At 42.5% G+C, this 57671-nt stretch carries 58 protein-coding genes, 1 riboswitch and 1 other annotated feature (2 of these 60 cut by a window edge); of the genes, 20 read left to right on the top strand and 38 right to left on the bottom strand.

From position 1 onward, the window contains the following. A protein-coding gene (locus tag MKY99_RS12515) for a stalk domain-containing protein (protein ID WP_339270793.1) crosses the window boundary here: on the bottom strand, positions 1–204 show its 5' end (the start). Its footprint begins 984 nt before the window's first position; 204 of the gene's 1188 nt are visible here — the first part of the coding sequence; its start codon is at positions 202–204; its stop codon lies off the left edge, out of view. A gap of 240 nt (positions 205–444) precedes the next feature. On the opposite strand from MKY99_RS12515, the gene MKY99_RS12510 reads away from it, so the two are divergent. Next, positions 445–981, top strand: a complete 537-nt coding sequence (locus MKY99_RS12510; protein WP_339270791.1) for a GNAT family protein — start codon at positions 445–447, stop codon at positions 979–981. 307 nt (positions 982–1288) lie between these two features. Here the strand turns inward: MKY99_RS12510 and MKY99_RS12505 are convergent, their stop codons facing one another. The 7 genes from MKY99_RS12505 to MKY99_RS12475 form a co-directional block, all read right to left on the bottom strand. After that, positions 1289–2695, bottom strand: a complete 1407-nt coding sequence (locus MKY99_RS12505) for a GNAT family N-acetyltransferase (RefSeq protein WP_339270789.1) — start codon at positions 2693–2695, stop codon at positions 1289–1291. A 197-nt stretch (positions 2696–2892) separates the two neighbouring features. Continuing rightward, positions 2893–3888: an ROK family protein gene (locus MKY99_RS12500; protein ID WP_339270787.1), complete on the bottom strand. Its 996-nt coding sequence runs from the start codon at positions 3886–3888 to the stop codon at positions 2893–2895. 19 nt (positions 3889–3907) lie between these two features. After that, a complete protein-coding gene (locus MKY99_RS12495; protein ID WP_339270785.1) occupies positions 3908–4579 on the bottom strand; it encodes an N-acetylmannosamine-6-phosphate 2-epimerase in 672 nt (223 codons plus the stop codon). Between the two features lie 17 nt (positions 4580–4596). Further along, positions 4597–5514: a dihydrodipicolinate synthase family protein gene (locus MKY99_RS12490; RefSeq protein ID WP_339270783.1), complete on the bottom strand. Its 918-nt coding sequence runs from the start codon at positions 5512–5514 to the stop codon at positions 4597–4599. A gap of 58 nt (positions 5515–5572) precedes the next feature. Continuing rightward, positions 5573–6460, bottom strand: a complete 888-nt coding sequence (locus MKY99_RS12485; protein WP_081382857.1) for a carbohydrate ABC transporter permease — start codon at positions 6458–6460, stop codon at positions 5573–5575. Between the two features lie 12 nt (positions 6461–6472). Then, positions 6473–7321, bottom strand: coding sequence for a sugar ABC transporter permease (locus MKY99_RS12480; RefSeq protein WP_076283360.1), 849 nt, complete (start codon positions 7319–7321; stop codon positions 6473–6475). Between the two features lie 173 nt (positions 7322–7494). Then, positions 7495–8883, bottom strand: a complete 1389-nt coding sequence (locus MKY99_RS12475; protein WP_339270781.1) for an extracellular solute-binding protein — start codon at positions 8881–8883, stop codon at positions 7495–7497. Positions 8884–9176: 293 nt separating this feature from the next. On the opposite strand from MKY99_RS12475, the gene MKY99_RS12470 reads away from it, so the two are divergent. After that, on the top strand, positions 9177–10805 hold the full coding sequence (locus tag MKY99_RS12470) for a response regulator (RefSeq protein ID WP_339270779.1): 1629 nt from the start codon (positions 9177–9179) through the stop codon (positions 10803–10805). 6 nt (positions 10806–10811) lie between these two features. After that, positions 10812–12617 (top strand): sensor histidine kinase, encoded by a 1806-nt coding sequence (locus MKY99_RS12465; protein WP_339270777.1) that lies wholly within the window; start codon positions 10812–10814, stop codon positions 12615–12617. Positions 12618–12619: 2 nt separating this feature from the next. Here the strand turns inward: MKY99_RS12465 and MKY99_RS12460 are convergent, their stop codons facing one another. The 3 genes from MKY99_RS12460 to MKY99_RS12450 all read right to left on the bottom strand — a co-directional run bounded on the left by MKY99_RS12460 (position 12620) and on the right by MKY99_RS12450 (position 16028). Then, on the bottom strand, positions 12620–14191 hold the full coding sequence (locus MKY99_RS12460) for an ABC-F family ATP-binding cassette domain-containing protein (RefSeq protein ID WP_339270775.1): 1572 nt from the start codon (positions 14189–14191) through the stop codon (positions 12620–12622). 186 nt (positions 14192–14377) lie between these two features. After that, on the bottom strand, positions 14378–15499 hold the full coding sequence (locus MKY99_RS12455) for a DUF4179 domain-containing protein (protein ID WP_339270773.1): 1122 nt from the start codon (positions 15497–15499) through the stop codon (positions 14378–14380). Further along, positions 15492–16028, bottom strand: coding sequence for a sigma-70 family RNA polymerase sigma factor (locus MKY99_RS12450; protein WP_042187570.1), 537 nt, complete (start codon positions 16026–16028; stop codon positions 15492–15494). Before MKY99_RS12450 ends, MKY99_RS12455 begins: the two co-directional genes overlap by 8 nt. A gap of 224 nt (positions 16029–16252) precedes the next feature. On the opposite strand from MKY99_RS12450, the gene MKY99_RS12445 reads away from it, so the two are divergent. Further along, positions 16253–16621 carry a winged helix-turn-helix transcriptional regulator gene (locus tag MKY99_RS12445; protein WP_042187569.1) on the top strand — a complete coding sequence of 123 codons (369 nt, stop codon included), beginning with the start codon at positions 16253–16255 and terminating at the stop codon, positions 16619–16621. Between the two features lie 57 nt (positions 16622–16678). On the opposite strand, the gene MKY99_RS12440 is transcribed toward MKY99_RS12445, so the two are convergent. After that, the gene (locus MKY99_RS12440) at positions 16679–17104 is read right to left on the bottom strand and encodes a hypothetical protein (RefSeq protein ID WP_042127063.1); all 426 of its coding nucleotides are present in this window, start codon (positions 17102–17104) and stop codon (positions 16679–16681) included. A gap of 197 nt (positions 17105–17301) precedes the next feature. Continuing rightward, positions 17302–17590, top strand: a binding site (T-box leader). A gap of 102 nt (positions 17591–17692) precedes the next feature. Between MKY99_RS12440 and trpS the strand changes: the two genes are divergently transcribed. After that, positions 17693–18688: a tryptophan--tRNA ligase gene (trpS, locus tag MKY99_RS12435; protein ID WP_339270769.1), complete on the top strand. Its 996-nt coding sequence runs from the start codon at positions 17693–17695 to the stop codon at positions 18686–18688. Positions 18689–18881: 193 nt separating this feature from the next. Here the strand turns inward: trpS and MKY99_RS12430 are convergent, their stop codons facing one another. Both MKY99_RS12430 and MKY99_RS12425 read right to left on the bottom strand, forming a co-directional pair. Beyond that, the gene (locus MKY99_RS12430; RefSeq protein WP_339270767.1) at positions 18882–20114 is read right to left on the bottom strand and encodes an aminopeptidase; all 1233 of its coding nucleotides are present in this window, start codon (positions 20112–20114) and stop codon (positions 18882–18884) included. A 166-nt stretch (positions 20115–20280) separates the two neighbouring features. Then, positions 20281–20628 carry a hypothetical protein gene (locus tag MKY99_RS12425; protein WP_076282841.1) on the bottom strand — a complete coding sequence of 116 codons (348 nt, stop codon included), beginning with the start codon at positions 20626–20628 and terminating at the stop codon, positions 20281–20283. A 149-nt stretch (positions 20629–20777) separates the two neighbouring features. Between MKY99_RS12425 and MKY99_RS12420 the strand changes: the two genes are divergently transcribed. Both MKY99_RS12420 and MKY99_RS12415 read left to right on the top strand, forming a co-directional pair. Beyond that, positions 20778–21914, top strand: a complete 1137-nt coding sequence (locus tag MKY99_RS12420) for a VanZ family protein (RefSeq protein ID WP_339270765.1) — start codon at positions 20778–20780, stop codon at positions 21912–21914. An 86-nt stretch (positions 21915–22000) separates the two neighbouring features. Further along, complete coding sequence (locus MKY99_RS12415) at positions 22001–23443, top strand: serine hydrolase (RefSeq protein WP_339270763.1); 1443 nt, start codon at positions 22001–22003, stop codon at positions 23441–23443. 66 nt (positions 23444–23509) lie between these two features. Here the strand turns inward: MKY99_RS12415 and MKY99_RS12410 are convergent, their stop codons facing one another. After that, the gene (locus tag MKY99_RS12410; RefSeq protein ID WP_339271611.1) at positions 23510–24274 is read right to left on the bottom strand and encodes an exodeoxyribonuclease III; all 765 of its coding nucleotides are present in this window, start codon (positions 24272–24274) and stop codon (positions 23510–23512) included. A 139-nt stretch (positions 24275–24413) separates the two neighbouring features. On the opposite strand from MKY99_RS12410, the gene MKY99_RS12405 reads away from it, so the two are divergent. Continuing rightward, entirely contained in the window at positions 24414–25583 is a 1170-nt protein-coding gene (locus tag MKY99_RS12405) for an MFS transporter (RefSeq protein WP_076299410.1), read from the top strand. 204 nt (positions 25584–25787) lie between these two features. Further along, on the top strand, positions 25788–26075 hold the full coding sequence (locus tag MKY99_RS12400; RefSeq protein WP_076299411.1) for a hypothetical protein: 288 nt from the start codon (positions 25788–25790) through the stop codon (positions 26073–26075). An 83-nt stretch (positions 26076–26158) separates the two neighbouring features. On the opposite strand, the gene MKY99_RS12395 is transcribed toward MKY99_RS12400, so the two are convergent. After that, a complete protein-coding gene (locus tag MKY99_RS12395; protein ID WP_339270759.1) occupies positions 26159–27007 on the bottom strand; it encodes a helix-turn-helix transcriptional regulator in 849 nt (282 codons plus the stop codon). Positions 27008–27131: 124 nt separating this feature from the next. Here MKY99_RS12395 and fabF point away from each other — a divergent pair, with 124 nt between their 5' ends. Then, positions 27132–28370, top strand: a complete 1239-nt coding sequence (gene fabF, locus MKY99_RS12390; RefSeq protein ID WP_339270757.1) for a beta-ketoacyl-ACP synthase II — start codon at positions 27132–27134, stop codon at positions 28368–28370. A gap of 88 nt (positions 28371–28458) precedes the next feature. On the opposite strand, the gene MKY99_RS12385 is transcribed toward fabF, so the two are convergent. The 3 genes from MKY99_RS12385 to MKY99_RS12375 form a co-directional block, all read right to left on the bottom strand. After that, complete coding sequence (locus MKY99_RS12385) at positions 28459–29925, bottom strand: glycoside hydrolase family 43 protein (protein WP_339270755.1); 1467 nt, start codon at positions 29923–29925, stop codon at positions 28459–28461. 187 nt (positions 29926–30112) lie between these two features. Then, on the bottom strand, positions 30113–31180 hold the full coding sequence (locus tag MKY99_RS12380; protein WP_076282847.1) for an ABC transporter ATP-binding protein: 1068 nt from the start codon (positions 31178–31180) through the stop codon (positions 30113–30115). 507 nt (positions 31181–31687) lie between these two features. Next, the gene (locus MKY99_RS12375) at positions 31688–32650 is read right to left on the bottom strand and encodes an aminoglycoside phosphotransferase family protein (protein WP_339270753.1); all 963 of its coding nucleotides are present in this window, start codon (positions 32648–32650) and stop codon (positions 31688–31690) included. A 129-nt stretch (positions 32651–32779) separates the two neighbouring features. On the opposite strand from MKY99_RS12375, the gene fabV reads away from it, so the two are divergent. After that, complete coding sequence (fabV, locus tag MKY99_RS12370; RefSeq protein WP_339247555.1) at positions 32780–33970, top strand: enoyl-ACP reductase FabV; 1191 nt, start codon at positions 32780–32782, stop codon at positions 33968–33970. Positions 33971–33990: 20 nt separating this feature from the next. Here the strand turns inward: fabV and MKY99_RS12365 are convergent, their stop codons facing one another. The 5 genes from MKY99_RS12365 to MKY99_RS12345 all read right to left on the bottom strand — a co-directional run bounded on the left by MKY99_RS12365 (position 33991) and on the right by MKY99_RS12345 (position 38303). Next, on the bottom strand, positions 33991–34248 hold the full coding sequence (locus MKY99_RS12365; protein ID WP_042187544.1) for a DUF2164 domain-containing protein: 258 nt from the start codon (positions 34246–34248) through the stop codon (positions 33991–33993). 97 nt (positions 34249–34345) lie between these two features. Next, on the bottom strand, positions 34346–35314 hold the full coding sequence (locus MKY99_RS12360; protein ID WP_042187542.1) for a sugar phosphate isomerase/epimerase: 969 nt from the start codon (positions 35312–35314) through the stop codon (positions 34346–34348). 26 nt (positions 35315–35340) lie between these two features. Beyond that, positions 35341–36417, bottom strand: a complete 1077-nt coding sequence (locus tag MKY99_RS12355; protein ID WP_042187540.1) for a Gfo/Idh/MocA family oxidoreductase — start codon at positions 36415–36417, stop codon at positions 35341–35343. A 22-nt stretch (positions 36418–36439) separates the two neighbouring features. Then, a complete protein-coding gene (locus MKY99_RS12350; RefSeq protein ID WP_076282851.1) occupies positions 36440–37537 on the bottom strand; it encodes a Gfo/Idh/MocA family oxidoreductase in 1098 nt (365 codons plus the stop codon). After that, entirely contained in the window at positions 37530–38303 is a 774-nt protein-coding gene (locus tag MKY99_RS12345) for a sugar phosphate isomerase/epimerase (RefSeq protein WP_339270749.1), read from the bottom strand. The genes MKY99_RS12350 and MKY99_RS12345 overlap by 8 nt, the downstream gene beginning before the upstream one ends. A 320-nt stretch (positions 38304–38623) precedes the next feature. Between MKY99_RS12345 and MKY99_RS12340 the strand changes: the two genes are divergently transcribed. After that, positions 38624–39442 (top strand): AraC family transcriptional regulator, encoded by an 819-nt coding sequence (locus MKY99_RS12340; RefSeq protein WP_339270747.1) that lies wholly within the window; start codon positions 38624–38626, stop codon positions 39440–39442. A 110-nt stretch (positions 39443–39552) separates the two neighbouring features. On the opposite strand, the gene MKY99_RS12335 is transcribed toward MKY99_RS12340, so the two are convergent. Together MKY99_RS12335 and MKY99_RS12330 are read right to left on the bottom strand one after the other, a co-directional pair. Then, the gene (locus tag MKY99_RS12335; protein ID WP_339270745.1) at positions 39553–40284 is read right to left on the bottom strand and encodes a class I SAM-dependent methyltransferase; all 732 of its coding nucleotides are present in this window, start codon (positions 40282–40284) and stop codon (positions 39553–39555) included. A 61-nt stretch (positions 40285–40345) separates the two neighbouring features. After that, positions 40346–40552, bottom strand: coding sequence for a hypothetical protein (locus MKY99_RS12330; RefSeq protein ID WP_339270743.1), 207 nt, complete (start codon positions 40550–40552; stop codon positions 40346–40348). A gap of 145 nt (positions 40553–40697) precedes the next feature. Here MKY99_RS12330 and MKY99_RS12325 point away from each other — a divergent pair, with 145 nt between their 5' ends. Beyond that, positions 40698–41378, top strand: a complete 681-nt coding sequence (locus tag MKY99_RS12325; RefSeq protein ID WP_042187527.1) for a TIGR00266 family protein — start codon at positions 40698–40700, stop codon at positions 41376–41378. 367 nt (positions 41379–41745) lie between these two features. Here the strand turns inward: MKY99_RS12325 and MKY99_RS12320 are convergent, their stop codons facing one another. Continuing rightward, positions 41746–42219, bottom strand: a complete 474-nt coding sequence (locus tag MKY99_RS12320) for a transcriptional repressor (protein WP_042187525.1) — start codon at positions 42217–42219, stop codon at positions 41746–41748. A 320-nt stretch (positions 42220–42539) separates the two neighbouring features. Between MKY99_RS12320 and MKY99_RS12315 the strand changes: the two genes are divergently transcribed. Next, on the top strand, positions 42540–43202 hold the full coding sequence (locus tag MKY99_RS12315) for an S-layer homology domain-containing protein (protein ID WP_042187523.1): 663 nt from the start codon (positions 42540–42542) through the stop codon (positions 43200–43202). A 93-nt stretch (positions 43203–43295) separates the two neighbouring features. On the opposite strand, the gene MKY99_RS12310 is transcribed toward MKY99_RS12315, so the two are convergent. The 3 genes from MKY99_RS12310 to MKY99_RS12300 are packed head-to-tail and all read right to left on the bottom strand — an operon-like array spanning position 43296 to position 45618. Then, on the bottom strand, positions 43296–44048 hold the full coding sequence (locus MKY99_RS12310) for an amino acid ABC transporter ATP-binding protein (protein WP_042187521.1): 753 nt from the start codon (positions 44046–44048) through the stop codon (positions 43296–43298). 14 nt (positions 44049–44062) lie between these two features. Next, positions 44063–44731, bottom strand: a complete 669-nt coding sequence (locus tag MKY99_RS12305) for an amino acid ABC transporter permease (protein WP_076299420.1) — start codon at positions 44729–44731, stop codon at positions 44063–44065. A gap of 50 nt (positions 44732–44781) precedes the next feature. After that, positions 44782–45618 (bottom strand): amino acid ABC transporter substrate-binding protein, encoded by an 837-nt coding sequence (locus MKY99_RS12300; protein ID WP_339270739.1) that lies wholly within the window; start codon positions 45616–45618, stop codon positions 44782–44784. A 223-nt stretch (positions 45619–45841) separates the two neighbouring features. Then, positions 45842–45945, top strand: a riboswitch (TPP riboswitch). Positions 45946–46212: 267 nt separating this feature from the next. Between MKY99_RS12300 and MKY99_RS12295 the strand changes: the two genes are divergently transcribed. The 6 genes from MKY99_RS12295 to thiE are packed head-to-tail and all read left to right on the top strand — an operon-like array spanning position 46213 to position 51024. Beyond that, entirely contained in the window at positions 46213–46908 is a 696-nt protein-coding gene (locus MKY99_RS12295; RefSeq protein WP_339270738.1) for an ABC transporter ATP-binding protein, read from the top strand. Continuing rightward, positions 46889–47662, top strand: coding sequence for an ABC transporter permease (locus MKY99_RS12290; RefSeq protein ID WP_339270737.1), 774 nt, complete (start codon positions 46889–46891; stop codon positions 47660–47662). The genes MKY99_RS12295 and MKY99_RS12290 overlap by 20 nt, the downstream gene beginning before the upstream one ends. After that, positions 47659–48693 (top strand): ABC transporter substrate-binding protein, encoded by a 1035-nt coding sequence (locus MKY99_RS12285; protein ID WP_339270735.1) that lies wholly within the window; start codon positions 47659–47661, stop codon positions 48691–48693. Before MKY99_RS12290 ends, MKY99_RS12285 begins: the two co-directional genes overlap by 4 nt. A 40-nt stretch (positions 48694–48733) precedes the next feature. Then, complete coding sequence (gene thiM / locus MKY99_RS12280; protein ID WP_339270733.1) at positions 48734–49528, top strand: hydroxyethylthiazole kinase; 795 nt, start codon at positions 48734–48736, stop codon at positions 49526–49528. A 22-nt stretch (positions 49529–49550) separates the two neighbouring features. Beyond that, entirely contained in the window at positions 49551–50378 is an 828-nt protein-coding gene (gene thiD / locus MKY99_RS12275; protein WP_339271609.1) for a bifunctional hydroxymethylpyrimidine kinase/phosphomethylpyrimidine kinase, read from the top strand. Then, positions 50368–51024, top strand: a complete 657-nt coding sequence (gene thiE, locus MKY99_RS12270) for a thiamine phosphate synthase (protein WP_143764012.1) — start codon at positions 50368–50370, stop codon at positions 51022–51024. Before thiD ends, thiE begins: the two co-directional genes overlap by 11 nt. On the opposite strand, the gene MKY99_RS12265 is transcribed toward thiE, so the two are convergent. The 8 genes from MKY99_RS12265 to MKY99_RS12230 all read right to left on the bottom strand — a co-directional run. Next, on the bottom strand, positions 51005–51697 hold the full coding sequence (locus MKY99_RS12265) for a pseudouridine synthase (protein WP_339270731.1): 693 nt from the start codon (positions 51695–51697) through the stop codon (positions 51005–51007). The two genes, thiE and MKY99_RS12265, sit on opposite strands and share 20 nt — an antisense overlap. A 114-nt stretch (positions 51698–51811) precedes the next feature. Continuing rightward, positions 51812–51994, bottom strand: a complete 183-nt coding sequence (locus MKY99_RS12260; RefSeq protein ID WP_042187505.1) for a DUF3934 family protein — start codon at positions 51992–51994, stop codon at positions 51812–51814. 115 nt (positions 51995–52109) lie between these two features. Beyond that, complete coding sequence (locus MKY99_RS12255; RefSeq protein WP_339270729.1) at positions 52110–52508, bottom strand: hypothetical protein; 399 nt, start codon at positions 52506–52508, stop codon at positions 52110–52112. 116 nt (positions 52509–52624) lie between these two features. After that, positions 52625–53710 carry an aspartate-semialdehyde dehydrogenase gene (asd, locus tag MKY99_RS12250; RefSeq protein WP_076282867.1) on the bottom strand — a complete coding sequence of 362 codons (1086 nt, stop codon included), beginning with the start codon at positions 53708–53710 and terminating at the stop codon, positions 52625–52627. A 125-nt stretch (positions 53711–53835) separates the two neighbouring features. Further along, the gene (locus tag MKY99_RS12245) at positions 53836–54438 is read right to left on the bottom strand and encodes a response regulator transcription factor (RefSeq protein WP_042187498.1); all 603 of its coding nucleotides are present in this window, start codon (positions 54436–54438) and stop codon (positions 53836–53838) included. After that, positions 54438–55574: a sensor histidine kinase gene (locus MKY99_RS12240; protein WP_339271607.1), complete on the bottom strand. Its 1137-nt coding sequence runs from the start codon at positions 55572–55574 to the stop codon at positions 54438–54440. The genes MKY99_RS12245 and MKY99_RS12240 overlap by 1 nt, the downstream gene beginning before the upstream one ends. Before the next feature lie 161 nt (positions 55575–55735). Beyond that, positions 55736–56800, bottom strand: a complete 1065-nt coding sequence (locus tag MKY99_RS12235) for a fatty acid desaturase (RefSeq protein ID WP_042187494.1) — start codon at positions 56798–56800, stop codon at positions 55736–55738. Positions 56801–56969: 169 nt separating this feature from the next. Beyond that, positions 56970–57671, bottom strand: the 3' portion of a protein-coding gene (locus MKY99_RS12230; protein ID WP_339270726.1) for a response regulator. Its footprint extends 897 nt past the window's final position; the window shows 702 of its 1599 coding nt (coding positions 898–1599); the start codon falls outside the window, past its right edge; its stop codon occupies positions 56970–56972.

Raw genomic sequence — 57671 nt, 5'->3', positions numbered from 1 at the left:
GCCATCTGGACCTTTTGCAAAAATCTGCACCGGAACCTTGTCACCAACGGTCATCTCCGTATAGTCCATCTTAAAGATTAGATCATCGTTGTTTTGAGTCGTAGTCTCTGCTTGTACACTTGTATCTGCTGCCTTCGCTGTATGAATTGGACCAAACATAGATACTGCCAGCGCTGCAGTGATGCCCCATTTAATCATTTTCATTTCCAAAATCCCCCTCTAGTAAATAAACCAATATTACTTTATCACAATTCCACTATTTTTGTAGATAAAAATGGAAAGTTGTTAAGCTTATATTTTTATAATGTGTAAATATTATGAAAAATAAAGGAAATTACATGGATCTACAAGAAGTTACAGTGTACGTTTAACAGATTCTTTGTAATCGTATTAGGCGGTAGCAACTGAAGAACAATTAAAACTTAAACTAGGAGTGTTATATTCATGGAAATAGTATCGAACCGATTAATTTTAAGAGATTATACAAGCAGTGATTCTTCTTTTTATGAAGAACTAGAACAAAATCCCCTATCCTACAAATATGAGAACACTGCACCTGATGCAAAACAAATTAAAGATGACTTCCTTTCGATCTTGTCTCAAGCAACAAGTGATCCACGGCAATATTATGATCTTGCAATATGTACAAAGCTGGATATGAAGCCCATCGGTAATGTCAGCATAAAGTTAAACTGGGAAGAAATCAGAGAATGGGAAATCGGTTGGGTCCTACTCCCGGACTATTGGAAAATGGGATATGCAACTGAAGCCGTGAAGTCTCTGATAGGTTATGCCTTTAGCTCTCTTAATGCACATAGGGTTGTTGCTTATGCCAACGCCGAGAATGTGCAATCTGAGAAAGTAATGATTAGAGCAGGAATGTTAAAAGATGGAGTTCTTAGGGAGACTAGATTCTGTAATCAGCAATGGTGCAACGAGATCGTCTATTCCTCTTTAGAGCAGGAGTGGGCTAATATTTGATGGTTTAAAACTGATTAGGGAAAAACTCCCTATAAAAAGTCGATATCCGCTAATAATGAATGAAATTAGGGAATTCCTCCCTATAAATCAGGATAATTCCTTTAATTCTCATCAAATCAGACGAATTTAGGGGAGGTTTTCCCTAATTATAAGTCTGGCAACCAATAATCTCAGAATTAGAGGGAGAAATTCCCTAATTGTTCTATTGAAACTTCACTTGGATCATCATTTGGAAATTCATTTACAGGATAACAAGAAGAGCCGCTCCCGAGTAGTTAAAAACTACTTTTGGAACGGCCTCTTTTCTTTACACTATCAACTCACGTATAACTTCAACCTCATCCCTGCTCACTTCAACGAATCCAAGGGATGTATATAAGTTCGAAGCACGTTCGTTCTCTATTCGATGTCCAATAACGATTTTGTCGCAGTGATGTTTCTCTTTTATAGTTCGAATCAAGGCATCCATTCCGGTTCTACCGAATCCTCTATTCTGATATTTCTGATCAATCATAAAAGCCATAATCCAATAACTTCCGTCCTCAGGATCAACAGCATATACTGAGAATCCTACCAATTCTTCATCTGCGTATAAAGCCAACGGAGTCATTCCGCAATAAGCCGATTCTGCTAACCAATAGACTACCGGTACAGGAAAAACCGTTTTTTGCTCATTGGATACCTCTAATTGCGTACAGGCATACCAGTTATTCTCAGTGATTGTCTTCAGCGCAATATGTGGATGAAAGCCATTCCGAATACGATCACAGATTGCATCTAATTTAGCTTTAAGCTGTAGTGCCCATTCCGGACAAATAGATACGTCCAAATTCTCTAAACTTCGAAGCAACCTAGCGAATCCATATAAGTCAGAGAATCTTTGGAATTCTGGCAATAGCTTGATATATTCATCATCCAGCCGCTTTACAGATCTATATCCACTAATAAAAAGATCGATGTTCTTCTTGCTCTCCTCATCATTCTGCTTGGATAGATCTCTTAACGCTGATGTGATATCCATCGCAAACCAGTGATACATAGAGTCATCAAAGTCGATCGCACTATATTGAGATGTCTCTCTCATATAAAAGATATTGTCTGTCTCAAAATCAAAATGGATCAGCCCCGTATGCCCTACGCCAAAAGAGAGCTCACTTAGCCACGCCTCAATTCGTTCATATTCCTTAAGCGCTTTATGCTCCTCGGGGTGTCTTCTTAATACGGATAAAATAAATTGAAGCGAATCGACCCAGCTTTTACGTGCGGGTGTGCTCGGAGCATAAGTCTCAGATAAATTATGCAATCTCGCGAGCGTTTGACCCCAATGTTGGAACTGCAGCTCCGACATCTCTTCAAGTGGAACGTACTCCCCTTGGGCTTGTTCAAAAACAACCCCGTGATATTTGCTATTTCCAGTTGAAAGGGTCTCAATCCACTTCCCTTGCTTGGATCGTAATGGCGCCACGGTCTCATAGCCCTGTTCCAATAAGTACATCATAAAATCTAGTTCAGCCTGAATATTCTCTGCGCTATTATCCTCTTCGTGAGTAAACCTTAAATAATAGTGCTTACTATTCCATTGAAACGTATAAATAAAATTGCTACTTGCTCTCACAAGCTTCAAAGTTCCAGGCTCATGATTCCAATACTTGATCATCTCTTTGGCAGGTAGATCGTTCTCTGTTCCCCTCACCATGTTCATTAAAGTCATCATTTCCGATAGTGCCTCCCGTAGTCATTGAGAGGTGTTCTTCCCTTACGAATACTGACCTCTCTCGGACTTCATTGTGGTGTTGTTCGTACTCAAACATCATCACTCCTTATAAACGGATTAGGGACCCCAGAAAGATTTGACCTTTCCTCTCATCCCCTTTAACATTATCGGTAAATTATTCTATTTAATCAAGAGATTTAGATAAAGCCTTCATTACTAGATGAAAGGGATGGGACTCCGTACTCCCAGATCTGTAATGCCGCACCAATCATTCCACAGGAATTGCCACGATAGGCTGCTTCAATGCGGACGCCTTCCAGCATCGATGGCATCGTTCTCGTAGCCACTTCTCTTCTTATTCCTTCGAATAATAGCTCACCTGCTTCAGCCACTCCACCACCAATAACAATAACCTTTGGGTTAAAAATATGAATAAACGAAGCGATAGCTGAACCAAGCGCAGCAATTGTTTCTTTCATTACTTCTGTAGCTAGACGGTCTCCTTCCCTCCATCTCTCGATCACTTCTCGTGAGTTTATGTTATCAAGTGGCAGGCTGTGTATAGTTAGTTTTTCCTGCATACGACGAGCTATGCTTGTGCCTGACGCATAGTGCTCTAAGCAGCCTTTCCCACCACAAACGCATGTCGGCCCTTTGAAATCTACAGACATATGCCCTAACTCTCCAGCCCCACCCCAAGAACCATGAACAAGGCGACCTTCTACAATAATTGCTCCGCCTACACCCGTTCCAAGTGCAAGACAGATAAAATCTTCTACACCTATACAAGAACCTAAATATTTCTCTGTTAATGCCAGTACATTCACGTCATTATCTACGATTACTGGAAGCTGGAACTGAGTCTGAAGCAACGCTTTCAAATCTGTCCCAGCATATCCAGGAATAAGCTCAGAGGCTGAGCGAATACTCCCCGCCTTCCAATCGATTTGTCCTGCCGTTCCTACACCAATCCCTTTAAATTGAATGCCTGCATTCATGGCTGTAACTTCTTCTATTAACCTTTGAATAGCCTGAAAAGCTCGGTCCACAGTCTTCGTGAACCCAGCCTTTGTACTCAGACTTACAGTATGTACTACGTCCCCATGTGGTGTAACCAGACCAGCATTAATTTTCGTTCCACCGATATCCACTCCGACAGCATATTCCATTAGAGGATCATATCCTTCTAACACGGACTCGCCTCCTTCAATCTCAGCAATCGCTCACGGCTTTGACATAGCGTGATGTGATTAATTGTGGCCTTGTAATCGCACTTCCTACAACTACATAAGATGCCCCAGCCCTCTTAGCTCTCGCCGCATCTTCTGGTGTCCATATACGCCCTTCTGCAACTACGGGAATCTTCACGAACTCGCATAACTGCTGAAGCAAGACAAGATCTGGTCCTTCTTGTTGTGTGCTGTATGGTGTATAGCCCGAAAGTGTTGTACCAATAAAATCTACACCTAATTCTTCCGCTGCCAGTCCTTCCTCCAAAGTCGATATATCTGCCATTACAAGCACACCCATTTGATGGGCATATGCGATTAAAGGCTTAACCGACGCTAAGCGACCTTCCCGATTCGTAACATCTAATGCAACAATATCCGCTTTAGCGGACACGATTGCTTTCACCTCATCCAGAGTTGGCGTAATAAATATGGCTGATCCGGGAATATCACGTTTAATAAGTCCAATAACCGGTACATTTACTTCTTCTTTAATCGCTAGAATATCTGGAACCCCATTCGTCCGAATTCCAATTGCCCCTGATTGAACCGCCGATCTTGCCATTTTTGCCATTGTATCTCCACCATGAAGCGGCTCATGCTCAAGTGCCTGACATGACACGATCAGACCTTTCATCGGAAAGATATCGCTCATTCGAGTCATCATAAACCCTATCCCTTCGCTTCAAGAATATACTCTAATATTCTATTGTTGAGAGCTTCCACCCGATCCTGATCCGAAGCCTTGATGGGTAGAAGTGGCATTCTCGGTTGGCCCGTTTCAAATCCACGCAAACTCAGAATTGCTTTGCATGCACCATATAATGATGGAAAGGATAATAACTCTACAATGAGATCATTGATAATGAACTGCCATTTCTGCGCCTCAGCCATATCGCCTTGCCCATAACATTGTTCTACTTTTAAAAATAGCTCGGGCATAACCCCGTAGGTTCCACCAATCCCACCATCTGCCCCAATGCTGCGGCCAGCTAAGTACTGCTCATCTGGTCCATTCAATACAAGAAAATCATTTCCACCTGCTGCCTTAAACTGCTGAAGCTCAAATGTACTTTCTGCTGAAATCTTCACGCCAATCACTTTATCCTGCGCGGCCATCTTCACTAACAAGCTTTTAGATAATTGAAAGCCTGTCGTTTGCGGGATGTGGTAGATAATAAATGGAAGTGAAGTACTATCAATGATCGCCTGCCAATGACTCTCTACACTGTCTGGAGACAAACGATAATAGATAGCCGGAACAGCCGATACCGCATGTGCGCCAACTAATTCAGCATGTACTGCTAGCTCAACACTGTCTCTTGTAGATGGAGCACCTACATGAGCAATGATCGTAAGCTCATCTCCTACTTCCGCTATAACTGCTTCGAGCATTTGTTTACGCTCTTCTACAGATTGCAGCATGCCTTCGCCTGAGCTTCCGCCAACATAAAGCCCTTTCACACCTGTAGAAGCATAATGACGAGCTAATTTACGTGCCGCTTCTTTATCTATATTCCCCTCAGCATCATAACTGGAGTACAAAGCGATAATAATGCCTTTAAAAGCTTCAAGATTATAAGATTTCATAGATAATAGCCTCCATCGTTTAATCACAGCTCATTAATTTACGTTGTTATAAGAATATTTAACCCTTAACAGCACCCATCGTAATCCCTTGTGTGAATGCCTTTTGAAACATTAGGAAAATCGCAATCATAGGAATTGAAGCTAACGCAGCTCCTGCCATAAGCAGTCCATAGTTCGTTGTGAATTCGCCTCGAAGTGTCGCAACCCCAAGTGGCAAGGTCATCATCGAAGTAGATCGCGTCATGATTAGCTGGCTGAAATAATCGTTCCATGAAGTAATAAAGGTGAATATAGCCAGTGCACCAACTGCTGGTTTCAATAACGGTAAAATGATCGTTCCGAACAATCGAATTTCCGAGCTGCCGTCAATTTTTGCCGCTTCAATCAACTCTCCCGGAATCGTCTGCGCGAACTGTTTCATCAAAAAGACTCCAAATGGCCAGCCAATCGCCGGTAAAATAAGCCCTTTATACGTATTGACCCAACCAAAGTCTGCTAACATCGTAAACAGCGGAACGAGAATAACTTGCTTAGGCAATGCCATAGCGGCAACAAACATCGTGAAGATAATTCCTCGTCCTGGAAATGATTTCTTTGCGAGAACATATCCGGCACAGGAGGAGACAATACAGATCGCAGCCATTTCTGCAAAAGCAATAATAAAGCTATTAAACATCCAGCGTTCTACTGGATTCTTAAATAATTCTGTCCAGTTCTGTAACGTCGGCTTTAACGGAAACCACTCCGGTGGGATGGTCGTTGCCACAGTTTGAAGTTTAAAGGCCCCCGACACTACCCAGTAAAAGGGAAAGATAAAAAATAATGTAGCCAAAATCAATAGGATTGTAGCGATTATTTTTGGAATCGTTAATTCTTTTTTCCATGCGCTTACTTTCTTAGACTGGATAATAGGTGCTTTCAGTTCTAATGGATTCGTAGAATTCATGATGTCCCCTCCTTAATACTCAACATCGCTGCCAAAGTATTTGAATTGAATGATAGAAATGATCCCAATTACAATTGCGAGTATGACGCCCATTGCAGAGGCATATCCGAAATGACCTAGCATAAAGGCTTGTTCATATACCCCATACATAACAGTTGAAGTGCTATATACAGGTCCACCTGAGGTAAGGAGTTGAATCAGTGCAAAACACTGAAAGGTATTAATCGTGGTAATCACGATAATATATAAGTTCGTTGGCATCAGCATCGGCCATAATATTTTCCGGAAAATTTGCCAAGGGGTTGCTCGATCTATCTCTGCGGCTTCAATATATGAGGTAGGAATGTTACCAATGGAGGCCACATACAAAATGATCGGTTGCCCTACAGAAGTCGTTATTAAGACCACGATAATTGCAAGTAAAGCGGTTCTTGTATCCCCAAGCCATGAAACAGGCTCCATTCCAAATAAACCCGTCAAATAATTCAGAATTCCGTAGTTGGGATGGTAAATCCAGCCCCAAACGACTGTAATACTTACGACCGAAGATACGGCTGGCAAGTAGAACACACCGCGGAAAAACGATCTAGCAAACTCTTTTTTCTTATAAATATTCATGGAGACAAACAGTGAAAAGATAATCACGATCGGTACGGTGATCACTACGAGTAATAAAGTATTTCCCATGGACTTCATGAAATTATCATCTTTAAATAATGAAATATAATTATCGAGACCAATAAAACTAAAATCTCTCAGCGAGTAATCAAAGAAACTAATATAAACCCCTTTTATCATTGGGTAGGCTACAAACAGAAGAAAAAATCCAAACGCTGGTAATAAGAAAAGATAACTCATCATCCAGTCACGTATCACATAACCTTTAATTTTGCGTACCGTTGTCCCCACAACCTTCTCCCCATTTCTCTGATGAAAAGTAATGATATTTATAGGTGCGTAGCTTTAAAATTTTCATTTTTTTTAAAAGAATAGAGTGCTTCCCGCACTCTATTCTTTTTAACACCATTCACTATTTATTTCATAGCAGCTTTTGCTTTAGTAATAGCTTCGTTAGCCTTTGTAGCAAAACTATCCAAAGCTTCCTTGCCGGTTGCGCCTCCAGTTAAAGCACGTTGTAATTCAGGGAACCAGAACGTACGAATATCTGCATATCCATCAGCAATCGTTGGTGCATCTGTCGTAAATTTACGTGCATATTCAGCGTATTTATACTCTGGATCGTCATAAAGACCAGTAATAGAATTACGAACCGAGAGTCCGCCTGTTTGAATCAAGTTTTTCTTACCCCATACAGGATCATTAGCAATAAAATCAATCAGCTTTTTGGAAGCTGCAATCTTAGCTTCATCCCCATTGTTAAATACAGCCATACCGCCCAGATATGGTTCAAGCTTTGGTTCCGAACCATCTAGTGTAGGGAATGGAAGGAGAATATCTTCGAACTGAACCATTTTTTTGGATACGTTCTGTGCTTTTAGTACAGCGGAATAGTTAAGTGTAAAGGCCAATTTCCCTTGCAGGAACAAATCGTTCACGTCAGCAGCCGCAAGTGAAGCTGCACCAGAGACACTGAGTTTATCTTTCGTAGCTTGGACAATCCAATCTAACGCTTTAGCAGCATTATCAGTATTGATAGCGACTGCTGAGTTATCTTCATTTAAGAATCGGGATACACCTAAGTTAGCAAGATAAGCGCGAGTGCCTTGGTCTCCAGCTTGGCTCTTCGCGAAGAATCCTGTAGGAATAACGTCCGGGGCCTTTTCTTTTACAGCTTCCAACGCCTTTTTATATTCTTCAAACGTCCAAGTTCTATCTTCCTTATCCAAAGGTAGTAAATCTAGAGCGCCAATCTTTTCAAAAATAGACTTATTAACAGCCATCATAAATGGTGCTGTATTGATCGGGTACATAAAGATGTTGTCGCCTACACTTGACTGCTTCCAGAAAGCTTCGGAGATATCATTCTTCACTTCATCAGTCACCATGTCGTTAAGCGGAGCAAGCAAATCCTTTTTACCCCAATCGATAATCCGTCCAGGTGCATCATAGATCACATCCGGTGCGGTATTCGAAGCAATTGCGACATTCAGTTTTTCAGGGCCGCCTTCAAAGGTGATCATCTCAAGATTGACTTTAATTTCAGGGTTCTTCTCATTAAAAGCTGCAATGATTTCCTTCTCATATTTGCCAACTTCACCATCTAAAGCTTGAAAGCTCGGAAAATTCCACCATGTAATTTCTACTGGCTTAGCAGCAGCCTCAGTTGCTGCGGGCTCTGTCTTGTCAGCGTTACTTGGTGTAACTGCTGAATTCGCTGTGTTCGTATTTCCACATGCAACTAACTGTGTACCTAAAAGCGCGACACCAACAATACTCATTAGCCCTTTTTTCATTGCTTTCATGTGCTACCCCCAATTATTTTTTGTGGAATAAGTACCGCTCTCATTCCTTGCGCTAATCATAAATCAATTGTAAATCTAGGAGAATCCCACTCCTTTTACTTTTAGGGTTCATTTCTGACATATCCCTTCAATCCATCCCTCTTCAATGTTATAATACATTACATATTCCACCTATTAACAATTGAATTTATATTTTTTCACTTTTTTGCCTTAATGTAACCCTTTTAATCTTACATCTAATGGTATTCTCTTACGAGTGATCCACTATAATTCTAGTCTTCCGGAGGGATTTCATGTACAAACTAATGATTGTAGAGGATGAACCATTAATACGAACGGGCTTAAAACATTACTTTGCTTGGGAGGAGCTCGGGGTTCACAGCATTATTGAAGCAGAAAATGGAAAAGAAGGTATGGCCACCGCATTGCGCGAGAAGCCCGATTTGGTGATCACCGATATCCGGATGCCCGAAATGAATGGTCTTCAAATGATTGAGCAGATTCGCAATCTGCTTCCTGATACATTATTTATCATTTTGACAGGATTCAACGATTTCGAATACGCGCAGAAGGCTATTAAACTAGGGAATGTACATGCTTTTTTGCTCAAACCTTTGGAATACGAGGAAAGCCTCTTAGTGATACAAGAGTGTATGAACAAGCTCCAACTAAAGCGACAGGATAGATTAAAACGTTCTAATCTGGAAGGGGCACAACTTGTAAAGCTGTTGCTAGAGGAAGAACATTCAGTAATAGATGATGCTATTATCCATGAACTATGTAATTTCAACAGTAACTACTATCTTTATCTCCCCTTTGTTTTGACTGGCATTCCTATGAGAGAAACGCGCTCGCAATCCACCCTATGGATGAGAGAATATGCGGAAAAGTTCATTCATTACGCAGTCGATGAGTATCTCCATGCCTCTACACCGCACTCTATTTTTACATATTCATCTAAAACAAAGCTCTATGGTCTTATTGTATTGGGATCTCCGTCTTCTACTGACAACTTCCCTCTTCAAACTCAAGTACAGATACGAATCGATCAATATCTGAAGGCGCTTACGCTAGAACATCATCTAGGCCTCTATTTAGTTATAGGTAAGACGACGGAGAACCCTGCACAAATACATACTTTGCTGCACGATTCCGATCGAATGTTATATCAACGCTTTTACATGAGAGATTGCAGGTTATTCTATGTGCCACAATGGATAGAAAACTCAAATTCTCAGAAACCATCCTTAATTCAACTAGATGAGAACGATAAGAAACGGATGATCTCCTGTATCGAAAGTTCTAACGAAATAGAGACGCTCCAGCTGATGCACCGCCTGGCTCAAGATATTTTGAGTAAAACCGATGTCTCTTCTCCTGATTACTGGCTCGCATTTCTTCAGGAAATCATAAGTGTTATAATCCGCTTCGCCAATAAAAACCACATCCATATCGAAGGTGTGTACAGCGAAAAGCTCCTGAACCTTACCTTTGTGGATGATTTTGATTCGCTTGAGACGCTTTTTGACTGGCTTGGCAGGTGGATGATTCATTTAGGGATTGTTTATACCGAAGGACTGACACACAACCACCAACAGGATGTGATCATATTCGAGCATATTAAATCCTTCATTAAAGAAAATATTGATCAAGAAGTGACTCTGCAGATGGTAGCAGATCGATTCTTCTATAATCCGTCTTATTTAAGTCGCCTGTTCAAACGAAAACTCGATAAGAACTACATGCGATTTGTAACCGAGATTCGGATGGAATATGCGCAGGAATGCTTAAAAAAACCGGAGATTCTAGTGACCGATGTCTGTACGATGTGTGGTTACAAAAGCTATAAGCATTTCGTTAAAACCTTCCGAAGCATCACGAACATGACCCCATCAGACTATAGAAAACAATCAGGCTGGTGACCTAAAATGATGCAGATAGAGCAACCAAAGAGACGCTTCCGGATGCGGCATGTCAATCGTCAGATTTTCGTGCTGATGATTCTGACCATTACCATTCCACTTCTGATCATATCGGCAATCATCTATATTTTTTCAAACCAAGCCGTCAAAAATGAATACCAGAGCAGCTCTAATCTGATTCTTAATAACCTCTCGTTCAACATTGACCAATATCTTCAAAGTATTGATAAAGGTACACTGAACGCACAGGTAGATAGCCAGCTCCAAACCGCACTTGAGCATTGGACGATCCATAAATACGACGTCGGAAATGACCTGAATATTCAGTATGGAAACACGATTGAGCATTTCATCAGCGGGATTGAGATGACGATTAAAAATGTTGATAGTGTGCAGATTTTTTCGGGATCACGTGTGTTCTACTCTGCCAATTTCAATCGTGCGGATTATGATGTGAAGGATTATACCCAGGAGGATTGGTATTTACAGACCCAGCAGAAAAAAGGCGGAGTGATTCTATTTGGCAGCCATGTCCCCTTCTATCGCACCAATTCCAAACAATCCGTCATTTCTATTGCCCGAGTCATTAATAAAAAAGGAAGCAAGCAGCCCATTGGCGTCATGTTAATCGATATCCGATTGGATTCATTACGTGAAATCTTAAAGCTCTCGGAGAATAGCAAACGAAAATTCATTATTTTAGACGATAAGGGCGGTAGTGTTTACAGCTCTGACATCTTGGAGACCTCACCCTTACAACCTATCCCTATAGAACCACAGGCGCTTAATACTTTCATGAACAATGATACGGGGAGCTTTTATGGTACTTTTGACGATAAAGACTCGTACATTAACTTTGTTACGTCTCCCTATTCCAACTGGAAGGTCATACAGTATATAGATGAAAAAGAGATGACTAAGCAAGCCACTTTTCTCGGAAAAATCATTTTAACATTAGCGCTCTTGTCGCTTGTCACTGCGATCTTATTCATGTATATCCTATCGGAGCGTGTCACTAAGCCTATTATTCTTTTAAGCCGAAAGGTTAAGCTGGTGGGGATGGGGAACTTTGATGTGGATTTGTATAGTAATCGTCAAGATGAGTTTGGTGTTCTATACAATGGAATCCGAAAAATGGTGAAAGACCTGCAAAATTATATCGAGCGATCTTCTATGGCCAAAGCACAGCAAAAAGTAGCTCAATACGGCGCCCTTAAAAGCCAAATCAATCCACATTTCCTTGCGAATGTACTTGAATCTATTCAAATGAAAGCCATCATTAATGGGCAAAGAGAGATTGGCGAAATGGTGGGGATTGTAGGTAGATTGTTTCGGATTCATATCCAGACCGGAAAGATAACCGTAACCCTGCGAGAAGAACTTGAACACGTCCGGCTGTATGTAAAAATTCAACAATTACGTTTTGGGGACAAAATTCAATATATTGAACAGCTAGAACCTAATACCGAAATAATTAAAGTCATGCACTTTTCCCTTCAACCCATCGTTGAGAATGCTATCGTCCATGGACTGGAGTGTCGAAGTGAACAGGGTCTCCTTGAAGTCTCCTCGATGATTTCGGGGGATGACATGCTAATTATCGTTAAAGATAACGGAATTGGTATCGATGAAGAGAAACTTAAACAGTTACGTCTTCGTCTCTCTCAACCATCAGACACCCTAGATGAAGATCATATTGGTATAAAAAATGTTCATGATCGTATTCAATTTCATTTTGGTGAACCCTATGGGATCGAAATCACCAGTCAAGTAGGTGAAGGGACGACCGTGATCATCCGACTGCCAGCATAATCCTAAACATTCTGCTCAGTGATTCCTGCTTCAGGATCGAAGGTAAGCATTTTCGTTGCAATTTTATCGATGAAGAAGCGATCATGACTGACGGTAACTACGGCTCCAGGGAAGTGAATGAGTGCTTGCTCCATCACCTGAATACTCGTCAAATCTAAATGATTCGTTGGCTCATCCAAAATAATGACAGCCGCGCCAGAGAGAAGGCATTTCGCTAACGCTACTCTGGCCTGCTGTCCACCTGACAGACTGCCGATCGTTTTGCTCAGATCCATTTCCGAGAATTGTAGCATCGATAGAAATTTGTTCACTTTTTTCCGCGGAGCATCGAGTCCCAGCCCATACACATTTACGGCATGACTGACTGTATCTTTAACATCGAGTTCGTCCCACATCTGATTGAAGTACGCGTAGCTGACCCCACGTTCCCAAGTCACACCACCCGTTTCAGGCTCTTCTTGCCCAGTCAATACCTTTATGAGTGTCGACTTCCCGCTTCCGTTAGGCCCCACAATAGCTATTCGATCTTCCTTTTGAATATCGAAGCTAATGTTCTGGAATATCGTCCGACCATCATAGCTTTGTCCAATTCCCTTCACTTCACCAAGCTTATCCGGAAACCGTAAATTACTGTAGATATCGGTGATCAGTACGTTCACTGGATGAGGCTCCACACGCTTTTTCATATCTGTCAGTTTTCGTGATAGACGATCCTTCAGGGACTTTTTATTCCCGCGGGTTTCAATCGCTTCAGACTCCATAAGTAGAAGCTCTTCTTCCCACTCGAATTGACGATCAAGCACCTTTTTGCGCATCTTCTTTTTACGAACATAGTCGGTGTAATTGCCTTCATATTCCTGAAAATGATAATTCTCGATTTCTATCGTCCGCGTGACTACTCTGTCAATAAATTGCCGGTCATGGGAGATGAGAATCATCGCCCCATTAAAACGGTGAAGCCACTGCTCCAACCATACGATCCCTTCGATATCCAAAAAGTTAGTAGGCTCATCGAGCAATACGACGTCGGGGATTTCAATTAAGACTTTAGCCAGTGCTGCACGGTTCCTCCATCCTCCCGATAACTCATCTACAGGTTGATGCCGTGATCTTTCATTGAAGCCCAACTTCGTCAGAACAGTGTTGATTTCTACAGATACATTCCAGCCATCCAAATGATCCATTTGTTCAAAAAGCGCCGCTTGCCGCTCTAAAAGTGTATTCATCTGGTCATCATCCGTCACTTGTCCAAGCTGTTCCCCGATTTGGTTAAGCTCCTGTTCGATAAGCGCTACCTGCTCAAAGCACAATTCTAACTCTTGCTGTACAGACAAGGAGCCGGAAAGCTCCGAGAATTGAGAGAAATAACTGATCTTCACATTGGGATCTAACTCTACTTTCCCTGCTGTTGGCTCCTCTTTTCCCATCATCAGTTTAAATACAGTAGACTTCCCCGCACCATTTCGTCCGATTAACCCAATCCGTTCACCCTTGCTAACTCGAAAATATATATCTCGAAAAATCAAAGTATTCTCATATTTCTTAGTTACGTTCTCCATACGGATTACGCTCAAATCTATCACCCCTAGTTCATATAGATCAAAAATACAGCTCAGAACACTCAAAGAGCTATTATAGCACTATTTAAAAAGGACTTTATAATCATATTTAATCTTCTAGAAAACAAAAAAAGGTCGCTGTTGGCGGACCTTTTTCTGCATTACAAATCCCATCACATTCTCACTCTCATCACTTGCTGCTTATTTTTTCAAGATATCAATATACTCCTCTTTCTCGCGATCAGGCCCCGCATCAAGCTTCAAACGAATGAATTTTGGATGATCCAATACGTTGCTGCTAAAGTAGCTTGTGAATCCATCCTCACTCCCCCTTCCACCAATAGAATTATTTTTCAATTCGCGCTTCCCAACCCGCGATGTCAACTCACTGGGGGTCTTTCCAAATAACTCATTCCTGATCTCCCAATTAGTTTTTAAATCCTCACTTAGCGTATATTTGACTACTATACTTAATGGAGAAAGCTCCACTTGTGCAAGATTCACTTCATGCCCGTCAATCATAAAAGGCTGATTTATAACTACCGTCTCGGTCTTCTGTTCCCAGAATTTTGGATCAATAGCGAAGCTCACCTTTAAACGATCAGAATAGCGCATGTCAGCTAGATTAGTTCCCGTTTTCGGTTTTATTAGCATTCCTGGATCCACTGACGCAATCTGAAAATTAGCAACCACCTCTCTTGGAAATGCTTTATTCTTATCTAGTGGATAGATAGTTTTTCCGAGCCATGTATAAATACTATCCTCAGCATGTGACCCCATTCCATTTCTATAACCATTTTCATCTATTATGCTCTGCCCTGTTTCAGCATCTGTCAGCCACACACTATTCACGCTGTAAATTTCCTGCCCATCGCTTGTAGTCCCTGTATACAGCATTATAATTTTATTTTCATCAGCGATCACAGCATTCAGAGTGATTTTATACCCATTTTTCTCAGTACTTTTATTCACGATCTGCACGTAATCATTACGGATCGCTGACTCTAAAGTAAGAGCATCAATATCAGACGAAGCTACTTTCTTAAAAGATTCTAGCTCGCCCCAGTCACTGAATTCAATACTTGTAGAGGCTTGCTGTGGCATCAATTGGGTTGGATTGAAGAAAAGTAAACCTGCAATCAAAACAGATGCAGTCAGTACAGCCATAGCGCTTCTAGCGAACATTAGCTTTTTTCCCCGCTTTTTACCTAGTTCGAGTCCTGCTTGAATGGCATAGATTTGTGCGGCTGCACTCTCCATTTTTTGCTCCTGTGGGATCCGTTCAGCATCGATTAACATGGCAAGCTCCTCCTGACTACTCATGGTTCCAATCACCCCGATTCTTAATGATCGTTCTTAACTGCTTGAGTCCTTTATGCTGCCATGTCTTGACCGTTCCTTCAGGTTTATCCAGTATTTTAGCAATCTCATTTAAGGTCATATCGTTATAGTATTTAAGCAGCAGCACATGGCGATACTTGGGTTTAACCTGTTCAAGTGCCCACAGCATTTCCATCCGATGATGGCCAATGTGCGTAATCTGCTCTCCTATTCTCTCGTCAACAAGCGGCATGGAACGCTTTCTACGTCTTTGTTCATCTATACAGACATAAATCAGGATCCGAATGATCCATGATTTAAACGCTTTTGGATCCTTTAACGTTTTTCTTTTGATCCAGGCCCGGCAAGTCATTTCCTGCATCGCTTCAAGCGCATCATTCCGGTTACGCAAGTAGCTATAGGCAATACTGTATAGCTGTTCTCTATGTACCAATATAGAATCGTAGAAATCCGTCTCGCTCCGAGAATCAAGAATCGTTACCTTCTTCATTTCTGCATTAGTCATCGTCATATCCTTCCTTAGCCCCCTCTCCTAAGCCTCTCATAGATTAAGACGGGGAGGGTATAGAAACGGTTTTTATTTGTATTAACTTTTTTGGGACTGAGCACTTAAAATTATAACATTCTATAAAAAAAGAACGATAAATGTTATGATAAGTAAAATTGGACATAATCAATAGTACGCACTTAAAAGTACCATAGGTACTAAAAAGTACCCATACATTGGAGGATATCATGACAACTATCAAGAAAAAATACAACATTTCTGTTGAGGCCACACTCGAAGTGATCGGAGGAAAATGGAAATGTGTAATTCTGTGTCATTTAACTCATGGCAAAAAACGAACATCGGAACTCAAACAGTTAATGCCCGGAATTACTCAAAAAATGTTAACCCAGCAACTACGCGAACTTGAGGCCGATGGAATTATCAACCGGATCGTATACAATCAGGTTCCACCCAAAGTGGAATATGAGCTTAGTGAGTATGGTGATAGTTTAAGCGACATTTTGACTTCTCTATGTAATTGGGGAGAACAACATATCATTAAGCAATATGGCGATAAATATGCTGTTTTAGAGGACAACATTTTAAATAAATAAATTTTACCCCATGAAAAAAAGGACAGCTAAATCAGATCGATTTAACTGTCCCGTAACTTAAATTACGCCATCTCCTCCTATAGCAGTTGCTGTGAATGATATGGGTCCAAATAGATTTATAGGCAAGTTACTGTCATTCTGAATTACCAATTCATAGTTGTGGATTCCAATATAAGGACCATCAACCCACTGAACATTTAATTGAATATCAGTAGTTGTAGTAAAACGAAAAAAGGATCTATAAATATCGACTCCAGCACGTCGGATTAAAACAAGAAATTGGCTGTTAGCAAGTGCAGTAAGACTAAAACTACCATTTAACTCGACTCTGCTGGAGAAAGAGGCCGGATTAGCCGGACTAATATTTACTTGCGCCGTGGCTAGACCCGCTCCAGCTCCAGGAATCCCTGCAACCGTTATAGCAGTAGTAAACGGGTCTAACGGGATTTTTGCCTGTGACCCATAACTTATAATTGTCGCCATTTTTCATCACTCCATTTCAAGGTTATAGAATAGTATATTGTGAATCCGCAATGATAGATTGGACTTAATTCCTGATGATTATATACATTTAAGTTATACTTTTACTAGATTATAAAACCTAGATACTTCGAATATCATCCTCTAATTTCCACCTATTGACAAACTCACTTATCAGAATTACAATTACCCAAATATCATGAACAACGCTGAAAAAGGGTAAGTAGACAAATGAACATGGACTTCAGAGAGCCGGTGGTTGCTGCGAACCGGTGTCCAGCGTTTGATCGAATGGCCTTTAGAGTTGCTCTTCCGAACCATCTCTCTAGGATGCTGTAGGGATAGCCGGGGTTCCCGCCGTTATCAAGGGACCTGTATCGGAGATTATCTTTAACCCTCTTTCGTACAGGTAAGAGAAGATCGTAAAGCCAACGAAACGTATGGTAACACGATCAATTAAGGTGGTACCACGACAACTTCGTCCTTATTGGATGAGGTTTTTTTGCTATTTTAAGGAGGTGATGGCCATGGATGATGGCTGGTGGTGGCGACTCAATATTAATCAAAAGCGACAAAACAGGAGGAATTTAAATGATAAAAGAACGTGTATTAACTGGAGATCGAGTGACCGGAAAGCTGCACCTTGGCCATTACGTGGGCAGTTTACAGAACCGAGTGGCTCTACAGGAGCAATATGATACTTTTGTGTTTTTAGCAGATATTCAAGCCCTAACGACTCACTTTGATCGGCCTCAACACCTTGGTCAAAACTTGAATGAAATCACACTGGACTATTTATCGGCGGGTATAAATCCAGATAAAACAACCCTATTTATCCAATCTATGGTTCCTGAGATCGCTGAGCTGACTGTTCTGTTCTCCATGTTCGTCACTGTAAATTCGTTGCGGCACAATCCTACCATTAAAGCCGAATCGAAAAATTCCAGCTTAGATGAACTATACTATGGTTTTCTTGGGTATCCAGTAAGCCAGACTGCCGATATAACCTTTTGTAAAGCGACGATTATTCCTGTAGGAGAAGACCAGCTTCCCCATCTGGAGTTGAGCCGCAAAATCGTACGTAGATTCAACGAGCTGTACAGCCCCATCCTTGTGGAGCCCAGAGCACTTATCAGCGAGACCCCAAGACTAGTGGGAACAGACGGCAATGCAAAAATGAGCAAAAGCCTAGGTAATGCCATCGAGCTGGACTCCACGAAGGAAGAGATCACCTTCAAAATCCGCAAAGCCACAACTGATCCAGCCCGTGTTCATAAAAATGATCCTGGGCATCCCGATATTTGTCCCATTTATGCTTATCATCGTGCTGTTCGTTCGCATGGCGCCCCAGAAATTCACGATAGCTGCGAAAGTGGCAGTATAAGCTGTTCAGCCTGTAAGCAGCTTATCACGACAGCTCTAGACCAGCTAATTGAACCAATGCGTGAGCGTCGCTCCTATTATGCAGCCAGACCCAAGGTTGTTGAGGATATCTTATTATCCGGAACTAAGCGTGCCCGCAACATTGCTCAAGAAACGATGTCCGAAGTACGAGAGGCTATGGGCCTTAATTATTTTTCAAAATAAAACTGATCTCTAAGGGCAATAAAAAAACGCCGGACTCTCTATTGGAGAGAGCTCCGGCTGTTTTTATAAGAAAATATTATTTAATATGGATATCTCCGCTTCTAAATAAAAACACTTTCTATAACACACATCTTTTTAGCAAAGGAAAAGGCCGTAATCTCCTAAAGCGAGGTTACGACCTTAAATGTATTCCTTACAGCACCCAATTCCCTTTACGAAATACCGGCTCAATCGTACCATCCGCCAATTCTCCGTCAATATCCAGCTCAGCTGAACCAATCATAAAATCGACATGTGTTAAGCTGACATTAGCACCTCGTGCGACAAGCTCTTCATTCGTAAGCTTTGTGCCGCCTACAATATTGACAGGATAAGCACTTCCCAACGCGAAATGGCAGGAGGCATTCTCATCAATCCCTGTATTGTAGAAAATTCGGTTCAAGCAAGAGATTGGAGAATCATGCTGCACTAAAGCCACTTCTCCTAAATAGGATGCACCTTCATCGGTTGCCAGCAGCGAAGTCAAATGCTCACGTCCGGATTCAGCTTCATATGCTACTACTTTTCCATCTTTAAAAGTGAAGGAAAGGCCTTCTACCAAACGTCCGTTCAGATTCAATGGAAGTGTGCTTCTAACGGTACCATTCACACCTGTACGATGTGGCATGGAATAGATCTCTTCCGTTGGCATATTAGCCACGAAATACACGCCTTTATCATTCTCTCCGCCGCCTCCACGCCAAAGATGTCCTTCTGGAAGCTCCACATGCAGATCCGTTCCCGGAGCGCGGTAATGCAAGCTTTTATAACGCTTAGCGTTCATTCTATCCTGACTTTCTTTCAATTGACCGATATGTTCTCTCCACGCGGCAACTGGATCCTCGCTACCTACACGATTCATCTGGAATACCGCTTCCCACATAGCCTCTACTCGCTCTTCCTCTGGAAGATCAGCAAACACCTTGTTCGCCCAAGCACGCGTTGGAGCCTTGACGAGAGACCAGCTAATTTTGCTATTACGAGTATATTTAGAGTAGTTTTTGCGAGCAACAGCTGCCGCCTTAACTGCTCTTGATACTTTGGAAGAATCAATACCATTGAACAGTTCCGGATCTGGTACTTTAATATGTAAGATGGCGCCGTTCTCTTCCGCAAACTTCTCCATCATTTCTGCTTGCCACTGTGGATAGTAATCAAAGGAATATTCTGGGGCTTTTTCGTAACGAATACGTGTAGTCGCCTCATCGTCCCAATCAACAATTACATATTTAGCACCTGCTTCATAGGCTTTACCTACAATCAAGCGAGTAAGCTCTACCGTTTCAATAGGTGCATGCACCATTAAAACTTGTCCAGGTTGTACATTTACACCTACTTTTACAACCAGGTTCGCATATTTCTCTAACATGACATCAAAATCTTTCATGAATTCTCTTCCTCCATCTCTATGGTTGCTTTACTGTCGCACCAAAGCACCGGAGCTCCTTAACAGCAGACGGTCAGCTTCACTTCTTATTTTAACGCAAAATGCTAAGAGTTGCGATTCGATATAATAAAGCGGCCCCCATGAAAGGAACCGCTCACGTAAATCTTTATTTTTTATCTACTTGCAGTAACGTTACCGTCTTTAAAGAATAGGTATGCATTATCTTGTCCTCAGAGATTACGTTAAGCTTGGTCAAACTTGCTATCTTCGCGGGATCTGATTTGGAAAGCATACGCCACACTTCAGGGTCTGATAAGGTTTCATATAACTTGAGATCATCATATTCTTTGCGATTTTGCATCACTAGCTTCACTTTGTAGCTTCCAATCTCAGTCTCGGTGGCCCCCTGCTCACTACAATAGCTAAGAATATCCTGCCGAAGCTCTGCCAATTCTTTTTCAATTTCCTTTTGCTTTTGCTTCAGACGATAATACTGCTGTACCTTTTTCTCCATCACTTCACGCTCCTCTATAAACATATGTATGCCGGAAGCGCTAAATAAATAAGTTGAGTTCCCTATCATAAAATTTTATAATGAGCCGGGAACGCTAGTTTGCAGCAGACTCCTTTCTTCCACAAAAACAATGATTCGGCAGGTGACTTATGTTTCATTCTTACTTTTTCCCAATTTCTTATGCCTTTATGATGTTTCCTATAGCGGCATTGATCTTCACGCTCCCTTTTCTAATCGTTCAATACCGTAGACACGGCTACATTCATAAGCTTAGAGCTTTAATCCTATACTTACTCTTGCTCTATCTGATGAACGCTTATTTTCTCGTATTGCTTCCGATGCCTTCCTCAAGACATAATATGGCGCCTTCAGGGAGTATCATGCAGCTCATCCCTCTTCAGTTCATACAAGATATTATAGACGGCTCTAAGATCATACCTGATCAGATTTCAACGTATTGGTCTTTACTACGAGAGCCCGCTTTTTTACAGGTGATATTTAACATCGCTCTGACAGTGCCGTTTGGATTGTTTCTGGGCTACTATTTTCGAACGCGCTGGGGAATGTGTATTCTCTTGTCTTTCATGCTTTCGTTATCTTTTGAGGTCACTCAGGTTACAGGCATCTACGGCTTTTTTGATCATCCCTACCGTCTATTTGATGTCGATGATCTTATTACCAACACACTGGGAGGGATCTTTGGATTCCGAATTGCTATCTGGATAAACGGGTTACTGCCACAAATAGAACAACTGGATACGAATATCGATCGTTCTGCCAAAAGAGTCTCCTATACCCGCAGAGGGATTGCCTTTTTCATCGATAGTATGGTGTGGATCATTGGGTTTGGTGTACTTTATGGATTCGATGTAAAAAGTGCTTTCTGGATTGTAACAGGGATTTACTTCATCCTGATTCCAGCTTTCACTGGTGGGCGGACCTTAGGCAAATGGATTGTACGTATTCGGGTGACGAGCAAAGGTAATCGAGCTTCTTTCTGGGCGCTTATGATCCGATATGGTCTGCTATATTGGATATTACTTGGACTTCACGCGCTTGTTATCGATTCTGATGTGACAGGGCTTCTATCTTCACCATTGAGAACGGTCGCTTACCTCATTGTTCTACTGGTCGATTTAGTTTTCTTTATTCATTTAGTCATTAAGGTATTCAAAAAAGATGACCAGCTAATCTATGAGAAATTAAGCCGAACCTCGCATGTTATTTCATGGCCTGAGAAAAGATTGCATACCGATGCCTCCAACAGCAGCTCTTTAGAGGATTAAAAATCTTCATTTTATATAGTATTTATACAATGGAATTTATTATAAAATAGGAAGGCAAGGATTCTCAAAATTTAGGAGATGAATGAATGGAAACTACAAGTAGCTTGCAGTTGTCTAGAAGTCTTCCAGAAGAGCAGGGCATATCATCAGCCGCAATATCCAGCTTTATTGATGCAGTAGAGACACAAAGCTTAGGTCTGCATAGCTTCATGCTCCTTAGGCATGGGTATGTGGTCTCTGAAGGCTGGTGGTCTCCTTATAAGTCCGATCTTCCACATATGCTATTTTCCCTTAGCAAAAGCTTCACCTCAACGGCAATCGGGATTGCGGTCACAGAAAAGCTAATCACACTCGACAATTCAGTCATCTCCTTCTTCCCTGAAGAGGCTCCTGCGACTATCACTGACAATCTATCCAACATGACAATCAGACATCTATTGATGATGGGTACCGGGCATGTCGTGGATACTATGGACACACTTCATAAAAGTGCAGACGGGAATTGGGTTAAAGCTTTCTTCTCAGTCCCAGTGGAGAAACAACCAGGTACACATTTCCTATATAATACCGGCGCCACTTACATGCTGTCCGCGATCCTTCAACGAGTTACTGGCCAAACACTGCTAGAATATCTAGAACCGCGTCTGTTCGCTCCGCTCGGTATTCACGGAGCAACTTGGCAGTCTTGTCCACGTGGAATTAACACGGGGGGATTTGGCTTAAGCATTACCACAGAGGATATCGCTAAATTCGGCCAGCTTTACTTACAAAAAGGGATCTGGAATAATCAACGAATCCTGCCTGAACAGTGGATTAATGAGGCAACTTCCAAACACATTTCCAATGGCGAAGGCGATCATGACTGGGCGCTCGGATATGGTTATCAATTCTGGAGATGCCAACACGGAGCCTACCGCGCCGATGGCGCATTCGGACAACTCTGCGTTGTTCTTCCTGATCAGGATGCGGTAATTGCTATTACTGCCGCTTCAAATAGTATTCAAGGTATTTTGAATGCAGTGTGGGAGCATTTATTACCCAATATGAAAGATGTCCCTCTTCTGGAAGAACAAGCATTAGTAGCCAAATTGGCAGACCAACTAAAAAACTTATCGATAGACCCTCCACAATTGCAGCGGTCATCTTTTCAAGAAGATCAATTGAATGGTATAACCTATACACTCGATGACAACCAATTTTCACTAGCTACTATCTCTATCACTTTCAACAATGATGAAGCTGAAGTTACTTTAATAACTAAACTTGGTGAAAAGAATGTCATTAGATTAGGCCGAGGACAATGGCTCGAAAGCTTTGCACTCATCCTGGAGCCTTTCATGAACCGGATTATGTCCAGCTTTACTTGGACTGCAGAAGATCAACTTCAGTTGTCCTTGCTATTTGTTGAAATGCCTTTCTTGATTATACTTGATATTAATATTCTAGAGAACATGCTTATCCTTAAGCAACGGATTAATGTCAATATGGGACCGCTTGAATTCGATGATATAATCGGAAGAATACAATAGGTATAGTTAATAAAAGAAAGGCCGCTTTGTCCTATGCAGGAACTTAGCGGCCTTATATCACTTCTTTTATTCCGAAAAATCAGCTAGCTTCAACATGACTGGGCAATGATCACTACCCATGATCTGACAATCAATTTGAGCATCAATTACATTAGGTGCAAGTCTAGAAGAAGCTAAGAAATAATCAATTCGCCAGCCCACATTCCGCTCTCTCACCTTCGGCATATAAGACCACCATGAATACACTCCCTCTAGCTCCGGGTGAAGATATCTGAACGTATCTATGAAGCCCGACTCTAGCAGTGTGCTCATTTTCCCTCTCTCTTCATCCGTAAAACCGGAGTTCCCACGGTTAGCCTTTGCATTCTTGATATCAATATCTTCATGGGCAACGTTTAGGTCTCCACAGACAACAACCGGTTTACGCTTGTCCAGTTCTAAGAGATAATTACGGAAACGGTCCTCCCATTCCATTCTATATTCCAATCGAGACAGATCTCGTTTGGCATTAGGCGTATAGACGTTGACCAGATAAAAATGTTCGAACTCTAATGTAATGATCCGGCCTTCTGCTTCTTCATCTTCTTCCATCCCATATCTCGCAGAGATCGGCTTGATTTTAGTGAATATTGCCGTACCAGAATAGCCCTTCTTCACTGCGTAATTCCAATATTGATCGTATTCTTCGCCATGCTCCAGTGTAATTTGCCCTTCCTGAAGCTTTGTTTCTTGAACACAGAAGATATCCGCATCTACTTCTTTAAAATAGTCATTAAACCCTTTTTTGACACAGGCCCGAAGGCCATTAACATTCCATGATACCAGCTTTATCATCGGCTTTTCTCCTTGCATTTTGCTTTAATTATTCTCAGTTTATCATAGTTTTATATCCTAATCATTCAACATCCATGATACAATAACAAAATTGACTCTATATAAATATTAATTAATACGTGAGGTAAAAAAACTTATGAATGCACCAACACTATTACGAGGGTTTAACTTTTTGTATTTTGCGTTGCTGGCTATGTTCATTCCTTTTCTGCCAGTCTATCTAGGGGAGCAAGGTCTTAATCCGGCGCAAATTGGATTCATTATTGGTACTGGAGGGTTTGTTACCATTATTGCTCAACCCTTATGGGGGATGATCAGTGACAAAACAAGAACGATCCGCAAAGTGCTGTTAATTCTGTTGTTATGTTCTGCGGTAACGGGATACTTTTTATTCGATTCTAGCAGCTACGTACGACTTATTCTTTTTGCGATGCTGCTCTATTTCTTCTTAATGCCTATCGATCCGCTAGCTGAAAGCCTGAATTTCCGGATCTCTGAGGCAGCTGGAATTAGCTATGGTTCGATACGTACATACGGTGCATTGGGGTACGGTGTTATGGCCTTACTCACAGGTTATGTGATGAGTTATTTCGGTTCACAAGGTATGGCCTTGCTGTTCGTCGCGATTAGTCTTACAAGCTTTGTGGTCAGCTGGTTCATGCCAGATGCTCCGGTGACCGGTAAACCGGTCACACTTGACAGCCTGAAGCATTTTCTTAGTAACAAAGAAACACTGCTATTTCTAGTACTCATATTTATTAGCTCCGTTCCCGCACGAATGAACGATACCTTCCTTGGGGTTTATATTCGCGAGCTTGGTGGCAGTCCTGAATTAGTTGGTCAATCGTTCTTTATCGCCGCAATGAGTGAAATTATTGTGTTTGCCTTAAGCTTTTGGTGGTTGCGCAAAGGAAAAGAGTTAATCATTATTTCAATTTCTGGAGCCTTTTATTTTCTTCGATTCTTTATTTCGGCCTGGATATCTGATCCGCATTTATTAGCTTATCTACAGATTCTACAAATCCTTACCTTCCCGGTATTCTACTCCGCAGCTATTCAGTATCTATATAGTATTGTGCCTGTGGAATGGCGTGCTACGGGTCAAACTGTGTTGGCGCTACTGTTCTTCGGTGTATCAGGTATTCTCGCATCTTATGCTGGTGGAGCATTATATGAAGCCTTTGGCGGTAAGGTCCTTTACTTAACAATTTCCGTGATGTCATTTATCGGTATGCTGTTCGGATTGATATTGTACAGAATCTATGGAAGTAAACACGCCAATAAAAAGAATATAGCCACTCATTAATCTTTCGACAATTAAACGGGTATGTCCCATAGCCATGTAGACGGCTACCGGACATGCCCGTTTTCTATGAATAAGTATCGTAGTGTCCGTGATAACAAGCTCCTTGTCCCCTATCAAAAAGTGCTAATTCACCGTGTCATTCGCTCTCCCATCAATAGATTTATCGCATAGTATATCCTATCAAAAGAAAAGGAGGTCGTTACTATGGCCATCGTATTACCGCTTCAATTGTTTGTTTTAGAACCTGTCATTGGCAAATCATATTATGAAAACCTTGCAGGTGGTATTAATGCTGCAGTTACAGTAAACAATATCTCGGACCATCCGGTACAACTGGTATTAACCCGTGTGAATGCTCCAGTTATCACTTACACGATTCCAGCATTCAATAGTCTTACACTTCAAGTTCATGCACTGTTGGTTGCAGCACTCTTAAGTACTCCTTCGGGCACAACATTCGGATTTATTGAAATCTCAACATCAGATTTCTAATAGATTCATTTCACAATGCTCTCTAAAGCATCTCTAGTTGATAATTCAGCTAGAGATGCTTTTCTATGAACTTCTAACCTAAGTCATTCTTTATGCTGCTCCATAAGCTGCTTCAGTTTGATTTCAGTATTTGAATCTGCGGCAGGCGTATAAATACTACAACGTAAATCTGTGCTGCCTTGAACCTGTAGTGAGGTTAAATGAAATAACATTTTCCCTGCTTTGGCATGTCTGAATTCCAATAGCACATCGGGAGCAGAGCTTACACGACTTTGTTCCCACATTTCATTAAACGCTGGATGCAGTCCCTTTAATTCCTCAATAAATTCATCGTACCAACGATCCTCTACATATTGTCCGTAATACGCTCTGAAGATGGATAGATAACCACTTACGAATTGTTCCCAATTTACAGCTAAACGTCTGAACTCCTTACGAACAAATAACAAACGAATCATGTTTCTCTCCTCAATGGGCAGCTTAGAGAAATCTAGAAACACATGTGCTGCAGCCTCATTCCAACCTACAATCCCGCAACGCCGGTCTGAAATAATCGTAGGACAAGTCTTAAGCTCCTGTAAGATTTTCTGTAGAGAAGGACTAATTACTGAGGATTCCTCTTGCTGAAATAGAACGCTCCCTGTTCCAGTCTCTAGTGCTAGTGCAAAAAGATATTTCCGCTCATCATTAGTTAGCTTTAGGGCAGTCGCAATACAGTCCAGAACAGACGAAGATACTTTAATATCCCTGCCCTGTTCTAACCACGTATACCATGTACTGCTTACTCCCGCTAACTGTGCAACTTCTTCTCTGCGAAGTCCAGGCGTTCTCCTGCGTGTGCCTTCTGGCAGTCCAACAGAGCTGGGTGAGATCGCTGCACGGCGTGCTTTTAAAAAATCTGATAATGCCTGCAATCTCGTCTGATTAGTCATACGCTTCCTCTCCTCTCTGCTACATTCTTTAGTATAGTACAAATTATACTAGGATAAACGATAACTTGTAATAGGATAAAATAAGTGGAAAAATACCTACATACACTTCTTGAGGAGGTTCATTATGGAACGCGTAGTTATTACAGGTATGGGCTTAATCTCGCCCCTTGGAAATACAATAGAACAATTCTGGGATCGTCTAGTTTCTGGTGAGTCGGGTATTTCCCCAATCACTTCATTTGATACCTCTAACTTTAAGACAAAGATCGCGGGAATCGTGCATGATTTCGATGCGGAGACCAGATTTGGCCGTAAAGAAGCACGCAGAATGGATAGATTTAGTCAGTTCGCCCTAGCAGCCGCTGAAGATGCCTGGACACATTCCGGTCTACAGCTTGATAAGATTGACAAGGAACGTCTCGGAGTTTATGTAGGATCAGGCGTTGGTGGAATTCAAACCTTGATGGAACAAGGGAATGTGCTAAAGGGCCGCGGACCAGATCGGGTCAGCCCCACTTTAATTCCCATGATGATCTCTAATATGGCTGCGGCGATGATCAGCATTAAATTAGGAGCCTTAGGTCCTACAATGTCTCCAGTAACTGCCTGCTCTATTGGAAATACGGCAATCGGTGAAGCCTTCCGGTTGATCCGTTATGGAGGTGCCGACATCGTAATTGCTGGTGGATCAGAAGCAGCCATTACTGAAATCTCTTTAGCCAGTTTCGGCAATGCCACCTCCTTATCCACTCGAAATGAGGAGCCGATTAAGGCGAGTCGGCCTTTTGACGGGGAACGTGACGGATTTGTTATCGGTGAAGGTGGCGGAATAGTTATTTTGGAGTCACTTTCTCATGCGCAGCGTAGAAACGCCAAGATTCACGGAGAGGTTATCGGTTATGGTGCCAGCTCTGATGCCTATCATATGGTCGCCACCCATCCAGAAGGAATTGGTGCTTATCAAGCGATGAAGCTGGCCATGAATGAAGCTAATCTCCAGCCCAAAGAGGTGGATGTAATTAGTGCTCATGCCACGAGTACAGTAGTAGGTGACCGCTCTGAGACCCTTGCGATAAAGAAGTTATTCGGTGATCAAGCCTACCAGATTCCCGTAACCGCTAATAAGTCCATGACTGGACACGCCTTAGGGGCGGCCGGTGGCCTAGAAGCCATTGCCCTAATTAAGAGCATTCAAGAAGGAATCATCCCACCTACCATTAATCAGGAGGTCAAAGATTCCATCTGTGATTTAGATTATGTCCCGAACATTGCGCGAAAATCTGATCTTACTATAGGCATGTCTAACTCCTTTGGTTTCGGTGGGCATAATGCTGTCATTGTGATTCGAAAGTTTGAAGATTGACCACTCAACCATAAAACGGGGTTCCAGCTTAGTCATTCTCAGGACTAAGTGGAACCCCGTTTCTACTGCCAATTTCAAAAAAAATCTATTATTCCATCGTTGATACGTGGCTCCCCCAGATAGAGATACCTTCCTTGGAAACCGCAGTAAACGTCATAACGTTACTAGCTGTTGCTTCATTCCACTCTTTCAGGAACACCCCTTTATAAGTAGAACCGTCAATGGTAAGCTCAGCAGTATGATCATCAATAAGCTTCCATTTCCCCTTTACTGCTCCTTTAATCTTACCGCTTTTAGTGAATTCAATCAGCTCCGACTGCACGATATCAGCCGTAATGTCTTTGTTATGGTTAACATATTTATATTCGCCTGAAATTTGCTCTTTTGTGTATTTCTCTATGCTCTCTCCGCCATAGCGGTGCGGGGCTACAACCGGCCAGCCCTCACTGTTCATAAACATCTGATGAACTCTTACCTCGTGCTTTTCTCCACGATTCGGGAACCGTGTATGGAAGATCAGATAATACTTGCCATTCTCTTCATCATAAAACGCTGAGTTATGACCTGGTGATACATATCCTTCTCCACTCACTGGCAGCTCGTCATCTGTATTCAAGAATTCGAAATTCCCCATTAGCTTCACTCCATAAGGAGCATATGCTGGATCATCGAACAATACGGATGGCGATCCTTGTGCATTAATCATATCTTGACCCTCAGAATCTTCGAAAGGTCCATCAGGCGCCTTTGAACGAGCTACACGGATGTTATATCCACCGTCTGCAGCCAGACCACCGTAGGATAGGAACAGATAGTAGTAATCCGTTTCCGGACTGTACAGCATATATGGAGCTTCTATCCGAGCATGGTTCGCACCCAGAAGCTTTTTGCCATAACCTTGATCTGGCAGCGGGAAGCCTGTATTAGCATCTAGTTCCATAATAAAAATACCACCGGAGTAAGAGCCATAGACCATCCACAGCTTCCCTTCTTTATCAAAGAACACATCCGGATCTACTACATTCGGCTTTTGAGTGGCATCATATACTTCTCCATCATCACCCTTGCCCATCATACCTGACTTCAGAATGATTCCTTTATTCTTATAATGTCCCTCAATATTGTCCGACACAGCTATGCCGAGTGCAGACAACGGGGAATCCCCTTTACAAGCATTGTAATACATATAGAATTTGCCATCCGCCAATTGAATAACATCGGGTGCCCATAAGGTATCCGTCTGTGCCCATTTTAATGCTTCAGCAAACTCCTCTTTGACATTAGGAATGAGTACGTTTCCTTCTACCACCCCAGAGGACAGCTGAGTCCAAGACATCAGATCATTTGATTTAGCAGATGCTAAATGAGAGCCAAACACATAGTATTTGTTATCAGCCATAATGATCGACGGATCATGTACAGATACATTTTTGAAGACAGGCTGGGCAGAGTCAGCTACGTTATTTGTGTTGCTGGAACTAGCTGAATTGTCATTGCACGCGGTTACTGCTAATAATGAAACGCTGATCATTGTAGTCAAAATTGCTTTTCTCATCGTTATACCTCCTATGTATGCCTTTTCATTTTGAAACGAAAACAAACAATAGTCAATCCTTTTATTTAACTAAGTTCGTATTAATTCATATTTATTTAAATAATAGTGAACATTCATACACATAAAAAAACGCCAAGCCATCGAAATGGCCTGACGTTTCTTTTATATTTTACGTAAAATAATCTTTTTAATTAGCGCCTTCTTGTACCAAAACTGGCTCTGGATAAGCATTCTTAAGCACACGTTGTCTGTTCTTAACAACTGCCGGCGGTTCCACCTGAGGAGCCATCGGATGCATTAGCCAAGACTTCACCATATGGGTATCCGAAACCTTATACATTGGAGGCTCTTTCTCCATATCGATTTGCATAGCGTAAGTGGAACGTAGTGCGAAAGCATCGCCCTTAGGCGGTTTGATCAAATCTGGAGGAGTACCAGGAATTGCTGTTAGCAAAGATCCTTTGCTCTCTAGACTTGGCATGGAAGCTAGCAAGCCCCAAGTGTATGGGTGTCTTGGATCGTAGAAGATCTCTTCCGCTGTTCCCATTTCAACAATTTGTCCAGCATACATTACAGCTACACGATCTGCCATTCTTGCTACAACCCCGAGATCATGGGTGATAAAAATAATAGCCGTATCAATCTTCTTCTGCAATTCCTTCATCAAATCAAGGATTTGTGCTTGGATGGTTACGTCGAGCGCAGTAGTCGGCTCATCCGCAATCAGAAGCTTAGGGTTCGCAGCAAGTGCCATTGCAATAACAACACGTTGACGCATACCACCACTGAATTCATGTGGATATTGATTGAAGCGACGTTCTGGAGAAGGAATACCTACAAGATTGAGAAGCTCAATCCCACGTTTATTCGCATCAGCCTTGGAGATGTTCTCATGTTTAAGCAGCACTTCAGTAATTTGTCTGCCGACCTTCATCATTGGGTTCAGAGAGGTCATCGGATCTTGGAAGATCATACCGATCTCTTTACCGCGGATCTTCTGCATCTGCTTCTCTGTCTTGCCAATCAAATCTTGTCCATCGAATAGAATCTGTCCGCGTTTATATTCTCCTGGTGGTGTAGGAACTAGCTTCATAACCGCTTGTGAGGTTACACTTTTACCCGAACCTGACTCCCCAACAATCGCTAGAGTTTCACCTTTATCTACATGGAAGCTAACACCACGGATTGCTTGTACCTCTCCGCCGTGTGTTTTGAATGATATCGCTAAGTCTTTTACCTCTAAAAGGCGCTCCATCTTGTCACCCTCTCATTTCCTCGTCAATTATGATAATGATTCTCAGCATGTTGTAAGCAATAAGTATTATTTTATCTAGTTTTAAGGGTTCTAGTCAAGATTTTTCTGAAAAAAATACGGCTAACCTCACACTTTAGTACTAGATCTAATTATTGCGTGCTCAATAGTTGCGATAGCTCCTCTTTAAAATACGCAAATAGAGAATAAGGAAGAACTACTAGGTACTGCTAAATACAATAAATGGTATGGAAGGAATACTGCCATGATTCTAAAGCCCACTATCAAAATATACACGAATAATACAACCAAAGCAAAAGTTACATGGTCATGTACATCAGTAAGCAATGCTATTTGTGCATAAATGATCATGAAACAAACGTAGTATCGACAGCAGCTACAGCAAACTTACGGTATCAATATGTACACTCAGGCGTTCAAATATAAGAATTCTCCCCTACTGTTGCTCAGTCTCCCTATCTGTCATGTTGTAGTTGTGTCAAAAATGTGTTAATTCATGAACCGCTTCCAGCCCTCAAGCAGATTATCATGCGCCCACTCAAGGTGACCTTGGCTATCGTACTTACGCGAATAACACTCGATGAAGTAAATTAAGTCGATATATAAGTCGTAGAGTTTTTTACGGGCATGTTCGTTTGGGCTGTCGAAGCTATTCCCGTAACCTCTACAGAAATGCTCTGAATTCTCAATATAGCGGAAATAATATTCCATAAGTGGATCGCCCCAAAGTGCCCGTTCCCAATCAATCAATGCAACAATGCGGCCCTCTCGCACAAACACATTGCCATCCCATAAATCCCAATGTATTAGACGAGGCTCAATGACTGCGTCCATAACATGTAAGTGACTTTTGATCTCTGCCTCAACAGTTTCTAACGGAATGGGCATTTCTGCCTTTAAACGACGTGCATCTTCAAGCAGATTCATTATCAAATGCTTAAAGGTTTCCCGCCATGAAGTTCCTTTCACTGGTGTGGATGCACTAAATAATCCGAAACGCTCACCAGGAATTTCATTAATTAAACGGGAATAACGACCTAACTCTTCCTCAATACTTATTCTCTGCTGCGAAGTTAGCGCTTCCTTAATTTCATTATAGGGCTGGCCAACTATTTTCTCCATGAAAAAAAACTCACTTGAAATCATTTCTTTACTGTTATCATAAGCGTATACCTCAGGCACAGGTACTGTCCCTTTTGACTTCATCAGTCGCATCGCTGCAACCTCTACAGACATAATATCATGCTCGTAACTAAGGGTATCTGCTTCAGCTGACGGTGCTATCTTAAGAATCATGTCTCTTCCATCTGATAATAAAAGGTCATATGCTGCGTTAAAATAGCCACCTGTCAGTTCAGTACTTCGCTGAATGCTCACATGGCTTCCAAAAGTAACACCTACCAAATCATTCTGTTGCTCTGTCGTTAATTTTGTTTTAGTAAAGCTCTCCAAGATCTCACCACCATAATGAAATAAGTATCAAAGGATAAACAATCCTTCTCCATTTGATTGAAAATTGTTAAAATTAGAACAAACGAGTCTCATTAGCCTGCTTTTCATGAAAGAGAGGAAACGATTAACATGATTATTAAACCTAGAACACGCGGCTTTATCTGTACTACCGCACACCCGCAAGGTTGCGCTCGTCAAGTAGAGCGGCAAATCGAATATATCCAGACACAACCCGAGATCAAAGGACCACGCAAGGTGCTTGTCATTGGCGCCTCTACAGGATATGGCCTCGCCTCACGGATTACAGCCGCCTTTGGGGCTGGAGCCAGCACAGTAGGCGTCTACCGCCAGAGCAGCAGCAATGGAGCCCGTACAGCCTCTGCTGGATGGTACAATTCAGCAGCCTTTGAGGTACTTGCAGAGAAAGCTGGACTTCAATCCTACAGCGTAACCGGTGATGCCTTCTCCAAAGAAACTAAGGATAGAACCATACAGCTGATTCGCAGTGAATTGGGACAAGTTGATCTAGTCATCTACAGCGTTGCTTCTGCCCGTCGAACAGATCCTGTGACGGGTGAAGTTTATAACTCCGTAATTAAACCTATAGGAGATACCTACACGAATAAAACCGTAAACTTTCATACGGGTGAAGTCAGTCAAATTTCTATTGAGCCTGCTACAGACAAAGAAATCGATGATACCATTCGAGTGATGGGTGGTGACGATTGGCAGCTTTGGATTGAAGCTCTTCATCAAGCCGGAGCTTTGGCCGATCATGCCACCACCATCGCATTCTCATATATCGGGCCGGAGATTACCCAGTCTGTATATCGGAAGGGAACGATTGGACGCGCAAAAGATCATCTAGAATTAACAGCACACACTCTTAACGATGAACTATCTAGTATAGACGGTCGAGCCTATGTAGCAGTTACGAAAGGACTGGTCACACAGTCTAGCTCAGCAATTCCTGTCGTCCCCCTGTACACTTCTGCGCTATACAAAGTCATGAAAGAGAAAGGACTTCATGAGGGTTGTATTGAGCAAACCTATCGGTTGTTTGCAGAACGTCTTTATGCGATCGAAGGGACTTCTGTGGACGAAGAAGGGCGTATCCGAATCGATGACTGGGAGATGTCCCCGGATGTACAGGATCAAGTGACTCAAATCTGGGATAAACTCACGACAGACAATATCTATGAATTGACAGATCTAGAAAGCTACAAACAGGAGTTTTTCCAGTTATTCGGATTTGAGACTGAGGGTGTAGATTATGAAGCTGAGACTGATCCAGACGTAACGGTTACCAATCAGCGGTAAACAATACATTATGTTGCGGACTATCTTCTAGCAGATGTTAGTGGTTGCTCAAGTGCATACAATTCTTCTTCAATGGAAATCATCTTTTGCTCAATCACTTTTCGGGCATCTGCCAGTGCCTGATTATAAATATAAGGTGAGAGTTCTTTGAGCATAAAATCAAGAAGATTCTCACTTGCTAATTGGCCAATTTCGCTAGACAGCTCCGTTTCAAAATAATCCTGAATGCTGGATGTAATTTGTAGTTTGTGTTCTCTCTGTATTTTTATCGGCTGCATGATCGTCCTCCAATTTGTATGGTTTAAAATTCAGATTATTAATACAGGAAAAATGACGTGCTTGCGCACGTCATTTCTTATATCTATACCCTTTAATCTAAACCCACCACATTTCTGCTAGTGGCTCCTCAATCAATACTTGTTGAAGATTACTTACAGCTTTGGAGAAGCCTTCTTCCACAGACATCAATCCATCTTCATGCTCAATACTGACCACATAATCATATCCTACCAAACGAAGAGCGCTCATAATATCAGCCCAAGTCTTAAGATCATGTCCAAAGCCAACCGAACGGAACTGCCATGCACGGTCAAGCATTTTGGTATAAGATTGCATATCAGTTAAGCCATGCATATTGACATTGACTGGATCAATAACTGTATCTTTAGCGTGGAAATGATGAATTGCGCCTTGGCGGCCTAAAATATGAATTGCCTGCACTGGATCAATTCCTTGCCACCACATATGACTCGGATCAAGGTTAGCTCCGATTACTTCACCTGCAGCTTCTCTCAACCGCAGTAGAGTAGCAGGTGTGTGAACGGAGAATCCGCCGTGCAGCTCAAGACCAACCTTCACATCATGCTCTGCGGCAAAGGCTCCCCATTCAGTCCAGTAAGGAATCACTTTATTTTCCCATTGCCAATCCAGAATTTCTTGATAATCATTTGGCCATGGAGCTACCGGCCAGTTCGGATACTTGGCACCCTCATGATCACCTGGACAGCCAGAGAACGTATTAACGACTGGAACTCCTAGCTTCTGCGCCAATTTGACCGAGTTCACAAAGTCCTCATGATCCTTCTGGGCAAGCTCTTTTTGTGGGTGTAGGGGATTTCCGTGACAGCTCAATGCACTGATCGTCAATCCACGGGATTCCACAGCATGTTTGAATTCTTTCAATGCTGTCTCATTCTCGAGAAGCATCTTAGGATCACAATGGCTGTTACCAGGATTCCCTCCTGTACCAATCTCTACCGCCTTTAGACCTTTGGACGCTACATAATCAAGAGCATCCTCCAGCTTGCGACCCCCAAACAAGACCATAAATACTCCAAGTTTCATTGTAAGTCACCTCTTTTGCAAATAGTTTACTTACCTTCACCATACATATCGAAGTCTTTTACTACTTGATTCTTCTCAGCAGATTCAAAAATAGCTTCAATCAAATTCTGAACACGCATTACTTCGGCATTCTTAACGATTGGCTCTGCTGTTCCCTCAATAACGGCTGCGAAATTGTCATAGAAGCTAGAGCCTAGCTCCGCAGGTTGAGGTAAAGCTTCTGTAATCGTAGCCCCTTCTGAAGGAGGCGCCATAGTTTTGGTTAATCCAACACCAGCACGTATAGGCTTAGGCTCGATCTTTTCACCTTCATTGTTTCTGGTTACTAAACGTCCAGTTAAAGACCAATCTTCGATAATACCCGTTCCTTCAATACCCTTCACATACCATCTAGGCAGCGTAATAAAGTTAGTTGTCCCAACCTCAACGATAGCTTTAATTCCATTCTCAAATTGCAGGATGGCTTCAAAGCCATCATCTACATCATTGCCTAGAATAAAGCTCAGACTGCTGCTCACACTGATGACTTTGCTATCGATCATAAATAAGAGCTGATCTAATAAATGAACGCCCCAATCTAGCAGCATTCCTCCACCTTGTGCCTTGACATGGCGCCAGTCTCCTGGAATACCATTCGCTCCATGTACGCGAGATTCAAGCTGGAACAAAGAACCGATGGTCTCTTGATCATACATTTTTTTGATGGTTAAGAAATCCTCATCCCAACGTCTGTTCTGATGTACCATGAACACACGTCCTGCTGCATCCGCAGCATCCAGCATATCTTGAAGCTCTTCCTTGGACATAGCGACTGGCTTCTCACAAATAACATGTTTGCCAGCTTGTAGCGCACGTATAGCGATTTCTTTGTGTACATCGTTTGGTGTCGCAATAAGAACAATCTCAACTGCAGGATCTGCTAATACTTCTTCATAACTTTCATATACCTTGTAACCAGCATTGATGGAGTCCGCACGACGTGCTTCAAGCAAGTCGTATGTCCCTACCACTTCTAGGGAGTTAGTCTCCTTAATTAATTTCGCGTGATAACTTCCCATTCCACCAAAGCCAACGATGACTACGGAATGTATCTTTGAGCTCATGACTTCCACTCCTACTTCCCTATTAATTATCTGATGTGCCGTCAAAATACACAGCGCGACCTGTACGTGAAGATTCATAAATAGCTTCCAAGATTTGAGTAACAACGAGGGCCTGCTCAGGTTTAACTACAGGTTCCTTGTCTTCTCTAACCGCCTCAAGCCACAAGCGAGCTTCACGATCAGATTCATTTTCCTGTCCACCATCAAAGAACGCTACTCCACCAGCAGACAAGTCTACTTTGGTCTCATACAGACGTCCACCACGGTCACCGTTTAGGCGCAGACCATCCTTCATATCTGCACCACCTTCTGTACCTGCAAGAAGCGTCTGAGCTTCTCGATACTCAGATACATTTAGTGCCCAGCTGGATTCAAGTACAATTGTAGCACCATTTTCCATGGTAATAAATCCAAAAGCTGAATCTTCTACCTTAAATTGCTCAGGATCCCAAGGACCAAAGGCATTTCCAGCGTTCTTTCGGTTACTCAGCTTATGGAAAGACGAGCCCATAACACTGCGTGGTTTATAATTATCCATCATCCATAAAGTAAGATCAAGTGCATGCGTACCGATATCGATCAGTGGGCCGCCGCCTTGCTTTTCTTCATCCAGGAACACGCCCCAAGTAGGAACCGCACGACGACGAAGGGCAATTGCTTTTGCATAATAGATATCACCTAGTTCGCCGTTTTCGCAGAGTGCTTTAAGGTATTCACTATCCGAACGATAACGGTTCTGGTAAGCGACAGACAACTTCATCCCCGTACGCTTCGCAGCTTCCAACATTTCTTGTGCTTGGGCAGTAGTTTTAGCCATTGGTTTCTCGCACATTACATGGTTACCTGCTTCCAATGCAGCAATAGTAATCACGGAGTGGCTGTCATTTGGTGTACATACATGAACAATATCAAATCCGCCAGCTTTCAAAAGCTCAGTGTAATCTGTATAAACAGCAGCGCCTTCAGCGCCATAAGTCTGAGCGGCTTTCTGTGCACGCTCTTCTATGATATCGCAGAAAGCTACCATTTCAGCATCCTTCTGACGTGACAAACTTGGCATATGTTTCCCATTTGCGATACCACCGCAACCTACAATAGCAATTCTCAACTTATTAGACATTAACTTTTCCTCCTTGATTTGCGTATGCTTTTACCCATTTCAAACTATCTTCTACACTTTCTAATGGTGAACGACTGCAGAAATCCTGCTCTACTACCGCCCACTCCACATTTGCCTGTACAGCTGCATTTAAAATTGCAGTAAGGTTCACTTCACCTTCACCTAGTACAACAGTTTCCGGAGATCCGTCTTCTTTTTTCTTCAAATCCTTCAGATGGATGATCGGCAGTCGACCTGCGTATTTATTGATATATTCAACTGGATCATAGCCTGCATGATGTACCCAGCAAGTATCCATTTCCACTTGCAACAGGTCAGCCGGCACCTCTTCAAACAATCCATCAAATGCAGTACGGTCACTATCACCATATTTATCTGTTAACTCGAAATCATGATTGTGATACAGAAGAACTGCTCCGCCCGCTTTGCACTTTTCTCCAATAACCTTCAGATTCGCGGCAACCTCTTCATAGTTACGTTGTTCTTCTGACAAATAAGGAACAATCAAATTTGGATTTCCAATCTCAAGATTGTAAGAGATCTCTGCTTCTGTATCATTCAACAATGCGTCATATGGACGATGTGCGCCGAGCGCAACCAGTCCAAGCTCATTTAGCAATTGTTTGACTTCTGCTGCGGTGCGGCCGAAAAAGTGGAAAAACTCTACGCCTTTATATCCAAGGGCTGCTACCTTACGCAGTGTTCCTTCAAAATCCTGTTCCAATTCTTCTCTAAGCGTGTACAATTGCAGACCTATCTTCAGCATTTTCTAATCACTCCAATGGGTTTAGGGTTAGCTTACTAATTCATTTAAACTTCTTTCTGCTGCTCGTCCCCAAAGAGATCAACAGCAGCAATCACTTGAACAATAATGCTGTTGCAGAATTGACTAATCTGATTCCCATTAGTTTCCTTCAACTGCCATCCTTGTTTGCATAGCTAATATCGACTCCGTATAGCGTGGATGGTCGATTTCTTTCTTTATTGCTTAGGTACATAGTAATATGAAAGCGTATATAATAAAATGAATAATATGATTAAAACATGAACAATCTGATTATCATTTCTAGACATCAAGGAGGACACATGAATCAATCAACTACCTGTCACGTTTTATCTGCTGGATTTTCCTTTCACCGCAAACCTTTTCATATGTCACATAGCCATGGAAATCAGAACTATTTAATTCGTCTGCAAACAGAGGGCCGAAGCCGAGCAATGATCGACGGTGTGATGACTCCAGTGGAGAGCGGCGATATCATGCTGTTTGCTCCTAATGATCCTTACTATTTAATCATTGATAAGGAAGAGTATCCTGTAGGTAAGCCGCGGATTGAAAGCGGAGATTATCATATTTTTTGTGAAGGAACTTGGATTGTTGAATGGTGGAAACGTGCTCAGAGACCCTCACTCTTAAGTGTGCCACTGAGTGAGAATTTCCTCGGCTTATTTCGTCAGTTGATTCTTGAGCACAGACGTCTTTCCGATTTCTCACCAGCGATATCTGCCTGTTATCTGCAAATCCTGTGTATGGAAATCGACAGACTCATTACAGATCAGCCAGCGATTACGCCTAAAGGCTATCTAGCTTACCGAATGAAGCAATATGTTGAGGAGCATGCAACCTTACCTTTTCTGTTGGAGGATGTTGCCGCACATGTAGATATTTCCGTCTCCCGTGCCGTTCATTTATTTAAGGAGGCCTTCGGGACCAGTATTATCAAATATGTAAATGATGTCCGGCTAGAGATGGCAAGAGAACGAATAACCTTCAGCCCGATGCCGCTGGAGCAAGTAGCAGAAACCTGCGGTTTCGCGAACTATACTTATTTTCACCGTGTATTCCGAAGTCGTTTCGGCATGTCCCCTAGACAGTACCGTGTACACAGCAGAACTCAAGTATAATATAGAGGTGAATTGCTTCAACAAAAATAGGGCTATCCCTATAGTAGATAAACTACTACGAGGATAACCCTTGCTTCTATATTCAAACAATACTCAAGTTAATGAGATGATTATTCTTTTTCAGCTGAAATAATCAGGAACATCGGTCTGCGATCCTCGTCCTTCATCCACGGATCATTGCTCATTTCATCAGAAGGCTTAGGCTCCTTAACTGCTTTGATAGTAAACCCGGCTCCAATCAAGTCATTGAAGTAGGTTGAGATTGTGCGGTGATATTTTATCACATTTTCTGTTAAGAAGGTCGTTTCACGCAATCCCTCAGACTGATAATGATCTACAGGCCAATGAAGACGATTGCCTTGGTCATCCACATACCAATCCTGTTCATTTCGAGAAGTAAAGATGGGATGCTCCACTGAAAATATAAAGCTGCCGCCTGGCTTAAGGTAAGTATGAACCTTGCGACAAATAGCTTCAAAAGACTTTACATAATGCAAGGCCAATGAACTGATGACCACATCAAATTGTTCGCTCGCAAATTCAATATCCTCAATCGGCATCTGGATATAAGAAATAGCTGGATCGTCTGATTTTTCACGCGCTTCTTGAAGCATTTTTTCAGAGATATCTACGCCAACGACTGAGCTTGCCTGCTGCTCGCGTGCATATAGACAATGCCAGCCAAATCCGCAGCCTAAATCAAGAACACTTTTATTATGTAAGTCTGGGATCAGAGGTTGTAATACATGCCATTCTCCAGCTGCTTCAAGCCCACCAATGGAACGAGGCATTTGTTTATAGGCTGAGAAGAAATTTGTATCATCGTATTTATTTTGTTTCATCAGTTATATATCTCCTATCCATAATGTCTTTCATCAGTATATTCTTAGTGACGCATTATTTTCAAATCGCCAAATGAAAAGGAGCATCATCTTGGAAGATCCGCTCCTTGTGTTTGTTCTTATTCAATTGCTGTTGTTTGCTCGGCGTTAACCGTACATGCTGTGAAATGGCGCTATAATCCCCATTGGATCTGCGACTTTGAGCTGCGCACCAGGTTCCTGAGCGCTCTGCCTTTAACAAGGCTTTTTGAGTCTTGGTTCGTGCCATGTGGCACCACTCTCCTATTCATAGATGAACTATTAGACAACTACAGTTTAACATAATACAGACTATGAGCGCAGCCAGAATTCCGTTACAATGAGATCACTGCTAGTTTTCTTACTTATCTAAATAGATTCGGAGGTTTTTAGTGATGAAATACGATGTTTTGTACGAGGGTGCTTTTGCAATGTTAAAGGTATATTTGGACCCCGGCGAAAGTGTTAAAGCTGAGATGGGCGCAATGGTTGCCATGTCTCCTAACGTAGAATTAAAAGGAACCGCTGATGGAGGCGTAATGCGGGGTCTGGGAAGAATGCTGAGCGGTGAAAAGTTCTTCTTCCAGGAACTCAGAGCTATCCGTGGTCAAAGTGAGGTACTATTGTCTCCAGGATCATTAGGTGATATCCAAGCTATCGAATTAGATGGATCCTATAAGCTGTTAGTTCAAAAGGACGGATTCTTAGCCGGTACGGAAGGCATTCAAGTAAATACCAAAATGCAAAATTTAACACGCGGACTTTTCTCTGGTGAAGGCTTCTTCATTGTAGAAATCAGCGGCAGAGGAACAGTATTCCTGTCCTCCTTCGGAGCGATCCACGCCATTAATTTAGCACCTGGTGAAGAGATGATTATCGACAATGGACATCTCGTCGCTTGGCCAGATTATATGGACTATAAGGTAGAAAAAGCAGCCTCAGGTTGGCTGAACAGTTTAACCAGTGGTGAAGCGCTTGTCTGCCGATTCCGCGGAGAAGGTGTAATCCTCGTTCAGAGCCGTAACCCTGGGAGCTTCGGAACGTGGATTAAATCCTTCGTGCCCACTCGAAGCTAAGAAGAATGACATAGAATTTCCCGTAAGTAGGATTTCCTTTAACAGTTTAAAAGGCATTGTAGCGCTTCTCTGGTTTTTAAGAAGCGCTGCTTTGCGTGCAAATTAAGGAATATCTCCCTATAATCCAGAGATTTCTGCGTAATTGACTACTAATTAGGGAAATCCTCCCTATAATTCCACTGATTTGTTGTGAAATATAGATATTTGTCCGATTTATAGGGAGGATTTCCCCATTTCCATTCGTATCGGGCAATTATCAGTTATTTAGAGGGAGTTTTTCCCTAATTCTTTTCCGAAAAAGAAGCTGCCCCCTAAGTAGTACTTACTACTTCTGAGACAGCTTCTTCTTTTAAATTAGAAAGCGGGATTATGAGACCGCTTTGTTTGCTTTTTCTTTTTTGCAGCCTGTTCGTTTACATGTGTCATAAGTACCCTTGAAATCTAGGCGGTGATCCGTGACGTTAAAGCCATATTCACGTTCCACTCTTTTCTCCAGCTCCACTAGCCAGTCATCCTTAATTTCCTCCAACCTGCCGCACACGCTGCATATCAAATGATGATGCATGTGAGAATGATCATTCCCGCGCAGATCGTAACGAGCGACTCCATCTCCGAAGTTCATCTTTTCTACAATGTGAAGCTCGCATAAGAGCTCAAGTGTACGGTATACCGTTGCCAGCCCTAAATGCGGATAACTGTTCTTGACAAGCATATATACTTCTTCTACGCTGAGATGATCTTTCTCATTGTCGAGCAATATGTTCACTATGGCCTCACGCTGGGGCGTTAATTTATATTTTTGCGCCGCAAAAAGCTGACTGATATTTGAAATTTGATCCATTTGATCTCCTACCTTCCCGGAATGATTTAACATCCGTATCCACTGAGACGCACCCATTTATGCATCAAATATTAAACGTAAATAGTAATCTTTACGATATAATCATATCAAAAATAATCACGAATGAATAGAGCCTAACATCATTATAACATTTCAGCTCTCTTATCCAAAGTTCTTTCATCCATTCCTGCCTATTTTTCTGCCAAAATCTACTTTTTCGTGAAATATTATAGGTTTGACCGCAACCTTTCCATATTTTTCTGCGTTTAAGTTTGTGATAGCGGCCACGAGGCCTATCCATACAACGAGGTGAAATAACCATGAATATGAAAAAAAGAACGTTAGCCGCGATTACAACCGTTACGATTCTCTCCTTCTCTTTGGGTGGCCAAATATTTGCAGCCGGAAATACCTTTAAGGATATTGATAATATAAACGGCAAAGAAAAAATTATTTCTTTAAAAAATCAAGGCTTGATCAAAGGGGTTAGTGAATCCCAATTCTTGCCCAGCTCCAAAGTAACAACAGCACAAGGGATCCAGTTCATTTCGGGTGGACTCCAGCTTAGTCTCGCGGCTATTGATTTCAACAAAGCTCCCGTTGCTAGCGGCTTGTTCACGAAAGTCAAGGATAAAGCTTGGTACGCTGAAGCCTTTATCAATGCGTATTACAATCATGTCGAGCTTCCTAAGGACATTGATCCAACCAAAACAATGACCAAAGAAGAGTTCACCAATTATCTAGTGCAAGGGGTCGAAGGCATTGGGAATCTGCCGATGATCAATATAGTGCCCGTAGATATCGCTGACGATGCTGCGCTTAACCCCTCTTATCAAGGCAGTATTCAACGTTCGCTTAAATACAAGATCAATAGTTTAGACGCTAATGGGAAGTTTAATCCGAAAAGTGAAATCACTCGCGCCGAAGCTGCGATTATGCTCTATAATGCTTTGGAATTTCTGAAGACTGGTATTAAATCCTAACCTAGAAGTGACGCACCACTAACATTGAATGGTAAACAAGAAAAAGCAGCCCAGGTATAGTCCTGAACTGCTTTTTTGCATCTTGATCTTCTTCTATACTTCTTCTCCACTAATTCTGTTCAGAAATTGCAGAGCACGAGGATGCTGCGGATGCTCAAGAACTTCTTGTGGAGTCCCTTGCTCTAGAATATGGCCTCCATCCATCAGAATGATCCGGTCAGCCACATCCGCAGCAAATTTCATCTCATGGGTCACTATCACCATAGTCATTCCCTCTGCCGCTAACTGTTTAATAACCTTAAGCACTTCCCCCACCAACTCAGGATCAAGCGCAGAGGTAGGCTCATCGAACAACAGCACCTCTGGATCTACTGCCATGGCACGAGCGATAGCTACCCGTTGCTGCTGGCCACCAGACAGTTGGTGCGGATAAGCATCCGCTTTGTCCGCCAAGCCAACTTTAGTTAACAACTGAAGGGCACGTTCGCGTGCTTCGTCCTTGGATCGTTTCTGGACCGTCACCTGCCCCTCCATCACGTTGCCTAGTGCAGTCATATGCGGAAAAAGATTATAGGACTGAAAGACCATCCCTGTTTTTTGGCGTAATGCCAAAATGGACTTCTGGGGGATTTTCTTGTTATCCGTGAAATTAATTTTAATATCACTGAGCGATAAGCTTCCTTGATCAGGTACTTCAAGCAGATTAAAGCACCGTAAAAGCGTTGTTTTGCCTGAACCCGATGGGCCAATAATGACCAGTACCTTGCCATGTTCCATTTCGAGATCAATGCCCTTTAATACCTGCAGCTCACCGAAGGATTTATGCAAATTAAGTATTTCAATCATAATTGTCTCCCCCTTTAGCTCGCAGAGTAACGACTCAGTCGTTTCTCCAAGTAATTTTGCAGTGCTGATAACACTGAGCAGAATAGTAAATAGAACAATCCTGCTTCGCAATAGATCAGCAGTGGCTCATAGGAGGTGGAAGCAACCTGCTGTGCTGTTCTGAACATCTCCGTATAGGTAATGGTCGCTGCCAGTGAAGTGTCTTTGACCAAGCTAATAAAGGAATTCGATAACGGCGGTACAGAAACACGGGCAGCTTGTGGCAGTATAACGCGGCGCAGTGCCTGGGCACGAGTCATCCCAACGGAGAAGGCCGCTTCCCACTGACCTTTATGTATAGACAGGATAGCAGCACGTATGATTTCTGATGAATAAGCTCCTACACTAAGCGTGAATCCAATGGTCGCGGCTATGAAAGGGTCGAGCACGATTCCAACTGCCGGCAAACCATAGAAAATAATAAACAGTTGTACCAACAAAGGGGTTCCACGAATGACCCATACATAAAAGCGAGCGATCAGCTTCGGAAGTACCCACGGGGAGAGTCGAGCTAATGCAGTCAATATCGCTAAGATCAGTCCAAGTGCAAATGATATCAATGCCAAAGGAATGGTAAAAGCCACCCCAGCTTTTAGCAGGGGTAGCAGTGAATCTAAGAAGATTTGTATTTTGCGGTCATCCATTTTTAGACATCCTTTTTGGTTCCAAGCTGGTTAGCTTCTGAAACCTTGTATTATTTTGAAACGTCAGCACCAAAGTATTTCTCAGAAATCTTTAAGTATGTGCCATCGCTCTTCATTTCAACAATTGCATCACTAACTGCTTTTACCAACTCATCGTTGCCTTTTAAGAAAACAGCTGCGCTTTGCGAACCGTCAGGAATCTCATCTACCACTTTAATTTTCACATCAGGCTTTTGCTTTTTCAGGTCTAGATAAGACAAACCATCATTTACAGTCGCATCAATACGGCCTGAGGTCAATAGGTCCATCGCTTGATTGAACCCGTCTGTAGCAACGATTTCAGCACCGTTCTCACGGGCGATATCGGACAGGTTACTGGTTAGAGATTGTCCGGCTTTTTTACCCTTAAGATCTGCAAATGTTTTGATATCCTCATTGTTTTCACTTACTATCAATACTGCTTTAGATACGATATACGGTTCAGAGAAATCATATTTCACTTTACGATCTTCATTAATGGATACTTCGTTAAAAATAACATCAAAACGCTTGGCATCCATCCCAGCAAAAATACCGTCCCACTGTGTCTCAAAAAATTCTGGTTCAACACCGAGACGCTTCGCTACTTCCTCAGCAATTTCTACGTCAAAGCCGGTCAGTTTCCCCGAAGCGTCATGATAAGTAAAGGGTGCATACGTCCCTTCTGTTCCTATACGCAATTTGCCGCTAGCTTTAACAGCTTCCAGACTGTTTTGCGCAGTGACTGTATTTCCACCATTCGTTCCAGCTGAAGAATTTTTAGAAGTATCGGTATTCGAATTATTGCCGCAGGCCGCTACAAACACCACGGTTAACGCCAATAGAATAGTTAAACTTAGTTTTTTCATTATTAATTCCCCTCTCTTTACCCGGAATTCATCCGGTAAATTGTATACTACACTGGCTGCTGTTTACCGTCAATGATTTTTTCCGATTATATACATCGGAATTGTAATATTAGGTAAATCTCTACCCTTATATTACCCATTCTTAGAATAATCCTTCACAAGATCCTCTCTTTACATCTCAGAAAGATATGGTATATTTATAAACAAATTAAATATGGACCTGTTATTTCACTAGGGGAGTCGGCCGACTGAGACGGAGCTTCAAGCTCCGGACCCTTGGAACCTGATCTGGATCATACCAGCGGAGGGAAGTGGAGCAGAATTTTCATCCCATGCATTTTTAGTGTTCCTATGCTGAATGAACTTTTTGACCCATTTATTTCCCACCGGAAATGAATGGGTCTTTATTTGTTTACAATCAATCACAAAACTTAAGCGTAGGCTTTCGAAGCAAGTTTTGTACGATGCTTTCCAAGAAGCCAACGCTCACAAAACTTTTTAGGAGGTTCGATCATCACGACAATCCTATCCATTCAAGGCTTAACCTACTCCTTTCCGGAATCAGAACAACCCCCTGTATTCGCAGATCTATCCATGGATATCAGGCAAGGTGAGTTTGTTTCTGTCATTGGGGCTAGCGGATGCGGAAAAAGTACGCTTTTCAAAACTATAGCAGGCTTGCTCGAACCCACTCATGGGAAAATAAAAATTCATTCGAACTCGTCATCCTCTACTCGCTTAGGTCAGATCGCATACATGCCTCAGCAGGATTTGCTGCTGCCTTGGAGAACCGTGCTCGACAACTGTCTTTTGCCCTGGGAGATTAAACCAAGGTTTAGTAAACAACAGACGATCTCTCACATTCGGGAAATGCTGTCACGCTTCGGTTTGGCCGATGTAGAGAGGGCTTATCCCCATGAGCTATCGGGTGGCATGAAACAGCGAGTCGCATTTCTACGAACGCTTGTAGCTGGCGGCGGGGCCAGTCTTATGCTGCTAGATGAGCCATTTGGAGCGCTCGACGCTATGACCAAACGTGAGATACACCGTTGGCTGTTGGAGCTTTGGGATGAGCTGGATCAAACAGTGATGCTCATCACCCATGATCTAGAGGAAGCGCTGTTACTAAGCGATCGGATTTATTTATTGTCTGGAGGCGTGCATAGCGAACTACAGGAGATCATCGTTGATTTACCGAGGCCAAGACATTACAAGATGAACTATGAACCCCGGTTTATAGCGTTACGGGAAGAGTTGGAGCGGAGACTGTATGCATCCCATACCTTTTAAAAAATATTTAAACAATTACGGCCCCTTCATTCTACTGCTATTGTTCATTCTTGTGATCTGGGAATCAGCTGTTCGTCTTCACTTGATTCCAGCCTTTATCCTACCTGCACCTTCTTCAATAGGTATCGCATTGATCGAACACAGGCAATTACTCAGACCGCATTTATTGGCGACACTACAGGAAATATTGGTAGGTTTTGTTCTCTCGGTTATCTGTGGTTCACTGCTGGGCACCGGAATGTTCTTGTTTCGCCCCCTTGAAAAGGCCATCTATCCGTTCCTTATTATCAGTCAGACGATCCCGTTAATCGCGCTATCCCCCATTTTCATTATGTGGTTCGGTTATACGCTGTGGAGCAAAGTGGCTGTTGTGTTTCTAACTGCTTTTTTTCCAGTCGTTGTGAGTACATATGACGGACTTCGTACAAGTGGTCAAGCCTACAAAGACTTATTGTTAACATTTGGCGCAAACCGCTGGCAACTGCTTGCTAAAACCCAAATCCCGCTGGCGCTGCCCTCTTTTTTCTCAGGACTAAAGCTATCCATTGTGTACTGCGTGATTGGAGCAACCATCGGCGAATGGCTTGGAGGCAGCAAAGGACTCGGTTACTTTAGCCGAAGGATGGCCGGAAATATGCAAAGTGCCGAAATGTTCGCCGCTGTATTTCTGTTGTCCGCGCTCGGTGTAGTGTTGTTTCTGATGATAGCTCTGCTCGAACCATTATTTTTAAAGAAAAGAGGATCTAAGCAATGAATGATTTTAATTTCCAAAGAAAATGGCTTATTCCCGTATTTCTCATATGTTCAGTCCTAATCTTCACCAGCTGCGGAAAAGCATCCAATGTAAGTAGTCCTCCTGCTAATTCATCTAATAACGAAATTAAACAAACGCACAAGCTGACGGTTATGCTCGATTGGTATCCCAATGCCGTTCACTCTTTTTTATATGCTGCTGAGCAGAATGGTTATTTCCAAGAGGAAGGTCTGGACGTAGAGATCCAAATGCCCGCAGACAGCAATGACGCACTGAAGCTTGTAGCAGCGAATCAAATCGATTTAGCGCTTAGTTATCAACCTCAGGTGCTCATGGCACGCAGTGAGAACATTCCAGTACGTTCGATTGCAGCGATTGTGAGGCATCCGCTTAATCATTTGATGGTACCTCAGGCTGGTGACATTCATAGTCCAAAAGACCTCACAGGTAAACAGATTGGGTATTCTTCCATTCCTCTTTATGAAGCCATGATTCGTACGATGATCCAAAACGATGGGGGTGACCCTAAGGCCAGCAAATTAATAGACGTAGGCTTTGACCTTATTCCGGCGATTGCGACGGGGCAAGTGGATGCCATTATGGGAGGGTTCATTAACCACGAACAATTAATCCTGGAAAAAGAAGGTCATCCCGTGAACTCGTTCAATCCCACGGATTATGGAGTCCCCGATTATTATGAGCTAGTCCTTGTCGCCAGCGATCAAGGAATACAAAATTCTGAATCCTATTTCAAAAAGTTTGTAAATGCAATTACAAAAGGACAACAATTTGTGCAGGATAATCCGGAAAAAGCGTTAAATTTGCTGCTTGCACACGAAGATGAGACCTCTCCACTCGATAAGCAAATTGAAGAGAAGAGCCTGGCGATTCTACTACCGCTAATGAATGCGGGTGATCAAGATTTTGGATATCAAGCGCCAGCGTCTTGGGAGAAGGTAAGACAGTGGCTATCGGACAATGATTTACTGTCTACTGACATCAAAGCTGAGGATGCTTTTATTAATTTTTAAACATTAGCTATTCGCTCATAAAACTTGAGGAGGAATAATCATGAGTTATCTATCCAAAGTACGGGAATCCAATCCACTGGTCCACAATATCACCAACATCGTCGTAGCCAATTTCTCAGCCAACGGTCTTTTGGCGCTCGGTGCCTCCCCCTTTATGGCGGATGCTCACGAGGAAGTGGTCGATATCGCTGCATTTTCATCTGCCGTAGTTCTAAATATCGGTACACTGAATGACTACGCCATTCAATCCATGGTGCTCGCGGGACAATCTGCGAATAAGCACAGCGTTCCCTTAGTTCTTGATCCAGTGGGTGCGGGAGCCACTTCTTATCGAACAGCGGTCACTCAAAAGCTAGTGAATGAGATGCAGATTACCGCTCTACGTGGCAATGTTGCTGAAGTTGCCAATGTCATTGGTGAAAGCTGGTCTATTAAAGGGGTAGATGCAGGCGAAGGGGATGGCGACGTAGTCGTCTTGGCTGAGACTGCCGCGCGGAAGTTAGGCTGTGTAGTTATCATCACCGGAAAAGACGATGTCATCACAAATGGAGATAACACCTACATTGCCAGCAACGGTCACCCTATTCTAACGAAAGTAACGGGAACCGGTTGTCTGCTAAGTGCAGTAGTCGGTGCATTTCTAGCGGTAAGTGAAGGAGCATCTCTTGAAGCCGCAGTCGAAGCCCTCTCCTTCTATGGCGTGGCTGCTGAAATCGCCGCTGAACTAACGACTGGACAAGGTCCGGGGAGCTTTCAAATCGAGTTTCTAAATCAATTGAGCTTGGTCACAGCTGAAACTTACCAAGATAAATCAATAATCAAGCAACTCAGATAACAACCCTAAGGAGTGAACAATGATGATATATAAAGCTTTAACTATAGCCGGATCGGATAGCGGTGGTGGCGCTGGCATCCAAGCAGATCTAAAAACCTTTCAGGAGCTTTCTGTATATGGAATGAGTGCTCTTACGGCTGTGACAGCCCAGAACACCCTCGGAGTTCAAGGCGTTTATCCGTTGACACTGGAAGCTATTACTCAGCAGCTTGATTCCATTGGACTTGATCTGAAGCCGGATGCTGTGAAGACCGGGATGCTTTTTAACAGTGACATCATACGTATCGTAGCAGAGAAGATCCAGCAATACAGCTGGCGTAATCTTGTAGTTGATCCTGTGATGGTTGCTAAAGGGGGTTCCACGCTGCTACAGCAAGAAGCTGTTCAGTCCTTAATCAATCATCTCCTCCCGCTAGCCTTAGTGACGACACCCAATATTCCAGAGGCTGAAATGATTACCAACAGAAGCATCACTACTATAGACGATCGTAAAGAAGCGGCTAAAATCATTCATGCCATGGGCTCTAACTATGTAGTGCTAAAAGGTGGGCATGATACCTCAACTAAGGCTGTTGTGGATCTCCTATATGATGGTCACGAATTCATCTTTATGGAGAGTCAACGAGTTCAGACTAGACACACGCACGGCACAGGCTGCACCTATTCAGCAGCAGTCACTGCCGAGCTTGCTATGGGCAAAAGCGTTCCCGAAGCAACACACATAGCTAAAGCTTTTATACAAGCGGCGATTGAAGACGAGCTGGGCATAGGGGCTGGACATGGACCTACGAATCATTTTGCATATCAGAATAGATTGCGAGGGATGAACCTTGAAGCAAATAGACAGTGATCAACTGCGGGATTTATTAAAAGTCTATTTCATTATGGGCAGTGTGAATTGTCGGATAGCCCCAGCCAAGGTATTAAAAGAAGCGGTCGCGGGAGGCATAACGATGTTCCAATTTCGTGAAAAAGGTACGGGGGCATTAACTGCCCAAGTTAAATTTAATTTAGGAAGACGGCTCCAAAAGATATGTCGTGCTAACGGAGTCCCTTTTATCGTTAATGACGATATTGATCTAGCCATCGCCCTTGATGCGGACGGCATTCATGTAGGACAAGATGATACCCCTGCGCTGGCTATTAGGCAGCTGCTTGGCGAGGATAAGATCGTTGGTGTGTCCGCTCATTCGCTCGCCGAAGCTCGGCAGGCGATAGCGGATGGAGCCGATTATCTGGGCATTGGTCCTGTTTATCCTACCTCTTCCAAGGAGGATGCCCAAGCTGTTCGAGGCACATCAGTTATTGAAGAAATACGAAACAGCGGCATTACGATTCCTTTGGTTGGCATAGGCGGGATCACGGTGCACAATGCAGCACCAGTACTAGCTGCGGGTGCGGACGGTATCTCCGTTATCTCAGCTATTGCGGGCGCTGAAGACATCACCTTGGCAGCCAGAGGATTTGTTCACGAAGTTAATTTAAGCGGGTCATAAGCTCACTCAGCTCTTCTCCGCTCAAATGCCGCCATTGTCCTCGCTCCAAACTATCAAGTGTAATATTCATGATTCTTATACGCTCTAGCTTTAGTACTCTATATCCAAACTCCTTGCACATTCTGCGTATTTGCAGATTAAGGCCTTGAGTTAGGATAATTCTAAACTGACATTCCGCGATCCGAGAGACCTCACAAGGTTTTGTTGTGACGCCAAGAATATCCACACCACTAGACATGGCATGTATGAATTCTGACGTTATTGGCTTGTCTACATGAACTACATATTCTTTTTCATGCCCATTCTCGGAACGCATCATTTTGTTTACGATATCTCCATCGTTGGTTAACAAAATGAGGCCTTCCGAGTGTTTATCTAATCTGCCGATCGCAAAGATCCGTGAGGGATAACCTACAAAATCTATAATATTCCCAGCTACATTTGGCGCAGCTGTACAGGTGATGCCTATCGGTTTATTCAGCGCGAGGTATACCGGCTCCCCTTTACTGCTTGTTATGGGCTCTCCATCAATCCATACGATATCCTCTGGCTCTAAAAGAATATTCGCATCACAGACGATGCCGTTAACAGCGATCCGCCCTGCGGCAATGAGTCGTTTCGTTTCCCTTCTGGAACAGAAGCCTGTTTCGCTTATATATTTATCGATTCTCACTGATAATCCTACTTTCCTTCTGATACTGATACTTGCATCTATCCATAAAAAAACACCTGATTTTAACGATCAAAATCAGATGTTAACCTTCAGGAATAATTGATTTCAAGGGAGCTATTTCGAGCTTCCGCTTTTTTTCACGTTATTGCCCTTGCTTCCACTTGCATCTTTAGCGCCTGGACCCGTGGTTGGAGCACCTTTTGCAGGTTTAACTGGCTTTGCTGTTTTGTTCCAGCGTGTCCAGCCCTTACTCCCCGTACCTCTGCCCGTGCCGCCACCTTTACTTTTTGCACCCATCTTATCACTCCGTCAGTCATTCAGAATTCGTATAGTTTATACACTTCATCTATTTTACCACACTCTCAAACTTTCTGGTTAAGTAATAGCTCAGCTTCGACTAACGATACTCTGACTAATATTTAGCATCTTTATTCATTTCATGAATATCAAAGGTATCTTCATGTATTTCAATGGCGATGACAGTACCCTCTTTTTCGAAAAATTGCACATGCCCTAACCGCTTATCCTCCAGTTCCACCCAACCAGCATCCTCTAATTTATTAAAATAGCTGTCAGGCCGGTAAAGACCTTGTTCTCCCCCTATATTATCCAATTCGTACTTTACGCCTATTTTTATATTAGGGTTACTTGAAGTTGTCGTCACTTCGATTTCCTTGGCGTTCTTCGGAACAGGAATTTCAGCATTGATAGAAGATATTCCGTACTCTTGCTCCACTTGAGTTGATGATGTACATCCGCTTGTGAATAGTATTAAAGGTAACCATATAAAAGTTAATAAATATTTATACAAGTATATCAGCTCCTTCCCCAACTTATTTTACCAAATCAATCCATTAAAAAACACCCCACCAAAGACTAAGCTTTGATGAGGTGTCTATTTCGAATCAGCTTTACAGCTCATCCATTTTATTTAGGCTGAATATAACCTTCTGCTTTCAGAAGCTCAGCGATCAATACAGCACCGCCAGCTGCTCCGCGCAGTGTGTTATGGGAGAGACCTACGAATTTGTAATCATAGATGGCATCTTCGCGAAGTCTGCCCGTTGATACGCCCATACCATTCTCAATATCACGATCCAGTTTGGTCTGTGGACGGTTCTCCTCTTCGAAATAAGTAATGAACTGTTTAGGGGCGCTAGGCAGTTCAAGCTCTTGAGGACGTCCTTTGAAGCTATTCCAGAGTTTCAGAATCTCTTCTTTGGATGGCTTTTTCTCAAAAGAAACAAATACAGCAGCCATATGTCCATCCGCTACAGGCACACGGATACACTGCGAAGTAATGGTTGGCGCTTCACTTTTTACGATACCTTCTTCTTGCACGCTTCCCCAGATGCGCAACGGCTCTTGCTCGCTCTTCTCTTCTTCGCCACCAATGTAAGGAATCACGTTGTCCAGCATTTCAGGCCAGTCAGCAAAAGTCTTGCCCGCACCCGAAATTGCTTGGTAAGTGGTGACTACAACTTTAGATGGGTTGAATTCTTTAAGTGCATGAAGCGCAGGCACATAACTTTGAATGGAGCAGTTAGGTTTAACCGCAATGAAACCAGTCTCAGTGCCCAGACGTTTTCTTTGCTGCGCAATAACCTCAAGATGCTCTGGGTTAATCTCAGGAATGACCATAGGCACGTCCGGTGTCCAACGATGCGCTGAGTTATTAGAGATAACTGGAGTGCCTGTACGAGCATAAGCTTCTTCGAGCGCTTTAATCTCTTCTTTTTTCATGTCTACTGCGCAAAAGATCAGGTCTACGTCCGCAGCTACTTCTTCTACCTTAGAAGCATCTTGAACCATAATATTCTTCACGTTCTCAGGCATTGGAGTGGATAGCTTCCATCTGCCCTTGGCCGATTCTTCATACGTTTTCCCAGCAGATTTCGCACTGGCAGCAATCGCAGTTACTTCAAACCAAGGATGATTCTCTAGAAGGGCAATAAAACGTTGTCCTACCATACCTGTGCCGCCAACTATGCCGGCTCTTAGCTTTCTTGACATCAGAAAATACACTTCCTTTTGATTAACTGTCCTATTGTGAATAATAGGCCGATAATTAATGATATACGGGTCGAGAACATTTGGCGAGTGTTAACATCAAAATAACATTAAAAAATTTAATATTTTCATTTAAACCAGCCTTTTTCCTTAAATCGAGTGATCGCTTCAATCCGATTTCCCACATCCAGCTTATCGAGGATAACAGAAATGTAGTTCCGAACCGTACCAGTGGTAATGTACAGCTCGCTGGCAATTTCTTTCGTATTTTTGCCATCGGCGATCAGGCCGAGTACTTCCTTCTCCCGCTGAGTCAATGGATTAACTTCACCACTGTAGGCTTCATCCATCAGCTCCGGTGCATACATGCGTCTGCCTGCCATAACATTCCGGATAGAGAGTGCCAGCTCTTCACTAGGACTGTCCTTCAGTAAATAAGCATGAACACCCGCTTTGAGCGCACGTTCGAAATATCCCGCCCGGGCAAAGGTCGTTAATATCATCGTTTTGCAGCCGCTAGTCTTCAGGGCTTCTGCAGCGTCGAGACCACTCATTGCCGGCATCTCAATATCCATAATACAGATATCCGGTTTAAGCTGCTGAACCATTGCAACAGCTTCTTCCCCGTTACTTGCTCGGCCTACGACCTTCATATCCTCTTCTAAATCGAGCAAAGAAGCCAACGCCCCGAGGAGCATTCGTTGATCCTCAGCGATTACAATTTTAATCATTATAGGATAACCTCCTGTTCCTGATGTTTGAATGCATTGGGTACTTTAATTACAATTGTAGTCCCGCTATCTCTCACGATGTCCATACAGCCATTTACGAATTCAAGACGCTCTCTCATGCCTTGCAGGCCATGGCCTTTAAAATAAAGGTCATTCCCAGGTATACCGGTCCCATCATCTTTTACTTTAATGACTAGATCCGTCCGTGAAGGTTCAATCAGAATAGAGCAAGACTTTGCCCCGCTGTGCTTCACAACATTAGTGACAGCTTCCTTTATACACATGCTGAGGACATTCTCCGTAATCAATGATGTATTTGTTAGCTTCGGGTTCCCCTCCAGCATATAATCAATCTCCGCAGCCGCAAGGAACTGCTGAATATGAATCAGTTCATCTTCAAGCCGAATGCCACGCATTCGCGTAACCATCTCACGAACCTCTTTCAGCGCACTTCTCGCCGTTTGTCGAACATCATTGATCTCTGCTTTTGCTTGGGTAGGATTAGAGTCGATTAGCTTTCCTGCCAAATCACTCTTCAGACCAATTAATGAAAGCTTCTGACCTAATGTATCATGAAGATCTCGCGAAATCCGTTGTCGTTCTTCAAGCTTAACGAGTTCGGATATCCGTTTATTGGCGTCCTCCAATTGGTCTTGCAGCTTCTCTTGATTGTTACGGTTGTAGGTAGTGATGGGTAGAAGAATCACTGCAATCATGCTAACAAGGACGAACGGAAGCTGGCTAATAAACACTGAATTACGCGAGAGCAGCTCATAATTGATTGTAATGATCGTAGTTAACAGATGTATGGAGTACAGTGTGAAGAACCCCACTCGATTCTGTATGTTCCCGATAAAAAAGGCTAGAAAAAGTGCAAAATACATATATCCGAACAAAAGCGTCATCGTTATAGACACTAATATTTGAACACTCGTCCAGAAATAAACCAGCCACCCCTTAGAAACAAAGGAAAGCACGTAACAAACAAAAAATACAGCAATCATCAAGATTCCCCAAACTACTTGGTAGGTAGAGGAGGAGCGAAAAATAAAATAAAACGGTAGAATGTAAAAAACGACCCACACATAAGGGCTGAGACCTGTGCTTTTATGAAAAATATGATGCCACTTTTGCATGACCGCTCTCCTTTTTTCCATACATTACTCTCCTTATTCTATCACAAATTCAGTGAAAATCTGTTGAACCACTACGATAAATAGAAAAAGATTAGAGCCACGAATGATTTCTCCGGCTCTAACCTTTCTATATAATCCTATTTTGTTCGAACCTATAGTTATTATTCTCCTTGGAGTCTAGTCTTATGAACTTGCAGGACTTCTCCCGCTACCTTAGGTTTGCTTAGTCTCGACTTTACCTCTTTAAAGCTGATGAAGCACTTATTCTCCTCATCCCAAAGACGGAAGTGTAGAGCCTTCAGGCTAGTGCTAAGCGTTATGGTCGTCGCCTTTTGCAATGGTGGCGTAGCATTATGTGCTTTTTCTAAATTATAGTTGGGTACCTTTGGACTTAAATGATGGACATGGTGGAACCCGATGTTCCCTGTGATCCATTGCAATAGCTTAGGTAGCTTGTAATATGAGCTTCCCTCTACTGCAGCCATAACATAACTCCACTCCGATTCATTCTCGAAGTAGGAATCCTCGAACTGATGCTGAACATAGAACAACCATATTCCGAGAAAACCGGATACAAAGGCTATTGGCAATTGCACCATGATAAAGGCTTGCCAGCCGATCGCCCAAATAAGCAATCCGTAGAGAGCTGCGATAGATACATTTGTTAAATAGGTATTCATCCGTTCTTTACGTCTAGCGCCTTTAGCATTAAAGCGATATTGAATCATAAAAACAGCAATAGGTCCTAAACCGAACATCACGAGTGGATTACGATAAATCCGGTAATACAGACGTTTCCAGGATGAAGCTGCTTCATATTCATCGACAGTCATAATCCATATGTCACCAATCCCTCTTTTATCGAGGTTACTGGAGCTGGCGTGATGAATGGAATGACTATGCTTCCACTGCCGATAAGGAACAAGTGTAAGTACACCTGTAATCGTTCCGATAATGTCATTCGCTCTACGATTTTTAAAGAACGAACCATGTGTGCAGTCATGGAAAATAATAAAAGTTCGGATTACAAATCCTGCTGCAGGAATGGCCAACAAAAGGGTGAGCCAGTAGGAAACGGATAAAGAGAAATAAGCTCCGCCCCATAACAGCACAAGTGGCCCTAAAGTATTAATGAGCTGTCTTATGCTCGCGTTGCGGTCGTTTTTTTCGTAAGGGGCTACACTTTTTTTAAGACTGGAGAGCTGTGATGTCTGTTTTGTAGTCATCTTTATCGTTTCCTCCTTGATGTGTCTGGCTAAGGATCTTTTTATCTATCCTAAGTATAGGAGATAAAGTGTCATCCTATAAGTCATAAACATCAAGTAAAGGGTATGATAAATGTCATACTTATGCCCTATTTTCCCCCTTTTGCTATGCAATCCGTGTACTTCTTCGTTAATTAACCTGCCTCGTATGCTCTTCACGATATTCCGTAGGCGTCTGACCGCTAGCTTTTTTAAAGACTTGAGTAAAATATCGTGGATCCTGATAACCAACTAGTGGAGCGATCTGATATACCTTCACATTACTACTTTGCAATATATCCTTCGCCTTCTCCATTCGACAGTGAGTCACATACTCCAAGAACGTATAGCCTGTTATTTGTTTAAATAAAGTACAAAAATGACTGACACTAAGATCGGCAAGCTCCGATACTTCTTCAATACTTAAGTCTTTATAGTAATTACTCTCGATATAACGTTTCGTCTTCTCGATGGAACTGCGTGTGTCTTCCCGATTCACAGGTTTACTACCTTGATCCAATCGCTCCCCAAATTCTTCCTTCAACGCAGACATCATTTCACTCAAGGTAACCAAATGGTGCAGCTTACTTAGTAATCCATGTAGAGACCAATCCGAATTTAGATTCAAATGTTCAAAATGTCTGTATAACACAACAACCATTTCCACAAGAAGACGTTCTGCTATCTCTTTAGGAATAGCTTGAGCCTCAATATATAATGCCAACTCATCAAACAATGATGACATTTGGTTTCTATTCAAGGTACGAATACTCTCTATCAACGAGGTCTCCAGCTCTTTTGGATATTTCACTTCTGTATTGTCTGCGAAGGTTGTTTCCTCATCTATATACAC

Origin of the sequence: Paenibacillus sp. FSL R5-0470, assembly GCF_037975205.1 — a bacterium.
In the GTDB taxonomy this organism is placed as follows: Bacteria; Bacillota; Bacilli; order Paenibacillales; family Paenibacillaceae; genus Paenibacillus_AQ.
The sequence above is the reverse complement of the archived record's forward strand: the minus strand, read 5'-3'. Positions and strand labels throughout refer to the sequence as shown.

Excerpts from the sequence above, each read along its gene's own strand:
- MKY99_RS12510 (WP_339270791.1), top strand. The coding sequence starts at position 445 with ATGGAAATAGTATCGAACCGATTAATTTTAAGAGATTATACAAGCAGT.
- MKY99_RS12505 (WP_339270789.1), bottom strand. The coding sequence starts at position 2,695 with ATGATGACTTTAATGAACATGGTGAGGGGAACAGAGAACGATCTACCT.
- MKY99_RS12495 (WP_339270785.1), bottom strand. The coding sequence starts at position 4,579 with ATGAGCGATATCTTTCCGATGAAAGGTCTGATCGTGTCATGTCAGGCA.
- MKY99_RS12490 (WP_339270783.1), bottom strand. The coding sequence starts at position 5,514 with ATGAAATCTTATAATCTTGAAGCTTTTAAAGGCATTATTATCGCTTTG.
- MKY99_RS12485 (WP_081382857.1), bottom strand. The coding sequence starts at position 6,460 with ATGAATTCTACGAATCCATTAGAACTGAAAGCACCTATTATCCAGTCT.
- MKY99_RS12480 (WP_076283360.1), bottom strand. The coding sequence starts at position 7,321 with ATGATGAGTTATCTTTTCTTATTACCAGCGTTTGGATTTTTTCTTCTG.
- MKY99_RS12475 (WP_339270781.1), bottom strand. The coding sequence starts at position 8,883 with ATGAAAGCAATGAAAAAAGGGCTAATGAGTATTGTTGGTGTCGCGCTT.
- MKY99_RS12470 (WP_339270779.1), top strand. The coding sequence starts at position 9,177 with ATGTACAAACTAATGATTGTAGAGGATGAACCATTAATACGAACGGGC.
- MKY99_RS12465 (WP_339270777.1), top strand. The coding sequence starts at position 10,812 with ATGATGCAGATAGAGCAACCAAAGAGACGCTTCCGGATGCGGCATGTC.
- MKY99_RS12455 (WP_339270773.1), bottom strand. The coding sequence starts at position 15,499 with ATGAGTAGTCAGGAGGAGCTTGCCATGTTAATCGATGCTGAACGGATC.
- MKY99_RS12450 (WP_042187570.1), bottom strand. The coding sequence starts at position 16,028 with ATGACGATGACTAATGCAGAAATGAAGAAGGTAACGATTCTTGATTCT.
- MKY99_RS12445 (WP_042187569.1), top strand. The coding sequence starts at position 16,253 with ATGACAACTATCAAGAAAAAATACAACATTTCTGTTGAGGCCACACTC.
- MKY99_RS12440 (WP_042127063.1), bottom strand. The coding sequence starts at position 17,104 with ATGGCGACAATTATAAGTTATGGGTCACAGGCAAAAATCCCGTTAGAC.
- trpS (WP_339270769.1), top strand. The coding sequence starts at position 17,693 with ATGATAAAAGAACGTGTATTAACTGGAGATCGAGTGACCGGAAAGCTG.
- MKY99_RS12430 (WP_339270767.1), bottom strand. The coding sequence starts at position 20,114 with ATGAAAGATTTTGATGTCATGTTAGAGAAATATGCGAACCTGGTTGTA.
- MKY99_RS12425 (WP_076282841.1), bottom strand. The coding sequence starts at position 20,628 with ATGGAGAAAAAGGTACAGCAGTATTATCGTCTGAAGCAAAAGCAAAAG.
- MKY99_RS12420 (WP_339270765.1), top strand. The coding sequence starts at position 20,778 with ATGTTTCATTCTTACTTTTTCCCAATTTCTTATGCCTTTATGATGTTT.
- MKY99_RS12415 (WP_339270763.1), top strand. The coding sequence starts at position 22,001 with ATGGAAACTACAAGTAGCTTGCAGTTGTCTAGAAGTCTTCCAGAAGAG.
- MKY99_RS12405 (WP_076299410.1), top strand. The coding sequence starts at position 24,414 with ATGAATGCACCAACACTATTACGAGGGTTTAACTTTTTGTATTTTGCG.
- MKY99_RS12400 (WP_076299411.1), top strand. The coding sequence starts at position 25,788 with ATGGCCATCGTATTACCGCTTCAATTGTTTGTTTTAGAACCTGTCATT.
- MKY99_RS12395 (WP_339270759.1), bottom strand. The coding sequence starts at position 27,007 with ATGACTAATCAGACGAGATTGCAGGCATTATCAGATTTTTTAAAAGCA.
- fabF (WP_339270757.1), top strand. The coding sequence starts at position 27,132 with ATGGAACGCGTAGTTATTACAGGTATGGGCTTAATCTCGCCCCTTGGA.
- MKY99_RS12385 (WP_339270755.1), bottom strand. The coding sequence starts at position 29,925 with ATGAGAAAAGCAATTTTGACTACAATGATCAGCGTTTCATTATTAGCA.
- MKY99_RS12380 (WP_076282847.1), bottom strand. The coding sequence starts at position 31,180 with ATGGAGCGCCTTTTAGAGGTAAAAGACTTAGCGATATCATTCAAAACA.
- fabV (WP_339247555.1), top strand. The coding sequence starts at position 32,780 with ATGATTATTAAACCTAGAACACGCGGCTTTATCTGTACTACCGCACAC.
- MKY99_RS12365 (WP_042187544.1), bottom strand. The coding sequence starts at position 34,248 with ATGCAGCCGATAAAAATACAGAGAGAACACAAACTACAAATTACATCC.
- MKY99_RS12360 (WP_042187542.1), bottom strand. The coding sequence starts at position 35,314 with ATGAAACTTGGAGTATTTATGGTCTTGTTTGGGGGTCGCAAGCTGGAG.
- MKY99_RS12355 (WP_042187540.1), bottom strand. The coding sequence starts at position 36,417 with ATGAGCTCAAAGATACATTCCGTAGTCATCGTTGGCTTTGGTGGAATG.
- MKY99_RS12350 (WP_076282851.1), bottom strand. The coding sequence starts at position 37,537 with ATGTCTAATAAGTTGAGAATTGCTATTGTAGGTTGCGGTGGTATCGCA.
- MKY99_RS12345 (WP_339270749.1), bottom strand. The coding sequence starts at position 38,303 with ATGCTGAAGATAGGTCTGCAATTGTACACGCTTAGAGAAGAATTGGAA.
- MKY99_RS12340 (WP_339270747.1), top strand. The coding sequence starts at position 38,624 with ATGAATCAATCAACTACCTGTCACGTTTTATCTGCTGGATTTTCCTTT.
- MKY99_RS12335 (WP_339270745.1), bottom strand. The coding sequence starts at position 40,284 with ATGAAACAAAATAAATACGATGATACAAATTTCTTCTCAGCCTATAAA.
- MKY99_RS12330 (WP_339270743.1), bottom strand. The coding sequence starts at position 40,552 with ATGGCACGAACCAAGACTCAAAAAGCCTTGTTAAAGGCAGAGCGCTCA.
- MKY99_RS12325 (WP_042187527.1), top strand. The coding sequence starts at position 40,698 with ATGAAATACGATGTTTTGTACGAGGGTGCTTTTGCAATGTTAAAGGTA.
- MKY99_RS12320 (WP_042187525.1), bottom strand. The coding sequence starts at position 42,219 with ATGGATCAAATTTCAAATATCAGTCAGCTTTTTGCGGCGCAAAAATAT.
- MKY99_RS12315 (WP_042187523.1), top strand. The coding sequence starts at position 42,540 with ATGAATATGAAAAAAAGAACGTTAGCCGCGATTACAACCGTTACGATT.
- MKY99_RS12310 (WP_042187521.1), bottom strand. The coding sequence starts at position 44,048 with ATGATTGAAATACTTAATTTGCATAAATCCTTCGGTGAGCTGCAGGTA.
- MKY99_RS12305 (WP_076299420.1), bottom strand. The coding sequence starts at position 44,731 with ATGGATGACCGCAAAATACAAATCTTCTTAGATTCACTGCTACCCCTG.
- MKY99_RS12300 (WP_339270739.1), bottom strand. The coding sequence starts at position 45,618 with ATGAAAAAACTAAGTTTAACTATTCTATTGGCGTTAACCGTGGTGTTT.
- MKY99_RS12295 (WP_339270738.1), top strand. The coding sequence starts at position 46,213 with ATGGATATCAGGCAAGGTGAGTTTGTTTCTGTCATTGGGGCTAGCGGA.
- MKY99_RS12290 (WP_339270737.1), top strand. The coding sequence starts at position 46,889 with ATGCATCCCATACCTTTTAAAAAATATTTAAACAATTACGGCCCCTTC.
- MKY99_RS12285 (WP_339270735.1), top strand. The coding sequence starts at position 47,659 with ATGAATGATTTTAATTTCCAAAGAAAATGGCTTATTCCCGTATTTCTC.
- thiM (WP_339270733.1), top strand. The coding sequence starts at position 48,734 with ATGAGTTATCTATCCAAAGTACGGGAATCCAATCCACTGGTCCACAAT.
- thiD (WP_339271609.1), top strand. The coding sequence starts at position 49,551 with ATGATATATAAAGCTTTAACTATAGCCGGATCGGATAGCGGTGGTGGC.
- MKY99_RS12260 (WP_042187505.1), bottom strand. The coding sequence starts at position 51,994 with ATGGGTGCAAAAAGTAAAGGTGGCGGCACGGGCAGAGGTACGGGGAGT.
- asd (WP_076282867.1), bottom strand. The coding sequence starts at position 53,710 with ATGTCAAGAAAGCTAAGAGCCGGCATAGTTGGCGGCACAGGTATGGTA.
- MKY99_RS12245 (WP_042187498.1), bottom strand. The coding sequence starts at position 54,438 with ATGATTAAAATTGTAATCGCTGAGGATCAACGAATGCTCCTCGGGGCG.
- MKY99_RS12240 (WP_339271607.1), bottom strand. The coding sequence starts at position 55,574 with ATGCAAAAGTGGCATCATATTTTTCATAAAAGCACAGGTCTCAGCCCT.
- MKY99_RS12235 (WP_042187494.1), bottom strand. The coding sequence starts at position 56,800 with ATGACTACAAAACAGACATCACAGCTCTCCAGTCTTAAAAAAAGTGTA.